Source organism: Sporanaerobacter acetigenes DSM 13106, assembly GCF_900130025.1.
Taxonomy (GTDB): domain Bacteria; phylum Bacillota; class Clostridia; order Tissierellales; family Sporanaerobacteraceae; genus Sporanaerobacter; species Sporanaerobacter acetigenes.
The window spans coordinates 230,687-288,357 of the sequence record NZ_FQXR01000005.1; the positions used below are offsets into that span (position 1 = coordinate 230,687).

The 57,671-nt window shown below is 30.2% G+C and carries 63 protein-coding genes, 1 pseudogene, 2 riboswitches and 2 other annotated features (2 of these 68 running past the window's edge); of the genes and pseudogenes, 49 read left to right on the forward strand and 15 right to left on the reverse strand.

What is annotated here, in order from left to right; translation table 11 throughout:
- Together nifJ and BUA21_RS06640 are read left to right on the forward strand one after the other, a co-directional pair.
- A protein-coding gene (gene nifJ, locus BUA21_RS06635; protein WP_072744021.1) for a pyruvate:ferredoxin (flavodoxin) oxidoreductase crosses the window boundary here: on the forward strand, positions 1-892 show its final stretch. The gene continues 2,636 nt to the left of window position 1, outside the view; the window shows 892 of its 3,528 coding nt (coding positions 2,637-3,528); the start codon falls outside the window, past its left edge; the stop codon is at positions 890-892.
- 58 nt (positions 893-950) lie between these two features.
- Positions 951-1,135: riboswitch (cobalamin riboswitch) on the forward strand.
- Positions 1,136-1,245: 110 nt separating this feature from the next.
- The gene (locus BUA21_RS06640; RefSeq protein ID WP_072744119.1) at positions 1,246-2,097 is read left to right on the forward strand and encodes a YitT family protein; all 852 of its coding nucleotides are present in this window, start codon (positions 1,246-1,248) and stop codon (positions 2,095-2,097) included.
- 53 nt (positions 2,098-2,150) lie between these two features.
- Here the strand turns inward: BUA21_RS06640 and BUA21_RS06645 are convergent, their stop codons facing one another.
- The 5 genes from BUA21_RS06645 to BUA21_RS06665 all read right to left on the reverse strand — a co-directional run bounded on the left by BUA21_RS06645 (position 2,151) and on the right by BUA21_RS06665 (position 5,405).
- On the reverse strand, positions 2,151-2,330 hold the full coding sequence (locus BUA21_RS06645) for a CDIF630_02480 family spore surface protein (protein WP_233242594.1): 180 nt from the start codon (positions 2,328-2,330) through the stop codon (positions 2,151-2,153).
- Positions 2,331-2,386: 56 nt separating this feature from the next.
- A complete protein-coding gene (locus BUA21_RS06650; RefSeq protein WP_084604187.1) occupies positions 2,387-3,190 on the reverse strand; it encodes a MetQ/NlpA family ABC transporter substrate-binding protein in 804 nt (267 codons plus the stop codon).
- A gap of 12 nt (positions 3,191-3,202) precedes the next feature.
- Entirely contained in the window at positions 3,203-3,844 is a 642-nt protein-coding gene (locus tag BUA21_RS14910; RefSeq protein ID WP_072744024.1) for a methionine ABC transporter permease, read from the reverse strand.
- Positions 3,845-4,849, reverse strand: a complete 1,005-nt coding sequence (locus BUA21_RS14915) for a methionine ABC transporter ATP-binding protein (protein WP_072744120.1) — start codon at positions 4,847-4,849, stop codon at positions 3,845-3,847. It abuts the gene before it with no gap.
- 118 nt (positions 4,850-4,967) lie between these two features.
- Positions 4,968-5,069, reverse strand: a riboswitch (SAM riboswitch).
- A 69-nt stretch (positions 5,070-5,138) separates the two neighbouring features.
- Positions 5,139-5,405, reverse strand: coding sequence for a YkuS family protein (locus tag BUA21_RS06665; RefSeq protein WP_072744025.1), 267 nt, complete (start codon positions 5,403-5,405; stop codon positions 5,139-5,141).
- Positions 5,406-5,544: 139 nt separating this feature from the next.
- Here BUA21_RS06665 and BUA21_RS06670 point away from each other — a divergent pair, with 139 nt between their 5' ends.
- The 12 genes and pseudogenes from BUA21_RS06670 to BUA21_RS06730 all read left to right on the forward strand — a co-directional run bounded on the left by BUA21_RS06670 (position 5,545) and on the right by BUA21_RS06730 (position 15,742).
- Complete coding sequence (locus BUA21_RS06670; RefSeq protein WP_072744026.1) at positions 5,545-5,751, forward strand: hypothetical protein; 207 nt, start codon at positions 5,545-5,547, stop codon at positions 5,749-5,751.
- A gap of 19 nt (positions 5,752-5,770) precedes the next feature.
- Positions 5,771-6,037 (forward strand): spore coat protein, encoded by a 267-nt coding sequence (locus tag BUA21_RS06675; RefSeq protein WP_072744027.1) that lies wholly within the window; start codon positions 5,771-5,773, stop codon positions 6,035-6,037.
- A 215-nt stretch (positions 6,038-6,252) separates the two neighbouring features.
- Complete coding sequence (gene pyrB / locus BUA21_RS06680; RefSeq protein ID WP_072744028.1) at positions 6,253-7,173, forward strand: aspartate carbamoyltransferase; 921 nt, start codon at positions 6,253-6,255, stop codon at positions 7,171-7,173.
- The gene (locus BUA21_RS06685; RefSeq protein ID WP_072744029.1) at positions 7,174-7,605 is read left to right on the forward strand and encodes an aspartate carbamoyltransferase regulatory subunit; all 432 of its coding nucleotides are present in this window, start codon (positions 7,174-7,176) and stop codon (positions 7,603-7,605) included. It abuts the gene before it with no gap.
- Position 7,606: 1 nt separating this feature from the next.
- A complete protein-coding gene (locus BUA21_RS06690) occupies positions 7,607-8,809 on the forward strand; it encodes a dihydroorotase (protein WP_072744030.1) in 1,203 nt (400 codons plus the stop codon).
- The gene (gene pyrF, locus BUA21_RS06695; RefSeq protein WP_072744031.1) at positions 8,796-9,665 is read left to right on the forward strand and encodes an orotidine-5'-phosphate decarboxylase; all 870 of its coding nucleotides are present in this window, start codon (positions 8,796-8,798) and stop codon (positions 9,663-9,665) included. The genes BUA21_RS06690 and pyrF overlap by 14 nt, the downstream gene beginning before the upstream one ends.
- On the forward strand, positions 9,646-10,380 hold the full coding sequence (locus BUA21_RS06700; RefSeq protein WP_072744032.1) for a dihydroorotate dehydrogenase electron transfer subunit: 735 nt from the start codon (positions 9,646-9,648) through the stop codon (positions 10,378-10,380). The genes pyrF and BUA21_RS06700 overlap by 20 nt, the downstream gene beginning before the upstream one ends.
- A complete protein-coding gene (locus BUA21_RS06705) occupies positions 10,373-11,281 on the forward strand; it encodes a dihydroorotate dehydrogenase (protein WP_072744033.1) in 909 nt (302 codons plus the stop codon). The genes BUA21_RS06700 and BUA21_RS06705 overlap by 8 nt, the downstream gene beginning before the upstream one ends.
- Entirely contained in the window at positions 11,281-11,841 is a 561-nt protein-coding gene (pyrE, locus tag BUA21_RS06710) for an orotate phosphoribosyltransferase (protein WP_072744034.1), read from the forward strand. The genes BUA21_RS06705 and pyrE overlap by 1 nt, the downstream gene beginning before the upstream one ends.
- Positions 11,842-11,919: 78 nt before the next feature.
- Positions 11,920-13,361: pseudogene (locus BUA21_RS06720) on the forward strand (spore germination protein).
- A gap of 4 nt (positions 13,362-13,365) precedes the next feature.
- On the forward strand, positions 13,366-14,625 hold the full coding sequence (locus tag BUA21_RS06725; protein ID WP_072744037.1) for a Ger(x)C family spore germination protein: 1,260 nt from the start codon (positions 13,366-13,368) through the stop codon (positions 14,623-14,625).
- Between the two features lies 1 nt (position 14,626).
- On the forward strand, positions 14,627-15,742 hold the full coding sequence (locus BUA21_RS06730) for a GerAB/ArcD/ProY family transporter (protein WP_072744038.1): 1,116 nt from the start codon (positions 14,627-14,629) through the stop codon (positions 15,740-15,742).
- Here the strand turns inward: BUA21_RS06730 and BUA21_RS06735 are convergent, their stop codons facing one another.
- Positions 15,743-16,483 (reverse strand): ATP-binding protein, encoded by a 741-nt coding sequence (locus tag BUA21_RS06735; RefSeq protein ID WP_327198039.1) that lies wholly within the window; start codon positions 16,481-16,483, stop codon positions 15,743-15,745.
- On the opposite strand from BUA21_RS06735, the gene BUA21_RS14695 reads away from it, so the two are divergent.
- From BUA21_RS14695 to BUA21_RS06765, 6 genes are all read left to right on the forward strand, one after another.
- Positions 16,445-16,606 (forward strand): hypothetical protein, encoded by a 162-nt coding sequence (locus BUA21_RS14695; protein WP_159429092.1) that lies wholly within the window; start codon positions 16,445-16,447, stop codon positions 16,604-16,606. The genes BUA21_RS06735 and BUA21_RS14695 overlap by 39 nt on opposite strands.
- Positions 16,607-16,821: 215 nt before the next feature.
- Positions 16,822-17,829, forward strand: a complete 1,008-nt coding sequence (locus BUA21_RS06745; RefSeq protein ID WP_072744041.1) for a D-alanine--D-alanine ligase family protein — start codon at positions 16,822-16,824, stop codon at positions 17,827-17,829.
- Between the two features lie 200 nt (positions 17,830-18,029).
- A complete protein-coding gene (locus BUA21_RS06750) occupies positions 18,030-18,917 on the forward strand; it encodes a GDSL-type esterase/lipase family protein (protein WP_072744042.1) in 888 nt (295 codons plus the stop codon).
- A gap of 23 nt (positions 18,918-18,940) precedes the next feature.
- Positions 18,941-19,426, forward strand: a complete 486-nt coding sequence (locus BUA21_RS06755; protein ID WP_072744043.1) for a DUF4358 domain-containing protein — start codon at positions 18,941-18,943, stop codon at positions 19,424-19,426.
- Between the two features lie 186 nt (positions 19,427-19,612).
- A complete protein-coding gene (locus BUA21_RS06760; RefSeq protein WP_268801895.1) occupies positions 19,613-20,869 on the forward strand; it encodes an MBOAT family O-acyltransferase in 1,257 nt (418 codons plus the stop codon).
- 19 nt (positions 20,870-20,888) lie between these two features.
- Entirely contained in the window at positions 20,889-22,025 is a 1,137-nt protein-coding gene (locus tag BUA21_RS06765) for a DHHW family protein (protein ID WP_199229010.1), read from the forward strand.
- A gap of 87 nt (positions 22,026-22,112) precedes the next feature.
- On the opposite strand, the gene abc-f is transcribed toward BUA21_RS06765, so the two are convergent.
- On the reverse strand, positions 22,113-23,996 hold the full coding sequence (gene abc-f, locus BUA21_RS06770; RefSeq protein ID WP_072744045.1) for a ribosomal protection-like ABC-F family protein: 1,884 nt from the start codon (positions 23,994-23,996) through the stop codon (positions 22,113-22,115).
- 440 nt (positions 23,997-24,436) lie between these two features.
- Here abc-f and BUA21_RS06775 point away from each other — a divergent pair, with 440 nt between their 5' ends.
- From BUA21_RS06775 to BUA21_RS06790, 4 genes are all read left to right on the forward strand, one after another.
- A complete protein-coding gene (locus BUA21_RS06775) occupies positions 24,437-25,417 on the forward strand; it encodes an ABC transporter ATP-binding protein (protein WP_072744046.1) in 981 nt (326 codons plus the stop codon).
- Positions 25,414-26,217: an ABC transporter permease gene (locus BUA21_RS06780; RefSeq protein WP_072744047.1), complete on the forward strand. Its 804-nt coding sequence runs from the start codon at positions 25,414-25,416 to the stop codon at positions 26,215-26,217. The genes BUA21_RS06775 and BUA21_RS06780 overlap by 4 nt, the downstream gene beginning before the upstream one ends.
- 2 nt (positions 26,218-26,219) lie before the next feature.
- Positions 26,220-27,020 carry an ABC transporter permease gene (locus BUA21_RS06785; RefSeq protein ID WP_072744048.1) on the forward strand — a complete coding sequence of 267 codons (801 nt, stop codon included), beginning with the start codon at positions 26,220-26,222 and terminating at the stop codon, positions 27,018-27,020.
- 239 nt (positions 27,021-27,259) lie between these two features.
- The gene (locus tag BUA21_RS06790; RefSeq protein WP_072744049.1) at positions 27,260-28,291 is read left to right on the forward strand and encodes a class I SAM-dependent methyltransferase; all 1,032 of its coding nucleotides are present in this window, start codon (positions 27,260-27,262) and stop codon (positions 28,289-28,291) included.
- 104 nt (positions 28,292-28,395) lie between these two features.
- Here the strand turns inward: BUA21_RS06790 and BUA21_RS06795 are convergent, their stop codons facing one another.
- Complete coding sequence (locus tag BUA21_RS06795; RefSeq protein WP_072744050.1) at positions 28,396-28,752, reverse strand: DUF1667 domain-containing protein; 357 nt, start codon at positions 28,750-28,752, stop codon at positions 28,396-28,398.
- A 189-nt stretch (positions 28,753-28,941) separates the two neighbouring features.
- Between BUA21_RS06795 and BUA21_RS06800 the strand changes: the two genes are divergently transcribed.
- From BUA21_RS06800 to BUA21_RS14700, 9 genes are all read left to right on the forward strand, one after another.
- Positions 28,942-29,964: a threonine aldolase family protein gene (locus BUA21_RS06800; RefSeq protein ID WP_072744051.1), complete on the forward strand. Its 1,023-nt coding sequence runs from the start codon at positions 28,942-28,944 to the stop codon at positions 29,962-29,964.
- An 87-nt stretch (positions 29,965-30,051) separates the two neighbouring features.
- Entirely contained in the window at positions 30,052-30,798 is a 747-nt protein-coding gene (locus BUA21_RS06805) for a YwaF family protein (protein WP_072744052.1), read from the forward strand.
- A 61-nt stretch (positions 30,799-30,859) separates the two neighbouring features.
- Positions 30,860-31,030, forward strand: a complete 171-nt coding sequence (locus BUA21_RS15220) for a DUF255 domain-containing protein (RefSeq protein ID WP_072744053.1) — start codon at positions 30,860-30,862, stop codon at positions 31,028-31,030.
- 7 nt (positions 31,031-31,037) lie between these two features.
- Complete coding sequence (locus BUA21_RS06815) at positions 31,038-32,663, forward strand: thioredoxin domain-containing protein (protein WP_268801900.1); 1,626 nt, start codon at positions 31,038-31,040, stop codon at positions 32,661-32,663.
- 59 nt (positions 32,664-32,722) lie between these two features.
- Positions 32,723-32,931, forward strand: a binding site (T-box leader).
- A 43-nt stretch (positions 32,932-32,974) separates the two neighbouring features.
- Positions 32,975-33,970, forward strand: coding sequence for a tryptophan--tRNA ligase (trpS, locus tag BUA21_RS06820; protein ID WP_072744055.1), 996 nt, complete (start codon positions 32,975-32,977; stop codon positions 33,968-33,970).
- A gap of 520 nt (positions 33,971-34,490) precedes the next feature.
- Positions 34,491-34,691, forward strand: coding sequence for a hypothetical protein (locus BUA21_RS14555; protein WP_143147144.1), 201 nt, complete (start codon positions 34,491-34,493; stop codon positions 34,689-34,691).
- Entirely contained in the window at positions 34,610-34,864 is a 255-nt protein-coding gene (locus tag BUA21_RS15335; RefSeq protein ID WP_084604193.1) for an SPASM domain-containing protein, read from the forward strand. The genes BUA21_RS14555 and BUA21_RS15335 overlap by 82 nt, the downstream gene beginning before the upstream one ends.
- Positions 34,865-34,915: 51 nt before the next feature.
- Positions 34,916-36,526, forward strand: coding sequence for an ATP-binding cassette domain-containing protein (locus tag BUA21_RS06830; RefSeq protein WP_072744056.1), 1,611 nt, complete (start codon positions 34,916-34,918; stop codon positions 36,524-36,526).
- Positions 36,523-36,660 (forward strand): hypothetical protein, encoded by a 138-nt coding sequence (locus tag BUA21_RS14700; RefSeq protein ID WP_159429093.1) that lies wholly within the window; start codon positions 36,523-36,525, stop codon positions 36,658-36,660. Before BUA21_RS06830 ends, BUA21_RS14700 begins: the two co-directional genes overlap by 4 nt.
- 220 nt (positions 36,661-36,880) lie before the next feature.
- On the opposite strand, the gene BUA21_RS06835 is transcribed toward BUA21_RS14700, so the two are convergent.
- Positions 36,881-37,894, reverse strand: coding sequence for an ABC transporter substrate-binding protein (locus tag BUA21_RS06835; protein ID WP_072744057.1), 1,014 nt, complete (start codon positions 37,892-37,894; stop codon positions 36,881-36,883).
- 88 nt (positions 37,895-37,982) lie between these two features.
- Between BUA21_RS06835 and pgsA the strand changes: the two genes are divergently transcribed.
- From pgsA to BUA21_RS06865, 6 genes are all read left to right on the forward strand, one after another.
- Positions 37,983-38,519: a CDP-diacylglycerol--glycerol-3-phosphate 3-phosphatidyltransferase gene (gene pgsA / locus BUA21_RS06840; protein WP_072744058.1), complete on the forward strand. Its 537-nt coding sequence runs from the start codon at positions 37,983-37,985 to the stop codon at positions 38,517-38,519.
- Between the two features lie 56 nt (positions 38,520-38,575).
- Positions 38,576-38,790, forward strand: a binding site (T-box leader).
- 56 nt (positions 38,791-38,846) lie between these two features.
- A complete protein-coding gene (locus BUA21_RS06845; protein ID WP_072744059.1) occupies positions 38,847-41,498 on the forward strand; it encodes a valine--tRNA ligase in 2,652 nt (883 codons plus the stop codon).
- Positions 41,499-41,609: 111 nt separating this feature from the next.
- On the forward strand, positions 41,610-43,238 hold the full coding sequence (locus tag BUA21_RS06850; protein ID WP_072744060.1) for a hypothetical protein: 1,629 nt from the start codon (positions 41,610-41,612) through the stop codon (positions 43,236-43,238).
- Positions 43,239-43,267: 29 nt separating this feature from the next.
- Positions 43,268-44,557: a bifunctional folylpolyglutamate synthase/dihydrofolate synthase gene (locus BUA21_RS06855; RefSeq protein WP_072744061.1), complete on the forward strand. Its 1,290-nt coding sequence runs from the start codon at positions 43,268-43,270 to the stop codon at positions 44,555-44,557.
- Positions 44,558-44,618: 61 nt separating this feature from the next.
- A complete protein-coding gene (locus BUA21_RS06860; RefSeq protein ID WP_072744062.1) occupies positions 44,619-44,840 on the forward strand; it encodes a hypothetical protein in 222 nt (73 codons plus the stop codon).
- 94 nt (positions 44,841-44,934) lie between these two features.
- Positions 44,935-45,867, forward strand: coding sequence for a YncE family protein (locus tag BUA21_RS06865; protein ID WP_072744063.1), 933 nt, complete (start codon positions 44,935-44,937; stop codon positions 45,865-45,867).
- Here the strand turns inward: BUA21_RS06865 and BUA21_RS06870 are convergent.
- Both BUA21_RS06870 and BUA21_RS06875 read right to left on the reverse strand, forming a co-directional pair.
- Positions 45,853-46,392: a DUF4364 family protein gene (locus tag BUA21_RS06870; protein WP_072744064.1), complete on the reverse strand. Its 540-nt coding sequence runs from the start codon at positions 46,390-46,392 to the stop codon at positions 45,853-45,855. The two genes, BUA21_RS06865 and BUA21_RS06870, sit on opposite strands and share 15 nt — an antisense overlap.
- 95 nt (positions 46,393-46,487) lie before the next feature.
- Positions 46,488-46,691, reverse strand: a complete 204-nt coding sequence (locus BUA21_RS06875; protein ID WP_072744065.1) for an alpha/beta-type small acid-soluble spore protein — start codon at positions 46,689-46,691, stop codon at positions 46,488-46,490.
- 182 nt (positions 46,692-46,873) lie between these two features.
- Between BUA21_RS06875 and BUA21_RS06880 the strand changes: the two genes are divergently transcribed.
- From BUA21_RS06880 to hpt, 4 genes are all read left to right on the forward strand, one after another.
- Positions 46,874-47,647 carry a polysaccharide deacetylase family protein gene (locus tag BUA21_RS06880; protein WP_072744066.1) on the forward strand — a complete coding sequence of 258 codons (774 nt, stop codon included), beginning with the start codon at positions 46,874-46,876 and terminating at the stop codon, positions 47,645-47,647.
- A 40-nt stretch (positions 47,648-47,687) separates the two neighbouring features.
- Positions 47,688-48,764, forward strand: coding sequence for a Mur ligase family protein (locus tag BUA21_RS06885; protein ID WP_072744067.1), 1,077 nt, complete (start codon positions 47,688-47,690; stop codon positions 48,762-48,764).
- A gap of 157 nt (positions 48,765-48,921) precedes the next feature.
- Positions 48,922-49,596, forward strand: a complete 675-nt coding sequence (locus BUA21_RS06890) for a single-stranded DNA-binding protein (RefSeq protein ID WP_072744068.1) — start codon at positions 48,922-48,924, stop codon at positions 49,594-49,596.
- Positions 49,597-49,958: 362 nt separating this feature from the next.
- Complete coding sequence (gene hpt / locus BUA21_RS06895; RefSeq protein ID WP_072744069.1) at positions 49,959-50,480, forward strand: hypoxanthine phosphoribosyltransferase; 522 nt, start codon at positions 49,959-49,961, stop codon at positions 50,478-50,480.
- Between the two features lie 22 nt (positions 50,481-50,502).
- On the opposite strand, the gene dapD is transcribed toward hpt, so the two are convergent.
- The 4 genes from dapD to BUA21_RS06915 are packed head-to-tail and all read right to left on the reverse strand — an operon-like array spanning position 50,503 to position 53,909.
- Positions 50,503-51,222, reverse strand: a complete 720-nt coding sequence (dapD, locus tag BUA21_RS06900; protein ID WP_072744070.1) for a 2,3,4,5-tetrahydropyridine-2,6-dicarboxylate N-acetyltransferase — start codon at positions 51,220-51,222, stop codon at positions 50,503-50,505.
- A gap of 25 nt (positions 51,223-51,247) precedes the next feature.
- Positions 51,248-52,006 carry a 4-hydroxy-tetrahydrodipicolinate reductase gene (gene dapB, locus BUA21_RS06905; RefSeq protein WP_072744071.1) on the reverse strand — a complete coding sequence of 253 codons (759 nt, stop codon included), beginning with the start codon at positions 52,004-52,006 and terminating at the stop codon, positions 51,248-51,250.
- Between the two features lie 4 nt (positions 52,007-52,010).
- On the reverse strand, positions 52,011-52,898 hold the full coding sequence (gene dapA / locus BUA21_RS06910) for a 4-hydroxy-tetrahydrodipicolinate synthase (RefSeq protein ID WP_072744072.1): 888 nt from the start codon (positions 52,896-52,898) through the stop codon (positions 52,011-52,013).
- An 18-nt stretch (positions 52,899-52,916) separates the two neighbouring features.
- Complete coding sequence (locus BUA21_RS06915) at positions 52,917-53,909, reverse strand: aspartate-semialdehyde dehydrogenase (RefSeq protein ID WP_072744073.1); 993 nt, start codon at positions 53,907-53,909, stop codon at positions 52,917-52,919.
- 136 nt (positions 53,910-54,045) lie between these two features.
- Here BUA21_RS06915 and BUA21_RS06920 point away from each other — a divergent pair, with 136 nt between their 5' ends.
- From BUA21_RS06920 to hslO, 6 genes are all read left to right on the forward strand, one after another.
- The gene (locus BUA21_RS06920) at positions 54,046-54,966 is read left to right on the forward strand and encodes a type II CAAX endopeptidase family protein (RefSeq protein ID WP_072744074.1); all 921 of its coding nucleotides are present in this window, start codon (positions 54,046-54,048) and stop codon (positions 54,964-54,966) included.
- 47 nt (positions 54,967-55,013) lie between these two features.
- Positions 55,014-55,214: a small, acid-soluble spore protein, alpha/beta type gene (locus BUA21_RS06925; protein WP_072744075.1), complete on the forward strand. Its 201-nt coding sequence runs from the start codon at positions 55,014-55,016 to the stop codon at positions 55,212-55,214.
- Positions 55,215-55,263: 49 nt separating this feature from the next.
- Positions 55,264-56,001 (forward strand): SIR2 family NAD-dependent protein deacylase, encoded by a 738-nt coding sequence (locus BUA21_RS06930; RefSeq protein ID WP_072744122.1) that lies wholly within the window; start codon positions 55,264-55,266, stop codon positions 55,999-56,001.
- A 5-nt stretch (positions 56,002-56,006) separates the two neighbouring features.
- Entirely contained in the window at positions 56,007-56,759 is a 753-nt protein-coding gene (locus BUA21_RS06935) for a class I SAM-dependent DNA methyltransferase (protein WP_072744076.1), read from the forward strand.
- 146 nt (positions 56,760-56,905) lie between these two features.
- A complete protein-coding gene (locus BUA21_RS06940; protein ID WP_072744077.1) occupies positions 56,906-57,106 on the forward strand; it encodes a cold-shock protein in 201 nt (66 codons plus the stop codon).
- A gap of 100 nt (positions 57,107-57,206) precedes the next feature.
- On the forward strand, positions 57,207-57,671 hold the 5' portion of the coding sequence (gene hslO / locus BUA21_RS06945) for an Hsp33 family molecular chaperone HslO (RefSeq protein WP_072744078.1). The gene runs 405 nt beyond the window's last position; only the first 465 of its 870 coding nucleotides appear in the window; it begins with the start codon at positions 57,207-57,209; its stop codon lies beyond the right edge, outside the window.

The window sequence follows — 57,671 nt, forward strand, 5'->3', positions numbered from 1 at the left end:
TGGAATGTATGTAGCTGTAAAACAGATTAGAGAAAAATTGAAAGATCTAATGGAAGAGGCCATTAGTGAAAATATAGATGCTGATTTAAATCTTCTTTTTAAGGCATGGATAGAAAACATGGAGGATGGAGAAAAATCAAAAGAAATATCTAGGGAACTGGTAGATAAAATAGAAAATTCACCTCAAAAGAATCACAAAATCATAAAGGAAGTTTTAAGCAAAAAGGACTTTCTAATCAAAAAATCTCAATGGATAGTAGGAGGAGATGGTTGGGCTTATGATATAGGTTATGGAGGATTAGATCATGTATTGGCATTAGGTGAAGATGTAAATATATTGGTATTTGATACGGAGGTATATTCAAATACTGGAGGGCAAGCTTCTAAATCGACTCCAACAGCTGCAGCGGCTAAATTTGCAGCAGCAGGTAAGAGGACTAAAAAGAAAGATTTAGGCAGAATGGCAATGAACTATGGATATGTTTATGTTGCTCAAGTATCTATGGGAGCAAATATGAATCAGACCTTGAAGGCTATAGTGGAGGCAGAAAGCTACAGGGGACCGTCCTTGATAATTTGCTATGCACCTTGTGTAAATCATGGTATAAAAGCAGGAATGGGTAGAACTGTAAATGAAGAAAAAAAGGCTGTTGATTCAGGTTATTGGCATCTTTATAGATATGATCCAAGGCTAGTACCAGAAGGAAAAAGCCCATTTATATTAGATTCAAAAGAGCCTAAGGAATCTTTTAAAGATTTCATAATGGGTGAAGTAAGATATTCTCAAATTGAAAATACTTTCCCCCAATTTGCAGAAAGGCTTTATGAAAAAGCAGAATTAGATGCAAAGGAAAGGTATGAAGTTTATAAAAAATTTGATGAGAACAAGTAGCATATAGAAGTGCTATTGACTTAAATCATGTTTATCTATATACTTAGATTGAAATAAAATTGAATATGTAGATGAAGGTACAGAGAATTGTTTCTCTGTTTAAAAGGGAAACAGGTGGAAATCCTGTACGGTCCCGCCGCTGTAATGGCGAAGAATTTAAAATACATGCCACTGAGATAATCGGGAAGGCTTTAAATTCTAATGAACCAAAGTCAGAAGACCTGCCTTTATTTATGCACCAAAAACTCTACGGTCGATAGGGGGTGTTTAGAGTTGTGCCATAAAATTTTATGTATTCATGTCTCCTAAACCCATTGAGTTCAGGAGACTTTTATATTATTGGAGGTGGAAAAATGTCAAAAAAAATAAAAGATTACGTTATTATAACTATTGGAATGTTTATGGTAGCAGCAGGATTATATTTTTTTCTCATGCCAGGAAATTTAGCTATAGGTGGTGCTAATGGATTGGCAATTGTTCTAAATCATGTATTTCCATTTTTATCAATAGGGGTTTTCATGATTATTATAAATATAGTATTATTCATAGTTGCTTTCTTGGTTATTGGGACGAGCTTTGGTGTCAAAACTATTTATGCAAGTTTAGGTACTTCTTTTTTAGTATTATTGTTTGAAAAAATAATACCTATACATGCTCCTTTAGTAGAAGATATTATACTTCAACTTTCTTTTGGAATATTTATATCTGCTATTGGTATGGGAATAGTATTCAATCGAAATGCTTCTACTGGAGGTACGGATATTATAGCAAAAATATTGAATAAGTTTTGGGGAATAGATTTAGGAAAAGCAGTATTGCTTTCCGATTTTGCTATAACTATAGGAGCAGGTTTTGCGTTTGGACCTGAATTGGGAATGTATTCTTTACTTGGAGTTATAGTAAATGGTCTTGTGATAGACTCAACTATTGAAGGAATAAACTTATCTAAACAAGTAAGCATAGTCAGTAAGCGTAGTGAAGATATAAAAAAATATATAATTAAAGATTTGGAAAGAGGAGCAACATTATATCATGCTGAAGGAGCATACACAGGAGATAAAAAACAAGTCCTCGTAACTGTTGTTGACAGAAAAGACTTTATTAGACTGAAAAATTATATAAATGATGTAGATAAAAATGCTTTTATAACTGTAAGCAATGTATATGAAGTACTAGGTGATGGCTTTAAAAATATTGGAGATTAAAAAAGATATAGATGTAAATTTCAATGAAAAATAGGAGTGGAAATTTCTCACCCCTATTTTTCATTCTCATCTACCCACTCTTTAGCCCTTAGAACTCCTTCTAAGGTTGGAATTGGCACTTTAGATTGAGGTTTTAGTCCCTTTATGTCATAATATGCAGCAGTTTTTTGATTTTCTATAGGGATAGACATATTTCTTTCTTTAAAATTGTTTATTCTTATGCTTTTTTTCACACTATCCCTCCTCATACATAGTATTTGCAAGCAATGAAAAAATAATACTTAATTTTTTAAAATGCAGGAATAACTCCACCATCATACTTTTTTTCAATAAATTTTTTAACTTGTTTGCTTTGAAGAACTTTTAATAGTTTCTGAAACTTTTCTTTATTTTCTTCTCCACTTCTCACAGCTATAATATTTGCATAAGGAGAGTCTTTATCTTCTAAAATCAAGGCATCTTTTGTAGGAATAAGTCCAGCTTCTATTGCAAAATTTCCATTTATAACTGCTCCATCGACATCTTTTAGTATTCTTGGAAGGCCAGCTGCTTCTAGAGGCTGAAAAGATAAGTTTTTGGGATTCTCTACTATATCTTTTTCAGTAGCTGAAAGTCCAGATCCATCTTTCAATTTTATAAGTCCATGCTTTTCAAGAAGAATAAGTGCCCTTCCGCCATTTGTAGGATCATTTGGTATGGCTATGGTACTATTATCTTTTAGTTTCTCTATGGAACTATATTTAGATGAATACAGTCCCAATGGTTCCACATGGATTTTTCCAAGGGATACAATATCAATATTTTGTTCGCTAGCAAATTCATTCATATATGGTTCATGTTGAAAGAAGTTGGCATCAATTTCACCTTCTGCAAGAGATAGATTCGGCTTTACATAATCAGTGAATTCAATTATTTCTAAATTTATTCCCTCTTTTTTCAAGTCATCTTTGATATAGCTTATAATTTCCCCATGAGGTACAGGTGATACACCTATCTTAATGGTATTTTCACTGGACCCTTTTTTTTCACAAGCTGTAAAAATAGAAGTACATAAAATCAAAAGTAATAGTGACAATAAAATATTTTTTTTCACAAGAATTCCCCCTTATTTTCTATTTATAGAAACAGTTATTTTATTTCCAATCAGCTGTATTCCTTGTACTAAAACAATGATTATAGTTACAGAAACTATCATGATATCAGTTTGAAATCTATATAATCCATATCTTATAGCCAAATCTCCCAGTCCACCGCCTCCAATAGCTCCTGCCATGGCAGAATAACCAATCAAATTGATGATAGTCAAAGTGATTCCCATAACTAAAGAAGGCATAGATTCAGGTATAAGTACTTTAAAAACTATTTGTGGAACAGTAGCACCCATTGAAAGACTAGCTTCAACAACTCCACTATCTACTTCTTTTAGAGCACTTTCAATTATTCTAGCCACAAAAGGTGCTGCTGCAATAGATAATGGTACAATAGTTGCTTTAGTTCCAATGGTACTTCCAACAATCAATCTGGATAGTGGAAATAAAAGTATCATCAAAATGATAAAAGGAAAAGATCTTAAAACATTGATTATTCCATTTAGTGTTTGATTGAGCATTGACTTTTCCCATATGCCACCTTTTTCAGTTATGACTAACAATATCCCCAATGGAAGACCTATAAGCAATGAAAACATTGTAGAGAAAAAGACCATATAAAGTGTTTCTAATAATGCTGGAACTATCAATTCTGACAATTAAATCACCTCCAATCGAATATTTTCTTTAGTTAACCATTGAATAGCTCTATTTATTTCTTCATCTTTTCCCAATATTTCAATTGTTAGATTTCCTATACTGGTGGTCATGAGCTCATTTATATTTCCTGAAAGAATATTTACATCTATATCGAAATTTTTTATCATATTGGAGACTATGGGTTTCTTTGAAATTTCCCCTAGGAAACTAAGTTTTACAAGTTTACTTCCTGGCTTTTTTTCGTATTTTATTTCTTCTTCTATATTTGTTTTTAAATTAGATACGAATTCAGAGGCAGTTTTTGTCTTTGGATTTGCAAATACTTTACCTACAGTATCTAATTCAATGATTTCTCCGTCTTCAATGATTGCAACTCTATCACATATATCTTTTATGACTTCCATTTGATGAGTTATAAGTACAATGGTTAAGCCAAATTCTTTGCGAATTTTATTTAATAGTTGAAGGATGGATTTAGTAGTCTTTGGATCTAGTGCAGATGTACCTTCATCACTTAATAGCAATTTTGGGTTGTTTGCCAGTGCTCTTGCAATAGCAACCCTCTGTTTTTGACCTCCACTCAAATGAGAAGGATAAGAAAGTTTTTTGTCTTCAAGATCTACATATTTTAAAAGAGTTTCTACTCTTTCGTTTATTTCTTTTTTGTTTTTACCTTCAAGTTCCAGAGGAAAGGCAATATTCTCATAAACATTTTTAGATGATAAGAGATTGAAATGTTGAAATATCATTCCTATTTCACTTCTAATGTTTCTTAAATCTTTTTTATTTAGATTGGTTATTTCAATATCATCAATAGAGATTTTTCCTTCAGTGGGTTCTTCAAGTCTATTTAGACATCTTATGAGAGTAGACTTGCCTGCTCCACTCAATCCAATTATGCCGAAGATTTCCCCACTATTGATTTCGAGATTGATATTTTTTAGTGCATATACTTCGTCATTGTTGTTTTTGTATACTTTTGATAAATTTTTTACACGTATCAACATAGTTCACCCCTTTAAATAATTAACTTATTAAATCACACCATATACAAAAAACCTCTTTCAAGAGGCCTTTCAAATAAAAAAACCTCTTCAAGAAGAAAGAGGCTATATAAATCCTCTCTCATCTCTCGGTATAAATACCGCAGGAATTAGCACCTTGTACAGTTGTACAGGCTGCTGGGTTTCATCGGGCCAGTCCCTCCACCACTCTAGATAAGAGTTTCCTATTAAATTCTTACAAACTTTATGTTCCATTGTATTACATGAAAAATGTTTTGTCAATGCTTTTTTATTTATATCTAGATTCTAACAAATTATATATTTCTTCTGGAGTCCTGCCTTTAGCTTCTAAAATAGGAACTGGAGGATTGTCATAAGAGGCATCAGTAGTGCTTAAAACATCTAATCCAGATACAATTATGGCTTTATAATCTGGAGATTTTATATTGTTTATATTCTCGTTTTTATATAATGTGTAAACATCATATCCGCTGTCTTTCAAAAAATCTATATAAGGAGTCAGTGTATTTTCAACTACAACCTTTTTTTCATTCATTTCATCACCTCCATTCATTTTTATTATTTCCACTTTTCAATCTATTATTTATTTCCTTTTTTCCATGAATAAATGTCAATTCAAAAAGACAAAATATAAAAGAGTTGAAAAATAAAAATTATAAGAAAGGAGCTTTGATATGACACTTAAAAATACTGTGAACTTAGGAAATATAAATCAATCAGAACTGCAATCTTTAAGAGAAATAATTGGTTGTCACCAAACTATGGCTACAAAACTTGATTTTTATTCTAATCAATGCCAAGATCAACAAATTAAACAGTTATTTAAACAGTCAAGTCAGGCTGCTGAAACCACTGCTACAAATTTAACAAATTCATTATAATTTAGGAGGAGGGAATGTTATGCAAGAAAAAGATATGGTAAGTGATGTTTTAGCTGGTACCAAAGCTAGTATAGATAGCTATACAAAGGCTATAACTGAATGTGCCAATCAACAATTAAGAGGCACATTGCAGCAACTCCGAAATGAAGCGGAACAATTCCAATATCAATTATTTCAAATAGCAGAACAAAAAGGATATTATACTCCTGCACCAACAGCTGATCAAAAAACAATTCAACAAGTTAAAAATGGACTTACAGGTGGTACAACACCAACAATGAGATAGATGGTTTAAACGGACACTCAATATTGGGTGCCCGTTTAAAAAAATATTGACAAATACATAAATTTATGATAGATTTATAAAAAATAGTAGTACCTTTAAACTGATCCTGTGAGGTCAGAAAGGAAAGCGCAGAATAGTCATGCCTTCCTTTAAGTGGAAGGTTTTTTTGTGCCCTTTCCTTTTAAAATAAGGTTAAAGAAAGAGGAGGGAACAATATGTTAAAAGGCAGACATTTAATTGAACCAGAAGATTTTACAAAAGAAGAATTAGATGAAATATTTGCATTAGCTAATAGTATAATTGAAAATCCGGATATGTATTTGCATTCTTGTGATGGAAAATTGTTAGCAACTCTTTTTTATGAACCAAGTACTAGAACGAGATTTAGTTTTGAATCTGCAATGTTAAGACTTGGAGGCAATGTAGTTGGTTTCTCAGAGCCAGGTTCAAGTTCAGTGATGAAAGGTGAAAGCATTGCAGATACAATAAGAACTGTTGGTTCTTATACAGATATAATAGCTATGAGACACCCCAAAGAAGGAGCTCCCAAATTAGCTTCTATGTATTCTCCTATTCCTATCATAAATGCAGGAGATGGAGGACATCAACATCCAACTCAAACTTTGACAGATCTTTTAACTATTCAAAATATTAAAGGAAATTTTTCAAATTTAACCATAGGACTATGTGGTGATTTAAAATTTGGAAGAACAGTTCATTCTCTTATAAAAGCACTTTCAAGATATGAAAACAATTCATTTATTCTCATTTCTCCTCAGGAGCTTAGAATTCCACCTTATATAAAAAATGTATTAGACGATAAGAATATAAAATATATAGAAGTTGAAAAATTGGAAGATATTATAGGTGATTTAGACATACTATATATGACAAGAGTACAAAAAGAAAGGTTTTTTAACGAAGCTGATTATATAAGACTAAAAGATAGCTATATTTTAGATTATGAAAAAATGAAATTGGCAAAAGAAGATTTGACTGTACTACATCCATTGCCGAGAGTAAATGAAATTAGCTATGAAGTAGATAATGATCCTAGGGCTTGTTATTTTAGACAAGTTAAATTTGGCATGTATGTGAGAATGGCTCTGATACTAAAATTGTTGGGGGTGGAATAAATGTTAAATATCGACAGTATAGCTAATGGCATAGTTATAGATCATATAAAGGTAGGATATGGATTTAAAATATTTAATTATTTAGGTCTTGATAAGGCTGACTATAGAGTGGCCCTTATCATGAATGTACCTAGCAAAAAATATGGGAAAAAAGATTTAATTAAAATAGAAAATGTAATGGATTTAGATTTAACTATGTTGGGATTTATAGATCCAAATATAACTATAGCTATAATAGAAGATGAAAAAATAAAGGAAAAAATAAATTTATCTTTACCTAAAAGGATAGAGAATGTTATTGAGTGCAAAAATCCTAGATGTGTGACTTCTATAGAGAGAAATATAGTTCATAAATTTGTGCTAGTAGATGAAGAAAAAGGTATATATAAATGTGAATACTGTGACCACAATTATGATGGTTGGGAGGGCTAAAATGGAACTTCTGATGAAAGGTTGCAGACTAATTGATTGGGACAAAGATTTTTATGGAGATATTTATATTTTAAATGGAAAAATAGAAGACTTTGGGTCGAACTTAAATTATGATTGCAATACTATAAACTGTGAAGGATTGGCAGTATTGCCATCCTTCATAGATATGCATGTTCACTTTAGAGACCCAGGATATACATATAAAGAAGACATATATACTGGAAGTCTTGCAGCACTAAAAGGTGGATATACATTTGTCAATCTTATGGCAAACACGAATCCTATTTGTAGTAATATGGATGTGGTAAATTATGTACTAGATAAATCTAAAGAATTGGATTTGATAGATGTTCATCAAACTGTTTCTATAACAAAAAATTTTGATGGAGTGTCATTAGACCACATAGACAAATTAGAAAAATGTGTAAAGTTTTTATCTGATGATGGAAAAGGAGTGCAAGAAGAAGATATTATGTATGATGCACTGATAAAAGCAAGGGGAAAAGGCTTAATTCTAATTGCTCATGAAGAAGACGAAAGTGTAGTGAATATAGATAGTAGACAATCTGAAAACAATATGACTTTTAGAGATATAGAACTTGTGAGAAAGACAAAATCAAGGCTTCATTTTGCTCATGTGAGTACGAAAGAAGCTATGATGGGAATAATTTCTGCAAAAAAAGAGGGACTACCTATTACTTGTGAGGTGACTCCACATCATATAGCACTTTATGACAATGATTATAAGGTCAATCCTCCTATAAGGTTAATAGAAGATATAAATTCTTTAATTAGTGGTATAAAAGAAGGATTTGTTGATGTTATATCTACAGACCATGCACCTCATAGTCATGAAGATAAATTAAAAGGAGCTTGTGGAATATCGGGTTTAGAGACTGCTTTTTCTGTATGCTATACTACATTAGCTAAAAATGGCCATATTTCTATAAAAAAATTGTCTGAACTCATGAGTAAAAATCCAGGAGAAATTGTAGGAGTAAATAAAGGGAAAATTGAAAAAGGATATGATGGAGATTTAGTTTTGGTAGATTTAGAAAAAGAAATAGAAGTAGATAAAAATACATTTGTATCTAAAGGCAAAAATACTCCTTTCCATAAAAGAAAATACTATGGAGAAATATTAGCTACTGTTAAAAATGGTAAAATAAAATATAATGGAGGGATAAGTTTTGATAATAGATAGATTGTATGGGGAAGTAAAAAACAAAGGGAATGTATGCGTAGGATTAGATACTTGTTTAGATTATGTACCTGACAATATGATGGATAGAAATGCTTCAGTAGAAGATATACTATTTGAATTTAACAAAAGAGTAATAGATGCAACTATTGACATTGTTCCATGCTATAAAGTGCAGATTGCATTTTATGAAGCTTATGGATTAAAGGGAATGAGTGCCTATAAGAAAACTCTTGAGTATATAAGAAACAATGGTTCTATAGTTATAGCAGATATAAAAAGAGGAGATATTTCCTCTACAGCACAGATGTATGCAAAAGCTCATTTTGAGGGAGATTTTGAGAGCGATATCATTACGCTAAATCCTTATATGGGTTTTGATAGTATCATACCTTATCTTGACTATGTAGAAAAGAAAGACAAAGGACTGTTTATACTTTTAAGAACTTCTAATGGTGGTGCTAAAGATATTCAATATTTAAATGTAAATGGCAATGAAAAACTATACAATCATGTTGGAGATAAACTTAAAGAAATTGCTTTAAAATATATGGGTAGATGTGGATATAGTTCTATAGGAGCAGTAGTAGGTGGAACTCATTTAGAAGAAGCAGAAGAGATAAGAAATAGACTTGACAATATGTTTTTCTTGATACCAGGATATGGTGCTCAAGGAGGAAAGGGTTCTGATGTGGCTCATTATTTAAAGAATGGAAATGGTGGAGTGGTGAATTCTTCTAGAGGAATAATCACAGCTTATAAGAAATATGAAGATGGAATAGAAAAGTTTGATGAATACATTAGAAAAGCTGCATTGAATATGAAGGAGGACATTTCAAGTGGATCCAAAGTACTGTAGTGGAGTTGTTTCTTCAAATACTCAAGTCTATGAAAATATATATGAGATGAAAGTAGGAGAGAATTTTAAAGGTGAACCAGGACAATTTTACATGTTGAGAGCTTGGGATAGAGAGCCATTTTTATCAAGACCCATAAGTATATCTAATATTGAAGATGGAACAATAACTTTTTTATATGAAGTGAAAGGAAAGGGTACAGAACTTTTTTCAAAGCTTAAAAGTGGAGATTCTATAGAACTTTTAGGGCCTTTGGGTACAGGCTTTCCACTAGATATTGAAGGAAATGTAGGAATTATAGTAGGAGGTATAGGGATAGCACCTATGGTGTATTTATGTCACGAACTTTCTACTAAAGCGGATTTTTATGGAGGATTTCGTGAAAAATCATTTTATATGGACAAAATAGAAAAGAATGTAGAGAATTTATATATATCTACTGATAGTGGACTTGAAGGACATAGTGGATTTATCACTGAAATCTTTAAGCCTGAGAAATATTCTTCCGTATATACCTGTGGACCATTGCCTATGATGAGAATTGTTTTAGACATGTGTATAAAGGCAAATGTACCTGTGTATATATCAATGGAAAGACAAATGGCTTGTGGTATAGGAGCCTGTTTAGGTTGTAGCATTTTGACTACATCAGGAATGAAAAAGGTGTGTAAGGATGGTCCAGTATTCAAAGGAGAGGAGATTGTTTTCAATGACTAGTGTTGAAATTTGTGGAGTGGAGTTCAAGAACCCTGTTATTGCAGCTTCAGGAACCTTTGGATTTGGGAGAGAATATGAAAAATTTTATTCATTATCAAAATTAGGAGGTATATGTACAAAAGGTCTTACTTTATATGAAAGACATGGAAATAGTGGAATAAGGATACATGAAACTATAGGAGGACTATTAAATAGTATAGGTTTAGAAAATCCAGGAGTTGATGCATTTATAGAAGAAGAATTACCTCACATGGAAAAACATGATACTGTGATTATAGCTAATGTAGGTGGAAGTACTATAGAAGAATACATAATGGCAGTAGAAAAACTAAATAAAACAAATATACCAATGTTTGAACTTAATATATCCTGTCCAAATGTAAAACAAGGTGGAATGGCCTTTGGCATAAAATCAGATGTAGCTTTTAAAGTAGTGAGTGAAGTAAAGAAAGTATCTAAAAAACCTCTTGTTGTAAAACTTTCACCAAATGCAGAAAATATAGTTGATATGGCTTATAGATGTTGCGAAGCTGGTGCAGATGGGCTTTCTCTTGTAAACACATTTAGTGGTATGGCTATAGATATTTATGAGAAAAAACCTGTATTTGAAAATACTATAGCAGGGCTATCGGGACCATGTATAAAACCCATTGCTTTAAGGATGGTCTATGAAGTATGTAGTGCTGTTGATATTCCTGTTATAGGAATAGGTGGTATTATGGATTACAAAGATGCAATAGAATTTATAATGGCTGGAGCATATGGAGTACAAATAGGTAGTGGAAATTTTGTTAAACCTGATATATGTTTAGACATTATCAGTGGAATAGAGAAGTTTATGAAAGATGAAGGAATAAAATCTCTTGAAGAAATAAGAGGTATTATAAGGAGGAGAAGCTAATGCTTATAGATATTTTAAAAGAAACAGGAGCACTTCTTGAGGGGCATTTTTTGCTCTCATCTGGGAAACATAGCAATAGATATGTTCAATGTGCAAAACTTTTGCAGTATCCGGACAAGGCAGAAGAAGCCATAAAACCAATAGCAGAAAAGGTAAAAGAAATAGATTTTGATATAGTTGTAGGGCCTGCTATGGGTGGGATAGTTGTAGGATATGAATTAGGTAGACAAACTGGGAAACCTTCTATATTTACAGAAAGAGTAGATGGAAAGATGACTTTAAGAAGAGGTTTCCAAATAGAGAAGGGACAAAAAATTCTTATAGCAGAAGATGTAGTAACGACAGGTAAGTCTTCTTTTGAAACTGTAGAAGTTATAAATAGTTTAGGAGGAGAAGTAGTAGGAATAGCATGTTTAGTGGATAGAAGTACAGGGGATATAGGACTTCCCCTATATAGTGGTGTGAAATTAGAAATAGAAACTTATGATGAAGAAAACTGTCCTCTGTGTAAAGCTAATATACCTTATGAAAAACCAGGCAGTAGAAATATGAAAAAATAAGTACTCAATATTGAGTACTTATATTTTTTTGATAATTAATCATACTAAAGATAAATATGATTTATTATCAAGAGGATGATGGAATTGGTTTCGAAAAAAATTGAAGAAAATAAAAAGTTTGTATTAGATAGTTTTCAAAACAGCAGTGATTTAATTCATTATGAATTTGAGGCAGGAGACAATACAAAGATACTTATATTTTATATTGAAGGTTTTATTGATAGAAATTTATTAGATAGAGATATTGTAAAACCACTTATACATAACAAAGAGAACAAGGATATAAAAAAGATAATATCTATTTCTAGTTTAAGCGAATCAGGAGAAATAGATGAAGTAATAAGTAAAATTACTGATGGGAATGTGGCTATATTTTTCAATGGTAAGACCATTGCTTATTTAGCAAATTTAAAGAATTGGGAGAAAAGATCTATAGAAGAACCCCAAGCGGAAGCAGTTGTTAGAGGGCCTAAAGAAGGGTTTGTTGAGGATATAAGTTCCAATAGAAATTTGCTTAGAAAAAAATCAAGTCAAATAATTTAGTATTTGAAGACTACACAGTAGGAAAACAGACGAATACCACAATTTCTATTGCATATATCAATGGAATTGTAAATGAAGATGTTCTAAATGAAGTTAGGAAAAGAATTAATAGTATAGATACAGATGCGATATTAGAATCAGGATATATTGAACAATATATAGAAGATAATAAAGCTTCTATGTTGCCTACTATAGGAAATACCCAAAAACCTGATGTGGCTGCAGGAAAAATATTGGAAGGACGAGTGGCTATATTTTGTGATGGAAGCCCCCATGTTCTGACTGTACCCAAGTTGTTTTTAGAAAATATCCAAACTAGTGAAGACTACTATATCAGGCCTCATTTTGCATCATTTTTAAGAACTATAAGAATGTTTTCGCTTTTTTTAGCTATAGTATTACCTGGTTTTTATGTAGCCTTGCAAACTTTTCATCAAGAAATGATTCCAACTGTTCTTTTAGTGAGTATGGCAGAAGCTAGGGAAGGCGTACCTTTCCCTGCAGCTATTGAAGCTTTTCTTATGATAATAATGTTAGAACTAATAAAGGAATCGGGAGTTAGACTTCCAAGAGCAGTTGGTTCAGCGGTAAGTATAGTAGGGGCTTTAGTATTGGGGCAGGCAGCAGTTCAAGCAGGAATTGTGAGTGCTCCTATGGTTATAGTTATAGCTGTTACGGCTATTGCAGAATTTACAGTACCACCTTTGACAGAGTTACTTATTTTATATAGATTGATAATACTTTTTTTAGGAGCATTCGCAGGATTGTATGGGGTTACTTGCGGATTAGTTGCATTGATTGTACAGGGTTTATCTTTGAATTCTTTTGGTGTATCTTATGGCTATCCCATCTCTCCAATAGACAAGACGGGACTTAAAGATTTTGTTATTCGTTTTCCATTATGGTCTTTTATATTTAGACCTAAGGCTATAGAAAAAACAAACATGGTAAGACATAGAAATACTAGAAAGAAGTGAGAGCATGAAAAAAAACTTAGCATTACTTATCTTAAGTATATTTTGGATACCAATTTTTTCAGGATGTTGGGGTGCCAATGAACTAGATACCCTTGGAATAGTTACAGCAACTGGACTTGATATAGAAAACGATGAAATAGTAGCTACTTTTGAAGTGATTAAGCTAAATCCTTCTTCAAAGTCTTCAAGCCCGAGTGGTCCTGAAAATGCAAAATATATTCAGGCTAGGGGTAAGACTATATTTGAAGCTGCTAGAAATGCAAGCTTAAAATTTGATCGAAGAATATATTTGTCTCACGATCAAGTATATGTTTTTGGCGAGGAGTTTGCCAAAAAAGGATTGACAGATTATATGGATTTTTTACAAAGAGATCATGAGTGTAGAGAAACTGCATACTTGTTGGTAAGCAAAGGAAGCAAGGCTTATGAGGTAATGGGAATTTCTTCAGGGGCAGAAGATTTACAGGGAATATATATTGGAGACATGATGAAAAATAGCGAAAACACTTCTAAAGCAATAGCTGTTAATATATCAGAGTACTTTAGAAATTATTATGATGCTGGGATACAGCCAGTCCTCGGAATAGTTGAAAAAAAGGAAAAAAAACATGAAAAAGATATGGAATTGAAAAATAAAGATAAATATGAAATTTCAGTGGAAGGATCAGCAATGTTTAATAGAGAAAAACTTGTTGGATATTTAAATGGAGAAGAGACTAGAGGATATAACTTTGTTAGAGACAAAGTAGATAATGCAACGATAGAATTTTCAACCGTTTCACTGGACATAGACTCGATTTCAGTTCCTACGCCTAAAGCAGGAGGTACAATTGATAATAAAGATTCACAAATAAAAGAATATACTGTGGTTGAAATAATAAAAAGTAAGACGAAGAACGAAGTGGAAATACAAGATGGGAAAATAGTATTGAAAACAAATGTTAAGATTAGAGGAACGATTGGTGAAGAATTAGGTAATATAGATACATCTCAAGAGAAAGTTGCGGATGCAATAGAAGAAGCTTGTTCAAAAGAAATAAAGAGACAAATTGAAAAGGCAATTTTAAAGGCACAAAAAGAATATAAGGTAGATATATTTGGATATGGGACATTATTTCATATCAAATACCCAAAAGAATGGGAAAAGATAAAAGATAATTGGAATGATATGTTTTCAGAAGCAGAGTTTAAAGTAGATGTAAATACAGAAATAATAAGAACTGGCCTTGTGAATACACCTTCCAATAAGGTAAAAGGAGAATAGTATGAATAAATCAGAGAAAATTTCATCATATCAAGTTATATTATTGATAATAATATACAGATTAGTAATTGCTTTTTCATTTTTGCCAGCAGCTAATATTCCACCAGGAAATCAAGATACTTGGATAGTAGTATTTCTATCAATTCCCTATACCATATTGTTTTGTTTTCCTATACTTTTTTTATCTAATAGATTTAATGACTATACATTGATTGAATATATGGAAATAATATTTGGGAAATATTTGGGGAAAATTATAGGACTAATTTATACATTAGTATTATTAAGTTTTTCTATTGCAAATGTTTCTGTACTTACAGAAATACTTAGTTCAACTATGTTTTCAAGTATGCCTACGATTGTCACCATATCAATTATGCTGATAACTTGCTCTTATGTTTCTTATAAGGGGCTAGAACCAATAGCTAGAGGAGCAGAAATATTTGTACCTTTTATACTAGCAGTTATATTTATTTTTCCTATATTGGGTATAAAAAATTTGGATTTTAAAGTATTTTTGCCCATACTAAAAGATTCAAGTTTTAGAGAATTAAATAAAGGTGCTATAGAAATTGCGATGAAATTTGCAGACATACTTATTCTTGCTATGATTGTTCCAAATTTAGAAAAAAGGGAAGAACTAAATAATATTTTTATGAAGAGCTTATTTTATAGTGTATTTATGTCTAATTTTGTACTTATCATAAGTCAAGCTGCTTTAGGAATAGAACAAACAAAGCATTCTAACTTTCCATTTTTTACATTTGCAAGATTGATAAATGTATTTAACTTTATACAGAGAGTAGAATCAATTTATGTAGTTTCATGGATTACTGCAAATGTTGGGAAAATAAGTGGATATTTATATTTCTCAACAGTGTCTTTAGCACAAATATTAAACAAAAAAGACAATAAAAAATATATAATCCCTATGACAATAGTAATAGCTATTATTTCTATAATATATAAGAATAGAAGTTCTGTAGTGGGAACAAAAGACCCATTTCAAAAAATTCTCTTAATAATTACACTGATTTCAGTTGTCATTACACCTTCTATTGCACTTCTGGTTTATTTTATTAGAAGAAAAAAGTTAAAAGAAGTAAACATGAAATGATTATTCTAGTCGAAATACAATTGTAAATATTGTTCCCTTACCTAAAGTGCTTTTTACATTAATAGTACCATTATGAGTTTCAACTAGAGATTTTACAATAGATAAGCCTAATCCAGATCCTTTAGTTTGTTTATTTATAGAAGTTTTACTTCTAAAATATCTTTCAAAGATGTGGGGAAGGTCGTTTTTACTTATCCCAATACCGTTATCTTCTATATGGATAATTATATTATTTGCTTGTTTGCTTAAATCTACAGAAATTTTACCATTTTTATTTAAAAAATTGTGAGCATTTGAGATTAAATTGTACATTATTTGTCTATATTTGTCTTTGTCCATAAGCACACTTATATCAGGTTCAATTTTAAAATTAATTTCATAATTATCTTTTTTAAATAGTGGTATGAAAGATTGTACTATTTTTTGTATTTCATTAGAAATGTTGAAGTAAGATTTATTTAGAATGAGTTCAGTTTCTTCTAATTTTGATACTTCTCTTAAATTTTGAATAAGTTGTTCAAGATGGTTTATTTCCTCATGCAGTATTAAAAGATGTCCTTTATCTGGTTCCCAAACTTCGTCTATAAATGCTTCTACATGAGTTCGCAGTGTAGTCAAAGGAGTACGAAGTTCATGGGCAATGTCTGTAATGTATTTTGGGTTTTTTGGGTTATCTTCAATTTTTCGTCTTATATTTTTTATATGTGTATCAATAATTCTATCAAATCCATCATATTCTATGCCAAAAGCATTTTCAAAGAAGAAGCAGAAAAGTGGTTAGTTCATTTTGATAGTATGGGAAAATGGCACAATGAAAATGGATTTTATTCAGGGAGTTGCAAGGCGAATATGGAAAAGGTTTAAGGAGAGGAAATGAGAGAGATTTTAGTTATAGTAGATAGCAATTGCTATCTACTTTTTTTCATCATTTCACAAATATACAGTTTAATCCATAAATTACATATTGTTTTTGATAAATAAATACAATAGTTATATAATAGATATAAGCTTACAATCAGGAAGAAAGCTACTTTAAATTTAAAATATATTTAAAGTTAAAGGAAAAGGGGATGGTATAAATGAAAGTAGCTATTGTCACTGATAAGCCAAGGGCAAAATATTTACCTACAGAAGAAGGATTGTTAGAAGACAAACAAAAGAAAAAAACTGTAGCGGAATTAAAACAAGTACTTTCTAAAAAATATGATTGTATTGATTTAGTACTAGATGACAATATAGTTGGCAAACTGCGAAGGGAGAAAGTTGATTTAGTATTTAATTTATGTAATGGTATTCAAGGAGAATCAAGAATTTCACAACTTCCTGCCATATTAGAATATGCAGGAATTCCTTATACGAGTTCATCACCTTTAGGTCATGGATTGGCCTACAACAAAATCTATTCATGTAAAATATTTAAACAATCCGATATTTCCACACCTGATTTTACTTATGTATATAATATAAAAGAACTTAAAAATATGAATCTTAAATTTCCTGTTTTAGTGAAACCCAAAGATGAGGGTTCAAGTAGAGGTATAGATGAAGGAAGTTTAGTGTTTGATGTGAGTTCTTTAAAGTCTAAAGTTCAAAAAGAGTTAAGAGTTTATAACCCTCCAATAATGCTTACGGAGTATATAGAAGGAAGAGAATTTACAGTAGGAGTTGTAGGGAATGGGGAAGATACTTCTGTTCTTCCTATTCTAGAGATAGATTTTTCAAAAATACCTGCTCATTTAAGTAAGTTTTACAGTTTTGAGGTGAAGTCTCATTATGCAGATAAGACTATCTATCATGTGCCAGCAAGATTAGATCAAAACACGAAAGAACTTATAGAGAAAACGGCTATTAAAGCTTATAATTCTTTGGGTATGAGAGATTATGCCAGAGTTGACTTTAGACTAAAAGATGGGGTTCCTTATGTTCTTGAAGTAAATTCATTGCCAGGATTAAAGAGGGGACATAGTGATATTTGTAAGATGGCAGAAGCATGTGAAATAGGATATGATGGGCTGATATTGAAAATTGTTGAAAGTGCCATGAAAAGATATTTATCTCATTATGAATTGGAAGATGAAAGTGTATAGTTATTTAATAGAACAAATCCTTGTGAAACCCACAAGGATTTGTTCTATTTTGTGCATATTTTATGTGGAAATATAAATACCATATATAGACAAGATTAGTTATAATTGATTTTATTTGATACTATATTGTAACTTTTTATATATAAATATATATTATAATATATATGTTAGTTTTTTTATGTGCATAATGGAGGGATATTATGACAAAAAGGAGAAGAAAGAGAAGAAAAAAAATCATACCAAATAAGAAGAGATTTACATTATCCCTAATTGTAATTGCTGGAGTTGTATTTATTTTAAGTCAATCAATAAAAGCAATACAAAATAAAGATAAGAAGGAAGCTACTATTATAGAAAAAAACAATATAGCTTGTTCTGTACCAGAATTTCTAGAAAATATACCTGAGTATTCTAAAGAAAATAGTATGAAAGAAGATAATATAAAAGAAGAAAAATCAAGTAATAAAGAAAAAATAGAACAAGTAAAAGATAATAGTGATATAGAGCTTAACAATGAGGATAAAGTTGTTCCTATAGAAATAGATGATAAAAACAAAAGTTATAGCGAAATTTTTAAAGACGATCTCTTTGTAGGGGACTCAATTACAGATAGTTTATCTTTCTATGAAATACTTGAAGAAAGAAATGTTATTGCAAAATTGGGATTTACAGTAGTTCAAGGGGAAAAAGAAATAAATAAGATTAAAAAGGCAAACCCTTCCAATATATATTTATTATTTGGGATGAATGATGTATTGATGGGAATAGATGGTCAAAAATTTGCAGAAAATTATGCTGAATTTGTACACAAAATTCAAGATGAATTACCAGATGCAAATATTTATGTTCAATCTGTTATACCAGTTTCTCCAAATGTAAAACAAAAAAAGCCTTTACTTAACAATGCTAATATAGATAAATTCAATGAAACCTTAATGCAGATGTGCAAAGATGAAAATATCAATTATATAGATCTAGTACCACTATTAGAAAACGATAGTGAATTATATGAACCTGATGGAATACATTTAAAATATAAGTTTTATAAATTATGGCTAAATTATCTTATAGATAATACTAAACAATAAAATATTGGGAGGAATGATGGGAAATGAAAAACTTCAGTAAAGGTATTTTAGCTACAACAGGCATTATATTTGCAATGATTTTATTATTGACAGGATGCTCTTCAGATAAGAAAGCAGAAAAAGAGCCGTCTATTGATGAAATTGAGAAAAATGTTAGTGAAACTGTAGACTTATCTAATATGAAGAAAGTAGATAGTCATAAATTGGAAAAGCTATATGATATTCATAGCGATGAGTTGGAAGATTTTCTACTATATACTGCAGATACTAATATCAAAGCAGATGAAATGTTGATATTGAAGGTAGCAGATGAAAAGGATATAAGTGATATACAAGATAGAATTTCAAATAGAATAGAAGAACAATCAAATAGTTTTAAAGACTATCTACCAGATGAATATTATCTAATAGAAAAACATGTATTAAAATCAAATGGACAGTATATTTTGTTTGTTATATCAGAAGATGCAGAAAAAATAGGATCTATATTTGATGAGTCCTTTAAATAAAACTAAGATTATTTTTTATAAGGTGGTGGACAAGGTTTGGTTTTTAGCAGCTTAATATTTTTATTTGTATTTTTACCTATAACTTTACTTATATATTATATAAGTCCTAGACCCATAAGAAACCTTGTTCTTTTTATAGTAAGTTTAATATTTTATGCTTGGGGAGAGCCTATATATATACTTATAATGTTGTTTTCTACTTTTTTTGATTATTTTAATGGTCTATTTATGGATAAATATAGAGATAATAAAAAAATTACAAATTTAGTTTTAATAAATTCTTTAGTCGTAAATTTAGGAATACTTTGTTTCTTCAAATATTATGGATTCATAATTACAAATATAAATAATTTTTTTAGCTTGAATTTAAAGACATTAGATTTGCCCCTTCCACTAGGGATATCTTTTTATACATTTCAAACATTATCATATACCATAGATGTATATTTGGACAAAGTTCCTGTTCAAAAAAACATTATTTCTTTTGGCACATATGTGACTATGTTTCCACAACTTGTGGCAGGTCCTATAGTTAGATACAGCGATGTAGCTTGGGAAATTGACAATAGAAAAGAAAGCTTAGGATTGTTTGGAGAAGGAGCGGAACTATTTGTTATAGGATTATCTAAAAAAGTTCTTTTGGCCAATAGTATAGGAGCACTTTGGAAAAGTGTAAAAGCAATTCCCATAGAGAATGTTTCAATTTTATCTGCATGGCTTGGCATAATAGCTTTTACATTTCAGATATATTTTGATTTTAGTGGTTATTCAGATATGGCTATAGGGTTAGGTAAAATGTTTGGATTCAATTTCATGAAGAACTTTGACTATCCTTACATATCTAAAAGTGTAACGGAATTTTGGAGAAGATGGCATATTTCTCTTGGCACTTGGTTTAAAGAATATGTATATATTCCTCTTGGTGGAAATAGATTAGGCCGATTGAAACAGTATAGAAATCTCTTTATAGTATGGTTTCTGACAGGTTTATGGCACGGTGCAAACTGGAACTTCATATTATGGGGATTGTATTACTTTGTATTTTTAGTTATTGAAAAGACTTATTTAAATAAGTGGTTAAAAGATAAACCTAAGTTTATTAGCCACATATATACACTTTTAGTAGTGATAATAGGATGGGTATTTTTTGAATTTGAAAATATAAGTGAGGGTATGAAATTCATCCAAACCATGTTTGGAATTGGAGGAAATCCTGTTTATGATGGGACAGCCCTTTATTATTTATATACAAATTGGATACTCTTTGTCGTTCTTGCAATTTGCTCTACACCGTTGCTTAAAAAAAGAGTACACAAATTAAAAGAAGATATAAATACGAAAGAGTCTATAGTCTATTCATTAATAATTCTATTACTCTTGTTTTTATGTACAGCATATTTAGTAAATGAAAGTTACAACCCATTTTTATATTTTAGATTTTAGTATGAAAAGAGGTTTTATTTTGAAAAGAAATAGGGATTTATATAAATATATGATAGGAGGAACTTTAATTATATTCATTGGTTTCATGAGCCTTATCGATTTTTTCACTCCTAAAAAAATTTTTTCTGAAATGGAAAATAGAAGGCTTGAAGAGAAACCTGAATTTTCGATGAAAAAGCTTTTTGGAGGAAATTATACATCAAGCTATGAAAAATATGTTTCTGATCAATTCCCTTTTAGAAATTTTTTTATAGGAGTTAAATCAGATTGTGAAAGGATAGCAGGAAAAGTAGAAAACAATGAAGTATACCTTGGCAAGGATGGATACTTGTTTGAAAAATTTAAGACACCTCAAAGGGAAGAATTTGAAAAAAAGATTGATGCAATTAATTCTTTTGCTGTTTCTAATCCCAATGTGGATAAATACTTTATGTTGGTTCCAAATTCAGTGAAAATATTAGAGGATAAACTTCCAAAGTTTGCACCAGTAGATGATGAACTTGCACTTATAGAACGTGTACAAAAGTCTCTTGATAAGAATATAAGTTTTGTAGATGTATATGATACATTACTTTCTAAAAATCATGAATATATTTATTATAAAACTGACCATCATTGGACTACTAAAGGGGCTTTTTATGCTTATGAAAAATTTTGTGAGGATGTAGGTATTACCCCTCATAATGAAGGATATTTTGATATAAATGAAGCAACTTGTGAATTTTATGGTTCCCTATATTCCAAAAGTGGATTTAGACGATTAAGTCCTGATAGTATTCAATTGTATATACCTAAAACAAAGAAAGAATTAGAAGTGGAATATTTTGATGAAGAAAAAATTGAGGATACTTTATATGATTTTAGTGGTTTAAATAAAAAAGATAAATATACTATTTTTTTAGGGGGAAATCATCCACTTATAAAGATAAGCTCTAATGTAAATGAAAAAAAGCTATTGATTGTGAAAGATTCTTATGCCAACAGTTTAATTCCTTTTTTGACTGATCATTTTGGGCAGATATATGTAGTGGACCTTAGATACTTTGATGAAGATTTGAGTAGTTTAATAGAAAAAGAAAATATTGGAGATGTACTCATACTTTTCAATGTGAAAACTTTCTTTGAAGACGATTCGATAAGAAAAATTTCTTGGTAAGAATCATTGGATGGACGCTGAAAAAAACATCTTTAACGACGTGTACCTCCAGAAGTTAATAAAATTAGCTTCTGGAGGTACAGTATATTATTTTTGCAACTCTTCCCATATAAGAAATGTTTTTTCAAACTCATTTTCAAGTTGTTCCTTTTCTTTGTAGAGTTCGTACAATTGTTCTGCATCTGCATTATTTAAAGTCATTTGTTCTTGTAAAAAGTTTAATTTTTCTTCTAACGATTCTAATTCCTTTTCTGCTTTTGCCAATTTATATTCATTAGATGGTTTTTTCGGAATTTTCTTTTGAACTGCTTTAGGCATTTTAACTTCTTTTTTAACAGGTTTATTTAGTACTTCTTTTTGCCTTTCTTCTAAATAATCTTCATAAGGCATAGGATATAGTTTTCCTTTACAGTTTTCTATCAACATAATTTTGTTAGCTATTTTTTGTATGAAATATCGGTCATGAGAAACAAATAATATTGTTCCTGTAAAATTAAGCAATGTTTCTTCTAATATTTCTCTTGAATCAATGTCTAAATGATTAGTTGGCTCATCTAAAATCATGAAATTAACATTTTCATAAATTAAGGAACACAATTTAAGACGACTTTTTTCTCCACCTGATAAATTGCTGATTTTTTTATACACATCATCTTTAATAAATAGCATTTTTGCTAATTCAGACCTTGCTTCTTTTTCAGTGACAGTATGCATATCTGTAAAATATTCTAATAGAGTCATTTTCTCATTTTCAAAGGTAACATTTTGAGGTAAATATCCTATCTTAATACTTGCTCCCAATGAAACAATTCCATTATCGGGTTTAAGTTCTCCTAATATCAATTTCAGCAAAGTTGTTTTTCCACTGCCGTTTTTCCCAATTATACAGAGATGATCTTGATAAAATACTGTGAAGGATAAATCTGTAAACAATTTTTTCTCTCCAAAAGATTTATTTAATTCATCAACTTTAAGGACAATTTTGCCTGAACGGCTAGTATTTTTAGGAGATAATCTAATTTTTCGATTTTCCAAAACAGGTCGATCTAATACTTCTACTTTTTCTAAACGTTTTTCAAGTTCTTTGGCACGTTTGTACATTTTTTCGCTATCTCTCATAGCTCCCCATATACGATAACGTTGAATTTGACTTTCCATTTTTTCTATTTTCTTTTGATTATTTTCATAGACCGTATATTCTAATAGAAATCGTCTTTCCTTCTCTATTACATAATAACTATAACTTCCATCGTATACAGATGTACATTTAGGAGTTAATTCTACAATTTTTTTTACTACTTGATCTAAAAAACGACGGTCATGTGATATTACTAAAACAGTACCCTTATAATCTTGCAAAAAGTTTTCTAACCACTCTATAGAATCAATATCCAAATGATTAGTTGGCTCATCTAACAAAAGAATGTCAGGCTGTTCTAACAAGAGCTTTCCCAGCATAACTCTGGTTTTTTCGCCACCACTTAACTGTTCAAAGGTCATGTCTCTATAATTATCTTCTATCTTTAAACCTTGACATACTTTATTGATATTTGTTTCAATTTCATATCCCCCTTGTAATTCGTATTTTTCCATGAGAGATCCATAATTTTTTATAGCTGTATCTAAAGCTTTTCCATCTAATTTTTCCATCTGATTTTCTACAAATTTCATTTCTCTTTTTATATCCTTAATATTTTGAAAGGCTTCTTCAAGTACATCAATAACCGTAGTATTTGGTTCACAATTAAAAATTTGATCCAAATAACCAACTTTTACTCCTTTTCTAAAACTAATATTACCCTCTTGATAATTTTCCATACCCATCAAAATTTTCATTAGAGTGGTTTTTCCGCATCCGTTTTGACCAATCAATCCTATTCGTTCGTTGGTTTTCAATTCAATCGATATATTTTCAAATATTTTATTAGCACCATAGTATTTAGTTATATTATTTACACTACACTCAATCATAATTTCTTCCTCTCCTATTATTTAATTAATGGCGTTGCAAACGTCCCATGCCCACCCATTACCATAAAAGTATACAAAAAAACCCAAAGCCATAATTAGCTTTGGGTCTTTATACAGATTGAAATAGATATCTATGATGAAAAAATCTTTACAATATAACCTGTTTATACCTCAATACTAATATGGTATTGCAACAATTTGAATCTATTTTTGGACGCACCTCTCCCGTAGCCAGTTGGTATTGCGTTTTTAATTGATTCAAATTTAGTCCATCTTAGTATTGTACTCATTTTATAAATCTCTCCATAATTAGATATTTAACCTCATTATATTGAATATAGCTTATTTAGTCAAGAGTTTTATAACCCATTGACTTATATATTAAATTTTGATAATATTTTGCGTATGACTTAAAACTCAGTTTGGGAGGAGGGATTCATGTGCATATTGTGGCCGAAGATTTGTGCAAATCTTTCAAGGTATCAAAAAGAAGTCCTGGTATAGCTAATGCCTTCAAAAATGTTTTCCATAGGGAATATGAAATTATCAATGCTTTGGATAAGGTATCTTTTGAAATTGAAGAAGGAGAGCTAGTAGGTTATATAGGACCAAATGGAGCAGGAAAATCCACGACAGTTAAGATACTAAGTGGAATACTCACTCCAGATTCGGGAAATTGTCAAGTGTTAGGTAAGGTTCCATGGAAAGAAAGGGTGCAGTATGTAGAAAACATTGGAGTAGTATTTGGTCAGAGGACTCAATTGTGGTGGGATTTACCTGTTATAGATTCCTTTGAATTATTGAGAGATATATACAGAGTTCCTCAAAATGATTATGAGAAAACAAAAGATGAACTCATAGAACGGTTGAATCTGGGAAGTTTTATAAATACTCCTGTTAGACAATTGAGTCTTGGACAAAAGATGAGATGTGAATTGGCAGCATCATTGCTCCATTCCCCACCGATATTGTTTTTAGATGAACCAACTATTGGTCTTGATGCAGTATCAAAGATAGTTGTACGAGAATTTATAAAAGAGTTGAATCAAGAAAAAAAAGTCACGGTCATTCTTACTACTCATGACATGGATGATATTGAAGCACTGTGTAGTAGAGTCATTGTTATTGGAAAAGGAAAGATACTTTCTGATGGTTCTCTTAATCAATTGAGGAGTATGGTATCAAAGGAGCGAAGACTTATTGTTGAATTGGAGAATCGAGAGTTTGGCATTTCTGTTGAAGGAGCTCATCTTATAAAGTGGGAAGGAAATAGAGCATTTATAAATTTTAATCCTCAAACAATTTCACCTGCAAATCTAATTTCTACTATATCAAATACTTATGAAATAAAAGATATATTCATTGAAAATCCTCCTATAGAAGAAACAATTGCAAATTTATATGGAGAATTGAAAATATGAGAGCTTATTTATCTATAATTAAAATGAGATTTATTTTGCTCCTTCAATATAGGATGGCTGCTATTGCTGGGATATTTACTCAATTCTTTTTTGCAATTGTTCGAGTGATGGTTTTCTATGCTTTTTATAGTTCAACTGTTAGCAAGATGCCTTTAACTTATCATCAAGCTATAACATATATATGGTTGGGACAGGCAATGTTTAACATGGTGCCTTGGAATGGAGACGGTGAGATACAAAACTTGATTCGGACTGGGAATGTTAGCTATGAACTTTTAAGACCTATTAATTTATATAACCAATGGTTTTGCAGAGCTTTTGCTTTAAGAACTGCTCCTACTATTCTTCGTGCGATACCTATATTTGTAATAGCCTTGTTTTTGTTGCCAGAGAATTATGGAATGATGTTTCCCCCTACATTGGGAGCTCTAATAGGGTGGATAGTTAGTCTTTTTGGAGCTCTTATGCTTTCTTGTACTATAACTAATATTATAAATATATGTACTCTATGGTCTATATCTGGTGATGGAATTGTTAGGCTTTTATCAGCTATCGTGACTTTTTCTTCAGGACATATAGTTCCTCTTCCTCTTTTTCCAGATTGGCTTAAAAATATTTTAAGAATTTTGCCCTTTAGTGGTTTAGTTGATATACCATCAAGATTTTATATTGGGGACATACCTTTTAATCAACTTCCTAAATATTTTGTTTTTCAAATAGTTTGGGTCATTATATTGTATAGTTTTGGCCAATGGCTGCTAAACAAAAAATTAAAGAAAATTGTAGTACAGGGGGGATAATAATGAGTGGCATTAGACTTTATTTTAGATATTTGTCTTTATGTATTCAGAGTCAACTACAATATAGAGCATCTTTTATAATGATGAGTATAGGACATTTTTTGATAACTTTTATAGATTTTTTAGGTATATGGGTACTTTTTGAAAGATTTGGAACTTTGAAAGGATTTAGTTTTGCAGAAGCAGCTCTATTTTATGGGATGGTACATATTGCTTTTGCAATAACCGAAGCTTGGATGAGAGGCTTTGATACTTTTTCTACATTGGTCAGAAACGGGGATTTTGATAGAATACTTACAAGACCTAGGAGTACAGTTTTACAGGTATTAGGTCATGATTTTCAAATAATGAGAGTTGGGAGGTTTGCTCAAGGACTTATAGTTTTACTTTGGGCGGCTTATAAATTAAATATAAGATGGACTTTTGGCAAAGTAATACTTTTGATATTTTCAATAGTAGGTGGAAGTTTCTTGTTTTCAGCTCTTATTGTACTTCAAGCTACACTATCCTTTTGGTCTATACAGAGTTTAGAAATTGTCAACTCTTTTACATATGGAGGAGTTGAAACAGCTCAATATCCATTATCTATATATAAATCTTGGTTTAGAAAAATATTCATATTTATAATTCCTCTTGGGTGTATAAACTATTTTCCTGCTATGGCAATACTCGAGAAATCAGATCCCTTAAAATCACCAATATGGTTTCAATGGATTTCTCCTATTGCAGGGCTAATATTTTTCTTAATTAGTCTTGAAATATGGAAGTTTGGAGTAAAACATTATAAATCAACAGGGAGTTAGTGAAAATAGTATTATAAAATAAAGGAATTTTTACATAAGTATAGAATATGTTATTTAGAAGTAATTAATATAAAAATATTCCATGAAGGGAGTGGGAGTTATGAGAAAGATAAATAATATGAAGGAATTTCTAACCACTGGAGGAAAGTTAGTTTAAATAAGAGTATCTTTATCCATTGGCCAGAAATATCTTTCATGAATACAAGACAATTATTATAAATAAATGGAGGTATTAAATAATGGCAATGGAAAAACAATATGATTTAGAAGTTAATGTATTTAATTGGATAGAAGAAAAATTGTCACCTAAACTCTGCACTTCTGAAGAGTTTATCTATAATGAAATGGAATCTCAATCAGATTTTAGTTTACCTATAATATATCAACCATTTGATTCAACAAAAACATTTCATTGGACTGATAGGGGAGCTCTTTTTGATTTTCTATATTCAACATATGGAGAAGGTAAAAAACTATTGGACTTTGGACCAGGAGATGGTTGGCCCTCGTTGATAGTTGCTCCTTATGCTAAAGAAGTTATTGGATTGGATGCATCATTGAAACGAGTAGATATATGTACACAAAATGCTGAAAGAATGGGAATTAAAAATGCGAGATTTATAAATTATGAAGCTGATACAAAGATGCCATTTGAAGACAATACTTTTGATGGTATAATGGCTGCATCATCAATCGAACAGACTCCAAATCCAAAGAAAACTATAGAAGAACTGTACCGTATTTTAAAACCAGGAGGACGTTTAAGAATTCATTATGAAGCATTAAATGCCTATAAAAATGGACAGGAAAATGATTTATGGATTGCAGAATTAGATGATAGATCTTGTAAATTAATATTATTTGATAGAAATATAGAGGATGAATATGTTCTACAATATGGATTGACAATTGAAATGTCGGAAGAAGAATTAACTAAAATATTGTCATTAGATAATGATGTTTCTTTTAAACAAGTAACAATACCATTTTTAGAAGAGATAGAATCTAAAATTGTTAATGTTCAGGTTTGTAAAACAATTCATCCATCAGGGAAAACATTTGTATCTTGGCTAAAGGAGATAGGATTTAAAGAAATTCTACCTTCCTATAGTGGAAGATTTGCAGCATTTAAACTTTTTGAGCAATTTACAGATGAAGAGAGACCAAAAGATTTAGATTCTATTGATGAATTAATTAAAAGAGCAACCAAGGTAGCTATAGAATTGAAAGCACCAATAGATATGGATCCGATGATTACTGCAATAAAGTAAAAGATTTAAATATAAATCCTAGGGGCAGAGACTGTTATATAAAGTATTCAATCTTTGTTCCTAGGGTTTATTTTAAAGTTTATTTTGCTTGAAGTTTTTTCTGATTATGCTTTTCTTGCAGCTACAACATCTATTCCTAATCCCAGAATATTTTTAATTATTATATCGCCTTTTTTAATGGGAGCAGTGACTTCTGTTGAATTTATAATTTTCATGCATTCATCTATCTTATCTCTTGGAACAATTCCAGTAGTTTTAACAGGAAGACGATTTAAAACTCCATCTTTGAGAATGACTCTTCCAGTTAAAATCCTTGATGGTTCTGTTACTTCTTTTATGCCAAATTCTCTACCACTATTGCAGTTGTTTCCCTCAACTGTGTATCCAGTAGAACTAGACTCATTTTTAGTTATGATAAGCTCACAGCCTATAGGGCAAGCTTTGCATTTCACTTTATACATAAAAACACCTCTATTAAATGATTAGTTAATTTAATTAAATTATATCATATTGAATATAGCTAAATAAATCTTTTGCTTATTATAATATTTAATATGAATTTGGGTAATAAATAGTATAATTTATATATAAATATCTCATCTTTAAATAATAGTGGAATATAAAAAATAACTTGTACAGGAGGGAAAAATATGAAAATGTTTTTAAGTGATAACAATTCAGGAGTTCATCCTAAAATTTTAGAGGCAGTATACAGATGCAATAGTGAACATGAACCATCCTATGGTGATGATAAATATACTGAAAGAGCTATAGAATTATTTAGAGAAGTTTTTCATAGTGATGTAGATGTTTATTTTGTAACTACGGGAACAGCTGCCAATATTGTTGGATTGAGTGGATTGTTAAGACCTTTTGAGGGAGTAGTGGCTCCAGATACCGCTCATATAAATGTAGATGAATGTGGCGCATTGGAAAGGTTTGGAGGAGCTAAGATTCTTTATGTGCCAAACAAAGATGGGAAAATATGCACTAATGATATAAAAGGATTTTTAAAATCTGTAGGAGATGAACATCAGGTACAACCAAGGGTTATATCTATTTCTCAAATAACAGAAACAGGTACAGTATATACTATTGAAGAAATAAAAGAATTGGCTGATTTTGCTCATGAAAACAATATGTTATTACATATGGACGGAGCTAGAATTGCCAATGGAATAGTTGCTTTAAATTCAAGTTTCAAAGAGATGATAACAGATATGGGAGTAGATTTATTGTCTTTTGGAGGGACGAAAAATGGAATGATGATAGGGGAGGCTATAGTTTCTTTTAATAAAGATATTAGCAAGAACTTTAAATATATAAGAAAACAAGGGATGCAGTTAGTTTCTAAAATGCGTTTTATATCTGCTCAATTTATACCTTATTTGGAAGATGAAATATGGAAAGAAAATGCAACTAAATCAAATAGTATGGCTCAATATTTAAAAGAAGAACTTTTAAAACTTCCAGATGTAAATATTATAAATGAAGGTCTTGGAAATATGCTCTTTGTTCAAATTCCAAAGACATGGAATGAATCATTGCAACAAAAATTCCCTGTATATATAGTAGATGAAAATAAAAATATCATAAGATTAGTAACTTCTTTTGATACAGAAAAACAGGATGTAGATAAATTCATTGATTTTGTTAGAAATAAATTTTGTTAATACTATGGAACAACAATTAAATTTTTGATAAAATAAATTGTTAAAAATTAAATCAAAAAACAAAGTTATTAGACGGGAGATGTAGCAATGAATTATTTAATATATTTGCTTTTTAGTTCAAAAAATCCAGGGATATCTTATTTTTCAAGAGAGCATATATTTATAATATCAGCAGTAGTACTATTGATTGGCTTAATGATTTATTTTAAAGAAAATTTAAGAAGCAATGCAAGTTTTCAAAAGTTTGGAAAAATATTTTTGCTAATGACATTATTTTTTCAGCAAATTTTATTATACTCATGGTATATATTTACTGATAATTTTACATTAAAAGAATCTTTGCCATTGTATCCATGTAGAATAAGTGAATTGTTATGTATTGTTTTGTTGCTTAGAATGAGTGAAAAATATTTTCATCTATTATTTTATTGGGGTTTTTCAGGTGCTATCATGGCTTTATTGAATCCAGATACTTCAAATTTAGGTTTTCCCAATGCAATGTTTATTCAGTTCTTTTTAGGTCACATTGGAATCATATTGACCATTGTATTTTTAGGGATAATATATGATTATACTCCTACAAGAAAGGCTCTCTTTACTAGCTATAAGATTAGTTTTATTTATATTCTGTTTATAGTAGTATTGAATAAAATCACAGGAGGTAATTATGCATATTTAGCAATTAAACCTGAAAACTCGTTTTTTGCTAAATTGCCAGAATATCCATATTTCATTCCTATTTTTGTAGGATTTATGTTTTTGATATTTGCAGTAATGAATTATTTATGGATTATGGCTATGGGAAAATATGAATTGAGTGAAGAGATAAAATAAATATCTTCAATTCTCACTGGGTATAATACTAGAAATGAGAATATGAAGGGAGCGTGATAATATGCCAAATGAAGATATGCAAGTTAAACCAAATAGATTAATTGATGAAAAATCACCTTATCTATTGCAACATGCATATAACCCTGTAGATTGGTTTCCCTGGGGCAGAGAAGCATTTGATAAGGCAAAGATAGAAAACAAACCCATATTCCTTTCTATAGGGTATTCATGACGGTGAAATATCAACTTGCAGATGGTGCCACAATATGAATAGAGAGTCTTTTGAAGATGAGGAAGTAGCAGAAATTTTAAATAAACATTTTGTACCTATAAAAGTTGACAGAGAAGAAAGACCGGATATTGATGAAATATACATGATATTTTCTCAGGCACTGACAGGCAGTGGAGGATGGCCTATGACGGTTTTTTCTACACCTGAAGGCAAGCCTTTTTATGTAGGGACATATTTTCCTAAAAAGTCCAAATTCGGATACACTGGACTTATAGAGTTATTAAATAAGATTCATAGATTATGGGAAAAGGAAGAAGAAAAAGTAATAGAAGAAAGTAATCATATTTTAGAAGCGGTAAAGAGTTCATTTCTTGTATATGAGGAAGGTAAAGTTGAAGAAAATACAATAGATAATGCTATTTATGAATTAAAAGAGTCTTTTGATAGGGAATATGGTGGCTTTGGTATTAAACCTAAATTTCCAATGCCTCAAAATATACTGCTATTGTTAGAATACGGAGATAGAAACAACGACAATGAATCTATTTCTATGGCTAAATATGCTTTGAACAGCATGTTTAAAGGAGGTATATTCGATCACATTGGATATGGATTTTATAGATATTCAGTAGATGAAAAATGGCTAGTTCCTCATTTTGAAAAGATGTTATATGACAATGCTCTTTTAGGAATGGCTTATTCAAAGGCTTTTGAATTGACAAAAGAACCACTTTATAAAGAAATATCTGAAAAAATATATGAATTTGTATTTAGAGATATGCTATCAGAAAATGGTGGTTTTTATTCAGCATTGGATGCAGAAACTGAAGGGGAAGAAGGAAAGTTTTATATATGGGATTATGATGAGATAATAAATCTATTGGGTAAAGAAGATAGTGAGTTTATATCTAAATACTATGATATAAGTAATAGGGGAAATTTTGAAGGGAAAAATATTCCCAATTTGATTGGGAAGGAGTTAAATTTTGCAGATAAAGACCTATTAAGAAAAGTAGGAACTATTAGACAAAAATTATTTGCATACAGAGAAAAGAGAGTTCATCCTCATAGAGATGAGAAGATACTTACTTCATGGAATGGGCTTATGATTGCTTCTCTTGGTTTTAGTGGAAGAGTTTTAGATAATAGAGAGTATATAGGAAAGGCTGAAAGGGCTTATGAGTTTATTCTAAAGAATTTAATCAATGAGGATGGTAGGCTTTTATCTACCTATTCAGATGGGAAAAGCTACAATTTAGCTTTGTTGTCAGACTATGCTTTTTTTATATGGGGTCTCAATGAATTATATGAATCGACTAAAGATGAAAACTATTTAGAAAAAGCATTGGAACTAAATGAGGGTATGCTAAAGTTTTTCTGGGATGAAAAAGATGGAGGATTGTATTTGTATGGTCACGATGGAGAACAACTGATTATGAGACCAAAAGATATATATGATGGAGCAATACCTTCTGGAAATTCTATTGCGGCTATAAATATGATGAAACTATATGAATTCACAAAAGATGATTTTTTCAAAAGAAAAGCAGAAGAAATATTATATACTTTTGGTGAGGATATAAGTAGAAATCCATTAGGACATGGATATATACTAAATTTGTTGTTTGAATAAATTTTAATAAACTGTTTACTTTTTAAAAATATAGTGTATAATGTATAACAATAGAAATATTAAAATCAATGAACAAGAGTAGTAGATATAAAAAAGGTCTATAGAGAGCTGAGAAGGGTGGAAACTTGGCGATGCTTTTATATCGAATGGACTTGGGAGAGAAAATCTGAAATTTAAGTAGGATTTTACGGCTTGTCACCGTTAAAGATTTAAGTGAGCTTTTAGCTAACAAGAGTGGTACCACGGGAACTAACCTTTCGTCTCTATTTTTTGAGATGAAAGGTTTTATTTTTATATAGGGAGGGTTTTTTATGGAAGAAAGAAAAGTAGTATTTAGTGGAGTTCAACCATCGGGAGCATTGACTATTGGAAATTATATAGGAGCTATAAGAAATTGGATTGATCTTCAAGATGAATATGAATGTTTTTATTGTATAGTGGATCTTCATGCAATTACAGTTCCTCAAGAACCAAAAGAGTTAAGAAAAAACACATTGAATTTATTGGCATTATATTTGGCTAGTGGACTTGATCCAGAAAAATCTACTATATTTATTCAATCCCATGTAAGTGCTCATTCTGAATTGACTTGGGTACTTAATAGTATTTCTTATATGGGACAATTAAGTAGAATGACTCAATTTAAAGAAAAATCACAAAGAAGTGAAGCCAATTTAAATGCAGCTTTATTTACTTATCCTGTACTCATGGCTTCAGATATACTTCTTTATCAAACAGATTTAGTTCCAGTAGGAGAAGATCAAAAGCAACATCTTGAACTTGCAAGAGATTTGGGAGAAAGATTCAACAGCAAATATAGCGAAACCTTTAAGATACCAGAGCCATTGATAAAAAAAGTTGGAGCAAAGATTATGAGTCTTCAAAATCCAGAGAGCAAAATGTCAAAATCTGATGCAGATGAAAATGGCTATATACTTCTATTGGATAAACCAGATGCCATTAGAAGAAAGATAAAAAGAGCTGTTACGGATTCAATAGGAGAAGTGAAATATAGAGATGAGCAACCAGGAATTAAGAACCTTATGAATATATATTCTATTTTTAGTGGAGAATCCATTGAGAATATTGAAGCAAAGTATGAGGGAGAAGGCTATGGAAAATTCAAAGAAGATTTAGCCGAAGTAGTAATAGAAGGCCTTAGACCAATGCAGGAAAAATATGATTATTATATGAAAAATAAAGATTATTTAGAAGAAGTATATAAAAATGGTGCAGAAAAGGCAGAAAGAGTTGCAAGAAAGACTTTGAGAAAAGTATATAAAAAGGTTGGTTTTATACCTAGATAAAAAATCAGATGGAGGAATAGCCCTCCATCTGATTTTTTAATATACTAGGCGTTCAGACATAAAAACTGGACAGCTAGGCTCAAAAAATGACCACTTAGGAATTTTAGGAGGATTTTTAATATATATGAAGAATTGAATAAGTGTTAAGTAATAGGTTCAATTTAGTCTAAAAATACATTAATTATATTTAATTGTACAATTCTGAAATGATTTAGATTACTGGGATATATCCTCTCACAACAATTGGGAAGATAATATCAAGAGAGTATCATAAAAATTATTCAAAAAAACATTTCTGCTTTATTGGTATAAGTTCAAAAAAACATTAAAGAAAGGTAGTGAAATTGAATGAAGACTCCATTTGTAAAGAAGACAGTAAATCAGCCGACGACAGAAGGTCATTGTGGCACGAACAAAACTGGTCAGACGAAAAGTATTTATTAAGTTCTGACGAGGCAACAACGCACTCATATAATGCGGTGTGTTGTTGCTTTTTTAAAGTTTGATCGTGGAAAATATAATGCAAAGGAATGCGATGATAATGTATATAAAGTTGATCAATTGTAGTGCCGTTCATATTTATCAAGAGTCTGCTTATGTATATACAGATTCAGCAATTTATGTATTAGATGAAATCAGCTGCATTGGTATGTCAATGAGGATGGAGCAGTTTATCCCTGTACTTATTGCCAGCGAGAAGAACTCAGTATTGGTAATTTAATTGATAATCCTGATCTTTTCAATGAAATAATATATAATGGTAAATATGAAGAGTATAATCAAAGAATTGCTAATAATTTTTATGTTATCAATGATTTATATAGATATCAAAAACTTTCTATAAATGACATATGTTCTAATATCAGAGAAGCCGAAATACAGGATAAGCTTTAAATTTTTTAGATATATCTCATAAGTTCAAAATATAGAAAAGAGTGATTAAAAATGACTATTTTTCTGCTTGTAATTTTATCTTCAGCGGCACTTGCAGTTTGCACAGCGTTAAAACCTATTTATCTTCAGAATACAATAGATGCATGTTCTGCTCTGGATAGTTCAGCAGTTTTAACTTATTTTATTATCTATATATGTAGTATAATTGGAATTCTGTTATTTGAAACAATAAGGCAATTAAGCATTGGAAAGTATAGAGTAAATAAAACTGCATCCTTAAAAAGGCATCTTATTAATCGTATTGTAAAGATGCAGTTGAGAGATTTTCAGGTAGAAAGAGGACAAAACTACCTTACTATACTTAATCAGGAAATTGATATGTTGGTTGAAAACTACTATATGCAAAGTTTAGATTTCGCATATAGTGTGTTAGTTCTTGCCACTAGTATTGCAGCCTTGATCTACATTAATTATATTTTGGCTTTTTTGATTTTAATTTCTACTTTTTTACCAATTTTGGTTTCGACACTGCAAGGGAAAAAAATGCAGTTTCGGACAAATGTATATACTAATAGTTTAGAAAAGTTAAATGTCATGATTGGCAATTTAATCAGTGGATATCCTACGCTAAAAGTTAATCGTGCTGAAGGTAGATTTGGCAATGTTCTAGAAACGAGCAATCAGGAAACTGCACAGGCTAAGTTTAAAGAGACAAAAACAAGAACCTTTGTAAATATGCTGATTGGCACATTGGCCTATGCAGGTGAAATTTTACTGATTGGTGTAAGCATCATTCTAATTACAAGAGGACATTTAACAATTGGTGCACTGGTTGCGTCTCTTCAATTGTCAGAAATGTTGGCAATTCCGACTAACAGCATAGCTTACCAACTGAATGATATGAACTCAGTGAAGGGAATTAAAAATAAAATTTCAGACCTACTCCGAAATGAAGAACTATGCGATGAACAATATATAGAATGTCCAACTATTAAAAGTATTGAATTTAAGGATGTTTCCTTTTCCTATAAAGATAAATGCATTTTGAAAAATGTTAGTATTTGTTTTGAGGCAGGCAAGAAGTATTTAATCATTGGTGAAAATGGTAGCGGTAAGAGTACGCTTTTTAAATTGATTAGCAAATTTGAAACTGGCTATGAAGGACAAATATTAGTAAATGGTATCGATCTAAAAGAAATCGGTACTTCCTTTTTTGACCAAGTTGGGATTATTCTTCAGAACACATTTTTGATGAATGATACTTTGCTTAACAATATTACACTGTATAGTGATTATACACTAGATGATACCGAAAAAGTGCTAAAATCCATGGGAATGACTGAATTTCTTGCTACTCATGATTTACATAGCGAATATCAAGATACAAAAGACAATATTTCTGGCGGGGAAAAGCAGAAAATTGCATTGGCGCGAATTTTGCTTCAGAAGAAAAACTTTATTCTGATGGACGAGGCCACATCTGCGATTGACCCTGAGAGTAGTTTACAGATAGAGGAAGAATTGCTGCATAATGACGATATGACAGTTATTAATATTGAGCATAAGATTATTCCTCAATTAGTTCCACTTTATGATAGAATCCTTGAAGTCAAGGATTTTACAATTACAACTATATATTATGGAGAGGATGAAAATTTATGATTTCTTACAGTAATCGTTGCAAAGAAGCTTATGCTAAATGTATTGATGCTTGGAATCATTTGTTTAATGGACGTCCAGTTCCTAACGCTACTTTTGTCAATATTTTTGATACATTTAAGATACATTTTTCATGAATGTCATACAGGACCACAATATGAATTTTGTAGAATGGTTGATAAGGACACTGAAAAATGTGGATGGGAATATTATGAAGCTCAATGTTGTTGTGGATTAGTCATGGCACATCAAGAAATATATTGTGAGAATCATCAATAAAGAAAATTACAAATTAAATTTTTATGCTATGTCAATACAAACAAAAAATGAGATAAAAAGGGAGCAATGCTCCTTTTTTTATCTCATTTTTATAGTTTCCATAGCTTTTTCTGCAAATTTTGTAGTCACAATTTTGTCATAGTCAGCTCTTTTGTCTAGTTCTCCTGCCATTTCCACAATATCCATCATATGATTTAGTCCTTCTTCGGTGAGAATCAAATCTGGTTTCCAAGTGTCTTGTTCTTTGTATCTAGTTATAAGAGTAATGAGTATTTCATCATCAGTATCAGGAAATTGAGGTTTTACAGCTTTTGCAATTTCTTCTACGCTGTGATTTTGTACCCAGAGCATTCCCTTATATATGGCATTTGTGAAACTTTGAATTGTATCTGGATTTTTTTCTAAATTGCCTTTAGTAGTACAATAGCAAGTGTAAGGAATATATCCTGCTTCTTTTCCAATAGAGGAGACTACATATCCTTTTCCTTCTTTTTCAAGAGAAGCTGCAACTGGTTCAAATAGGGCTACATAGTCCCCTTCTCCCCCTATGAATGCCCCTGCCATTACATCAAATTGAATATCTGTTCTCACATTTACATCTTTACCTGGCTCCAATCCATTCTTTTTAAGTACATATTCTAAAGCCATTTCAGGCATTCCGCCCTTTCTTCCACCTATAATAGTTTTTCCTCTCAATTTTTCAAAATTAAAGTTATCATCTTTTTCTCTTCCAACTAAGAAAGAACCATCTTTTTGAGTTAGTTGAGCAAAATTTACGGCATAGTCTTCTTTTCCTTGATTGTAGACATATACTGAAGCTTCAGGTCCCATAAATGCAATATCTGCTTCGTTGCTTAATAGTGCTGTCATACATTTATCTGCTCCCTTGCCGTTTATAAGATCAATTTTCAGTCCTTCTTCTTCAAAAAATCCTTGAGTTATAGCTACGTATTGAGGAGTATAAAATAATGAGTGAGTTACTTCTATTAATCTAATAGTTTTTAATTCATCCTTTTTACAAGCTGATAAAGTAAAAGTTAAGAAAATTGTCAATACTAATAAGAAGACAACAAATCTAAACTTTTTATACATCAAAATCCCTCCTAAAATTTCATGTAGACTATATTTATTATATGGGTTTGATGAGTAAAAAGTTACAAAATATGAGAAGGGAGATTATATGAATACGGCTAATATACTTACTCTAACAAGAATTTTATTGATGCCTATATATTTAATTGTTTTCTATTCCAATTTAGAAAACAAAATTATCTATGCAGGAATGATACTTATTTTAGCTGGGATTACAGATATACTAGATGGGTACATAGCAAGAAAATATGACATGGTGACAAAATTGGGAACAGCACTTGATCCAGTATCAGATAAAATCACTACTTTTGTCGTTCTTATAAGCTTTGTTTCTGCAAATATAATTCCTATTTGGATATTGATTGTATTGGGTTTAAAAGAAGCATTTTTAATAATGGGGGGAGCAATTTTATATTATCATGGAGATAAAGAAGTTATACCAGCCAATAAGTTCGGGAAAATAGCTACAACTTCATTTTATATCGCAGTCATAGCTGCAATTTTAAATTTTCCTAATACAATTGTATATACATTGTTTTATATAGTAGTAGCATTGCATTTAATTGCGTTTGTAAATTATCTATCTATTTTTACAAGCATTATAAAGGATAAAAATAGAATTTAAATTGTTGACAAAAGATGTTCAATTTTTATATAATGTAAGGTAATTAATTCAATAACTAAACAACTATGAAGGAGAGGAGTAAGTAAACTTCTATAAAGAGAGGAAAGCTCACAGGCTGAAAGGTTTTTCTAGATAAAGTTTGCTGAAGGTAGCTCCTAAGTTTTTAAACTGAAATATAGTAGGTTTAAACGGATATACCGTTATCTATATAAGTGCCATAGTTTTACTATGGAAATAAGGTGGTACCGCGAATATACCCTTCGTCCTTATATTTTTTGGACGAAGGGTTTTTTATATTTTTGATAAATTGATAAGGAGGATAAAAGAATGATAGAAAATTTACCAAAAACTTATGATCCTAAAGATTTTGAAGACAGAATTTATAAATACTGGAACGATAGTGGATATTTTAAAGCTAAAGTAAATAAGGAGAAAAAGCCTTTTACTATAATGATGCCACCACCAAATGTTACAGGAAATCTTCATATGGGTCACGCATTAAACAATACAATACAAGATATACTTATTAGATGGAAGAGGATGGAAGGATACGAGGCACTTTGGCTTCCAGGCACAGATCATGCCAGTATTTCTACAGAGGCTAAAGTAGTAGAAAAGTTGAAAAAAGAAGGAAAGAGCAAAGAAAAACTGGGAAGAGATAAGTTTTTAGAAGAAGCATGGGACTGGACGAAAAAATATGGAGGAAATATAAACAATCAGTTGAGAAAGTTAGGAGTATCCTGTGACTGGTCAAAGGAAAGATTCACTCTTGACGAAGGATTAAGTGATGCAGTAGAGGAAGTTTTTATTAGACTCTATGACAAAGACCTTATATACAGAGGAGATAGAATTATCAACTGGTGTCCAAATTGCAAAACTGCAATATCTGATGCAGAAGTTGAACATGAAGATTCTAAAGGAAACTTATGGTATATAAAATATCCTATAAAAGATAGTGAAGAATTTATAACTATAGCAACTACAAGACCTGAAACAATGCTTGGAGATTTAGCTATTGCTGTACATCCAGAAGATGATAGATATAGCCATATTGTAGGGAAATATGCTATACTTCCATTAGTTAATAGAGAAATACCTATTGTTGCAGATGAGTATGTAGACATGGAATTTGGTACAGGTGCTGTAAAGATAACTCCATCTCATGATCCTAATGATTTTGAAGTAGGAGGAAGACACAATTTAGGGCAATTAAAGATAATGAATGATGATGCTACAATCAACGAATTGGGCGGAAAATACGAAGGATTAGATAGATATGAGGCAAGAAAGAGAATAGTTGAGGATTTGGAAAGCGAAGGATATCTATTAAAGATTGAAGAACATGCAAATAGTGTAGGACATTGTGAAAGATGTAAAACTGTAGTTGAACCTATTATTTCAAAACAATGGTTTGTAAAGATGGAGCCATTGGCAAAACCTGCCCTCAAAGCCTATGAAAATGGGGAATTGAATTTTATTCCAGAAAGATTTGGAAAAATCTATACTCATTGGCTTGAAAATATCAGAGATTGGTGTATATCTAGACAACTTTGGTGGGGACATAGACTTCCTGTATACTATTGTAGAGACTGTGGAGAAATAATGGTTACAAGGGAAAACCCAGGGAAATGTACTAAATGTGGAAGTACCAATATATATCAAGATGAAGATACTCTTGATACATGGTTTTCATCAGCTCTTTGGCCATTTTCAACATTAGGATGGCCTGAAGAAACAGAAGAATTGAATTATTTTTATCCTACAGATGTATTGGTTACAGGATATGATATTATATTTTTCTGGATTGTAAGGATGGTTTTTTCTGCACTAGAACAAACTGATGAAGTTCCATTTAAGGATGTATTTTTGACTGGATTAGTTAGAGATTCAGAAGGAAGAAAGATGAGCAAGTCTCTAGGAAATGGTATAGATCCATTAGAGATAATTGACAAGTATGGTGCTGATGCTTTAAGATTTACTTTAATCACTGGAAATTCTCCAGGAAATGACATGAGATTCTATACAGAGAGAGTGGAAGCTAATAGAAATTTTGCAAATAAACTTTGGAATGCAACAAGATTTGTACTCATGAATTTAGATGAAGAAGTAGCTAAAGACGAAATAGATATTAAAAATTTAGAAGAAGAAGATAAATGGATATTATCAAGAATAAATAGCGTTATAAGTGAAGCAACAGAAAATTTGTCAAAGTATGAAATAGGTATTGCTGGACAAAAGATTTATGATTTTGTATGGGATGAGTACTGTGATTGGTATATAGAAATGGTTAAGCCAAGACTTTATGGAGAAAACAAAGAGAGCAAAGAAATTGCCCAGAGAGTACTATTATCAGTTCTAAAAGATATATTGAAACTGCTTCATCCATTTATGCCATTTATAACAGAAGAAATATGGAGTTACTTGCCAGGAAATGAAGAAGCACTGATCATAAGTTCATGGCCAGTATATGATGAAAAACACGAATTTAAGCAATCAGAAAAGAGAATCACATATATAATGAATGCTATAAAAAATATTAGAAACGCAAGGGCAGAAATGAATGTTGTTCCATCTAGAAAGGCTAAACTTATTTTTGTTACAACAGATGAGGAAGTAAAAGAAATATTAAAATATGGAGAAGGCTATTTTACCAATTTAGCTTATGCACAGGAAATAGAAATAAAAGATAATAAGGATGGACTAGGAGAGGACAATGTAGCAGTAGTTATTGATAGATGTGAAATATATATTCCATTGAAGGATTTAATTGATTTTGACAAGGAGATAGAGAGATTAGAAAAAGAAAAAGAAAAGTTAGAGGGAGAACTTAAGAGAGTTAGAGGCAAACTTTCAAATGACAAGTTTGTAAGTAAAGCTCCAAAAGATGTAGTAGACGCAGAAAGAGAAAAACAAATGAAATATGAAAATATGATGAAGAAAGTATTAGAACGATTAGATAGTCTAAAGAAGAATATATAAACATAAATGGCTGATTTTATAATCAGCCATTTATTAAATTATCTTAACAATCGGAAAATTGGGAAAGTGATAAAATATAATAAAAAAGAAAACTCTTCAAGGGGGAAGATTATGAAGAAGACAATTGTTTTATTTATCGCCTTTTTTATATTTATATCTGTATTTCATATTTATTATAATGCAGATATTATTGCGAGGCCACCTTCTTTTGATTGGAGTAGGGATGTAGATTTACAAAGCATAAAGTTTAATAGGACACCATTAGCAGGAATAGATGATGATAACAATGTACTTCTAGTATATCCATATGAAAATGGAGAAGGAAAAGTAGGAGTCAATTTATATGATGAAAAGCTAGAATTGGTAAAAGATGAAGTTGTAGATATAGAAGAATTGAATTTTAACAAAATATCAAAAGATGAGATATTTGTATATGGGAGTAGAATCTATTGGAGGGATAATTTATTAAATAAGGTTTATATGGGGAGATTTGATGATGGATATAAGAAAATAGAGATATTTAGTGAAATTGACAATGTAAGTAGAATGAGTGTATACAGTGGTGGAGAATTTGACTATTTAGCTTATGTAGATAAAGATGATATTTTTATTGCAAACATTAAAGATGGATCTGTAAAAACAATTGAAGGGCCTAAAAATCAACCAGATATAAAAGATATAAAAGTATTTAAAGATAGTCAAAAAATATATTTACAGTTTGCTAAAAAAGATAAGGATAGTGGATATAAAGAAATATTTGTTTCAGAGTGTGATGGAGAAAATTGGACTAAACCATTGATGTTAAATAAAATAAATGAAGTGAAGATTTCAATAAAAGACATGAGTATTTTTGCAGATGATGTAAATGTTTATTCAATAGTTACGATTCAAGGAGATGACAAATCTAGTTTTACTTATATTGTAGATGGATACAACAAAAGTACTAAAGATGTTTTTGAAACTTTGAGATTAAACAATGTCATGAAATATGGAGTAGGTAATTTTTCAAGTACACCCGTAGCCATCAATTCTACCAATGAAGGTATAGAGTTAATAACTACTGCTCCTACGACTATAGATATGTATAGTCGAAATGCATCAAATGTGTTAAAATTGCTATTGGATGATAGTGGGATAAAGAAAGTAAAATTACTTTCCAAAACTAAAAGTTGGTCCAATAGGCCCAATTATATTAGAGGGAATTATGAGTATATATTTTGGAATGAGTCAGAAGAAGGTTGCAATCAGATAAAAGGTGCGACTACTGAAAAAACAGTGCTTAATAGAACTACAAATAAAACTAGGGAAATAATAGCTGAGGCTATTGGTGAAGAAGTACCAGTACTTATAAGTTTTAATTTTCTTCTTTCTTTTGGAGGAAGGCTTATATCAATTTTTCCAGCAATTATGTGGCTTGTATACATTTTCATATATAATGAAAAATTGCAAAAAAAACAAGATAAGATGTTTTTAATTGGAATAGCAATTTTTTATATATTTCAATTGATGAGTGTGAAGGATTTTTATGTATCACAAGCTATAATATTTATGCCTGAAGCCTTAAAAATTTCAGGTGCAAAATTCATATATCCAACTATTTTTACGACAATAGGTTGGCTTGGAGCAAATCTTTATAAGAAGAGTGCAAATGTCAAAGAAGGATATAAAGTATATTCAACTTTTTTAGTTGTTTCTTATATACTTATGAATCATTTATATTCACCATATCTTTTTAAGTAAGAATACAAAGAAAAATTAGGAGGATGAAAATGAACTATAATGAAGCATTAGATTTTATAAATGAAGCAGAAGGTTTGGGCTCTAGACTTGGACTAGAAACTATAAAAAAATTGATGAATTTGTTAGGAGATCCACAAAAGGATTTGAAATGCATTCATATCGCTGGTACTAATGGAAAAGGTTCAACTACATCTTATATTTCTACAATGCTTAAGGAAGCAGGATATAAAGTTGGAGTATTTACATCTCCATATTTAGAAAGGTTTAATGAAAGAATTCAAATAAATGGAGTAGATATACCAAATGATGTTTTTGCTAGAATCACTGAAAAAGTCAAGGAAAAAACTGAAGAAATGATAAGAAGAGGACATTCTCATCCTACAGTTTTTGAACTCATAACTGCTATTATGTTTATGTATTTTAAAGAAGAAAAAGTGGACCTTGCAGTATTGGAAGTAGGTCTTGGCGGTAGAATAGATTCTACCAATGTTATAGATAATTCACTGGTTTCTGTTATAACAACTATTGACTATGATCATATGGCTGTATTGGGAGATACTTTATACAAAATTGGAAGTGAAAAAGCTGGAATCATAAAGGAAAATGGAATAGTTGTATCCTATCCTCAAAATGAAGAAGCGTTAAAAGCTCTTTTAGAAAAGGCAGAAGAAAAAAATGCAAATTTCATAATATGTCCTATGTCAAATATAAAAATACATGAATTAAATGATAGAGGAGCAGTATATGATTTTCAATATGATAGTCATAAATTTGATAAATTAGTGATAAACCTTGTAGGAAAACATCAAGTATACAATTCAGTTCTTGCTTTGACTACTATTCTCGAGCTTAGGGATAAAGGTATTATAAATATAAGTAATGAAGAAATAAGGAATGGACTTATGAAGACTAGATGGAATGGGAGACTTGAAGTTATAAGTAGGGAGCCTATATTTTTAATTGATGGAGCTCACAATAAGCAAGGAATTGAAGCCTTAATTTCGTCTCTTAAATTGTTTAATTATGATAGGTTGATTTTAGGAGTAGGGATACTTAAAGATAAAGATGTAAGTCATATGGTAGAAATTTTATCTCCTTTAGCTGATGAAATAATAGCTACAGAAGTTGATAGTCCCAGAAAGATGGAAGCTAATGAATTGGCTGAAATGATAAAAAAATATAACAAGAATGTTAGGGTAGAAAAAGATATTAGAGCTGCAGTAGAGAAGTCTATAGAATTAGCTAATAAAAATGATTTGATTGTATTTGCGGGTTCAATTTATATGATAGGTGATGTTAGAAAAATTGTTTTAAGTTAACTGTAATCAATAGACCTTTCAGTGAATAATATATAGTATATATTTTCTTGGGAGGTTTATTATGAATGTAGTAGAATTTTCGCTTTTAAAAAGATTAAAAGATGAAGACTTGATTGAGAATACATGTAATAATATTGATGAATTGAAATGTCTATTAAATACAGGAGATAATGAGGAGTATTGGAAGAAAGCCATGATGGTAAATGATATGATTATAGAAATTAAAAAAAGAAATTTAAAGATTGGGGAAGATAAATTATTTGAGAAAATCATTAAAAAATAGATGTATATATACATCTATTTTTTTAAAAAATCACCTTCATATTAGATATTGCATAGATTGATATATATACAGTAGTGGAGGTGAAATTTTAGCAATGGAATGGAAAGTCATTGTGGCCAATACTGGAGAAGATTCTATTGGGATAATAGATTTGCAAAAAAAACTCAAATGTGAAATAGTTTCTATTATTTCATTATTTAAAAGAGAAAATAACTTAAATATCTATTTAGATAGTTATCAACTTGGACCTTATGACTTATGTGTAGGTAGCTATAGAGATAAAATCTATTTGACGAATGCATATGACAATTCGATTTTTAAGATTGATATTAATAACAAAAAAATTGATGACAGACTAGCAGTAGGTAGATTTCCTTCTTGTATAAGGGTTTATAATGAACTTATTTTTGTTTCTAATTCAGATTCAAATTCAATTTCTATAGTAGATGAAAAAAGTTTTAAACTTATTGAGAATATCCCGGTTGGAGAAAATCCAGAGGATATAGAGATAGATAGACTATCAAAAAAGATATATGTAGCTAATAACAATGGACATAGTATAAATATCATAGACTTAAAAAAAGATAGTGTAGAAAAAATTAAATTAGATAAAAATCCTGTAAAAATATATTTGGAAGATGAAAGCATGTATATGCTTTCACGATTTAACAATGGCATTTTAAACAATAGCAATATTTCCGTTTTGGACATAAAGGATTTTAGCATAGTAAAAAGTATAAATATAAAAGGAACATTTAACAATATGCTGAAAATTAACAATAAAGATATAGTATATATAACTAGTCTTGAAGATGGATATTTGCATAAAATAGATATCAAAGATGACAAAATTGTCAGCAAAAAATATATAGGAGGAATGCCAAATAAAATGCTTTGGATTGGTCCCAATATATTATTTATAGTCAATATATTTCAAAATCATATAACTATTTTTGATATTGTTGAAAATAAAATAATCAAAAATATAGAAGTAGGCTTAGAGCCAAATGGGCTAATCATATTCTAAAATAAATAATGTATTAAGAATTTGTTGATAGACACTATCAGGATTCATTTTCCAATTGTCACATATTGTTTTTGCTTGTTCACTAGATACTACATTTAAATAAAGGCTAAATAATGTAGTATCATTTTCTACTAATTTTAAATTTACTATATACTCATTTTCATTTTTTTTGAAATAATCTCCAATTATTTGCGTTTCTCTTTTTACTTCTTCTTTTTTTGTTTCAAAATTTTTCTCTATATCTTTTTTTATTTCTTCTGGTATTCTATCTATGAAATAGTCTAGAGTGATTTTACCTTTTTTTAAAATAGTATATATTTCTTTATTATCACTTCTTGAATATTCTATAAATTTGGAAGCCACTAATTCACCTAGAAATTGCTGAATTAGAAAATAATTCATATAATTATTTTCTAAAACAAATTCAGTTATTTGCCCATTTGTAAGAGGAACTTCAGACTTATCTATGATATAGAGCAAAAGAAGTTTATTCTGAGCAAGTTCTTCAGTATTTTCTATAAACATTCTAACACCCTCTTTACAAAAAAATTTGCAATATATTTTAAATTATATCATATAAAAACGAGAAGGGGAATTCCCTTCTCGTTTTTGAAAAGCAATTATTTTGTTGTTAACTGTCTTTGGGCATCTTCTACAAGCTTTTTAACCATATAGCCTCCAACATATCCATTTTCTCTTGAAGTTAAATTTCCTTTATCTATACTATTATAATCAGGCATTCCTAGTTCACTTGCTATTTCAAGTTTTAGCTGATTTAGTGCTTCCCTTGCTTCTGGAACAACAATTTTATTGTTTCTAGCCATTTTTATTCCTCCCTTTTGAAATGTTTTAGGAGACCTATTAATAATTTAACCTATTTTCAAGAATATATCCTTTCAGTATATGGAACTGTATTTATTTAATGGTTAGCATTTAATACTATTCTACTGTTTTAATTCATATTATATATAATAAATATAATGTATTTTATCAGGAGGTAAAAAATATGAAAGAAAGCAAGAATATCACTTTAAGGATTTTAATTGTAATTTTGATATTATTTATATCTATTATTTATACTAGTTATAGTAATAATATTAGTATAGTAGAAGTTTTTTCTGATAAGAAAGAATTGCCGATATATTCAGTAGAAACACCTGGGAAAAAGATTGCCATAAGTTTTGATGCAGCTTGGGGTGATGAATATACAAGAGAAATACTAGAAATACTAGATAAATATGAAGTAAAGACTACTTTTTTTCTAGTTGGATTTTGGGTAGATAAGTATCCAGAATTAGTAAAAGAAATATCTGAAAGAGGCCATGATGTAGGAAACCATTCTACAAATCATCCATATATGAGCAAATTGTCAGAAGAACAAATACTCAAAGAATTGAATACAACAGGAGATAAAATAAAAGATATAACTGGGAAAAAACCTATACTTTTTCGTCCGCCTTATGGTGACTATAATGACAGGCTTATAAGAATATGTATGGAAAATGGATATTATGTCATTCAGTGGGATGTGGATTCACTGGATTGGAAAGAGCTGGGCACTCAACCAGTAGTTGATAGAGTAACAAGAAATGTAAATAATGGTTCCATAGTTTTATTTCACAACAATGCGAAGTACGTAACAGAATATTTGCCAATAGTATTAGAAAAGCTTCAAAGTGAAGGGTATGAAATAGTTCCTATTTCAGAGCTTATATATAGAGAAGACTTTTACATGGATAATACGGGACGACAATTTCATAAAAATGGGGGAAACGACTAAAATAAAAAGAATATATACGAGCAAAAAAGGAGAATAATTTATGCAAGATGAAAAGATGAGTTTTATTGGCATAGTAGGGAACTCAACAAAAAACATGGCTTTTTATATGATAAAAGAAATTTTTATAAAGGCTGGTTTTTCATCTATATATTCTAATGACAATGATAGTATAATAATACTAAAATCTAAGAGAGATAAGCAAATCGGATTAATAAATATAATGCCAAAAGACCTAAAAAGCATTTTAAATTTGAATCTTAATTTTAATATTGTAGTATATACAAATGTTGGTCAAGAAGAAAGAATAGATGATGATATTTTGAAATTTTTTAGTTCTTTAAAAAATGTGGTTGTTTTAAATATAGATGAATCTAACTGTATAAATTTACTTAAGGGAAATGACAAGGCTTTAGTTATGACTTATGGACTAAATAATAAAGCAACTATAACAGCTTCTAGCTTAGATATAGGAAATTCAATTGCATTTAACTATTGTTTGCAAAGAGAGTTGTTAACGGTTTTTCACGATAAAATAGAACCGTTAGAGTTTCCTGTAAAACTAAACCTTATTGGGAAAGAAAATATTTATAATTCATTAGCAGCTATATCTGTGGCATTGTGCTTTGGAGTAGATATAAATACAATCAGAAAGACATTGATAGAAATAAAAGGACTAGAAAGGAATATGGAGAAAATTTATGATAATAAGTTTATGATTATTGACAATAAATGCATAAATCCTATAGACTATAATCTAACTTTTGAAACTGTTCAACATTTAAAATATAAAAGCATAATACTCTTGAATGGAATGGGAATTGATTTTGGAAATGATAATTTACAAAAAATCATAGATATTATTTTAAATTGGTCATCTATATTAGGTATTAAAAACATATCATTTTATATTGATAAAAAAGCTGAATTAATTGAGGAAGATATAAGAAAAATGTTTTCAAACACTAATTTTTCCTATAATGTATTTTTTTCTTTAAGGGATTCTATAGGATATTGCTTAGAAATTTTGAATGATGATGATCTATTGTTGATTATGGGAAATGATATATTAAATGGCACTAAAGATATTTTATTAAAAGAACTTAATCAATATGGATAAAAGATGAATAAAAGGTCTTTTTAAAGATTTGTCAAATATTAATTTAAGTATATTATTGTTATAAATTTTTATAGCATAAATCATATTATGAGATCTTTTGGAATAAGTATAGATATAAAGCACAAAAAACATAAGAATAAGGGGGAGTGACAGCAAAATGGTTGACAAAATCATAGATACAAATATGGTTACAATTGTTGGTAAAATAGTTTCGGAAAAGGAATTTAGCCACGAAATGTATGGGGAAGGCTTCTATTCCTTTAGTTTAGAAGTGCCAAGATTAAGTGAATCTGTTGATATTTTACCTGTAACTATTTCTGAAAGGCTTATCGTGAATATGGACATCAGAAAGGGGAGATATGTTCTGGTAGAAGGACAATTAAGGTCATATAATCGGTATATAGACAATTCAAACAAGCTTGTTTTAACTGTATTTGCCAGAGATATTTATATGACAGAAGATGATGAAGAATTGAAGGAATTGCTCAAAAAACCAAATGAAATCTATGTTGATGGCTATATATGTAAAACTCCAATATATAGGACAACACCTTTTGGAAGAGAAATTACAGATTTACTTGTAGCGGTTAATAGACCTTATAACAAATCTGATTATATTCCATGCATAGCTTGGGGAAGAAACGCAAGATTTTGTCAAAGATTATTAATTGGAGATCATGTAAGGCTTTGGGGGAGAATTCAGAGTAGGGAGTATCAGAAAAAGCTTAACAATGGAGAAATAATTTCAAGAGTTGCTTATGAAGTATCCATATCTAAATTGGAATACATAAAAAATGACAATAATAGAGATGGAAAAGAGGACGAAGAATAGAGATTGCTTTTTTTAAAATAAGAAGTCTTTGAATTTAGAAATTTCAGGGACTTCTTATTCAATATCTATTGATGAATTAGTTGACCTTATATTATTAATTGAGTTATAATTTATCTAATATATATTAAAGGCATTTTTATGATGCATTCTTTTATTTGTTCTGTAAATAATTTATACTTGTAGAAGAGAACAAGGGGTGTTTTAATGTATTTAAAAATAGTATTGGTTGTAGTTTTTTTGTTATTTTAATCAGTATACAATATTCTCTAAATAGGATATTATGTGAGTTAAGAGAGATAAAGAAAATACTTTATAAAAAGAAAAATTATGATTAGAAATACAGAAGGGAGATAAGTAGGTACATGAATAAGCAAAGAAGAATATTATTTAGTTCTGAAGAAATAAGGAAAAGGAATGAAGAACTGGGAACAGAAATTTCAAATGATTATAAAGATGGTGAGTTAGTAATTATATCCTTACTGAGGGGTAGTTTTATTTTTGCTTCTGACTTGGTTAGAAATATAACTATACCTGTAGAAATAGATTTTATGACTACATCAAGCTATGAAAATAGAGAAGAATCAACAGGCAAGGTAAAAATAGTTACGGATATAAGAAGTGATATTGAGGGAAAAGATGTACTTATAGTGGATGATATAATTGATTCAGGATTTACTATGAAATATGTGATTGATCATATTCAAGATAAAAAACCAAAATCAATAAAGACATGTGTATTGTTGGACAAACCTAGTAGAAGAAGAGTAGAAGTATACCCTGATTATGCTGGATTTTCGATACCAGATGTATTTATAGTTGGATATGGTCTTAACTATGGAGAATATTATAGAAATATTCCATATATTTTTACTTTTGATGAATAAAGTTGAGAGTATACTCTCAACTTTATTCTCTAATATCTTTTAAAATAGCAGTTTTATCAGAAGTCTTTGCATCTTTTTCTTTAATGAATTTTGCCGGTATACCAGCAACTACACTATTTGGGGGAACATCCTTTGTTACTACAGACCCAGCTGCTATTACAGATCCCTTTCCTATTCTTACGCCTTCTAGAACTACTGCATTAGCTCCAATAAGTACTTCATCTTCCACAATTACTGGTGTTTTGCTAGGTGGCTCTAAAACTCCAGCTATTACAGCGCCAGCACCGACGTGAACGCTTTTACCAATTTTAGCCCTAGAGCCAATTATAGAGTTCATATCTATCATAGTATAGTCTCCAATTTCAACGCCTACATTTATGACGGCTCCCATCATTATAATTGCTTTATATCCTATTTTTGCAGTTTCTCTTATTATGGCACCAGGTTCAATTCTAGCTTCAATATCTTTTAAATCAAGTAGTGGAAAAGCAGAATTTCTTCTATCATTTTCTATTTCATAGTCTAATATATCGTCTCTATGATTTTCTAAAATAGCTTTAAAATCTTGCCATTGGCCAAATAATATTTTAAAGTTTTCATCTCCAAATTGTTTAAAGGTTGAGAAATCTATGTTTGAAAGATTTCCTTTCAAATATACTTTTACAGGAGTGGTTTTTTTAGTTTCTTTCATGTACTTTGCCAATGCATAAGGATCATCTAAATAGTTTTTTTCATTGTTCATTTGTATATCAACACCTCCAAAGCTGTTACATCTTCATAAGATCTTCCATATTGTAAAATCCACTTTCTTTATTATATATAAATTTTGCTGCTTTAATAGCACCTTGAGCAAATATTTTTTTAGAAGAGGCACTATGCTTTATTTCGATTACTTCATCACATCCAGCGAATATAACTGTATGTTCTCCTACAATGGTTCCCCCTCGTATAGAATGAATACCTATTTCATTTTTATCTCGAGCCTCTTTTTTCACATGTCTATCAAATACATAATCTTTTTTATCTTCTAATGTGCTATTTATAGCTTCAGCTAACATATAAGCAGTACCGCTAGGAGCATCTATTTTTTTGTTATGGTGTTTTTCTACAATTTCCATATCAAAAGTATCTTCAAGAACTGGGGTAATGTTTTTAAGTATAGATACCAATACATTTATACCTAATGACATATTTGCAGAATAAAAAATAGGTATTTTCTCTGCTGCCATTTTTATTTTATCCATATCATTACTAGTTAAGCCGGTTGTGCCTATAACTAGGGCAATGTTTTTTTCTGTTGCATATTTAAGCAAATCAGAAAGCGAATCAGGATGTGAAAAATCAATTATTACGTCTATTGCATCATTGCAGTCCGATATATAATTATATACTTTAGAGTCACTGTGAGTACTTATAGCATTTTTATCGACTCCTGCTATCAAATTCATATCATTATCCTGCTTTACTTCGTTAGCTAGTACTTGCCCCATTTTTCCGTAAAAACCGTTTATGAGAACATTAATCATTGTCTTACCCCCTTACATCTAGCCCATAGGATTTCATTTCATCTATTAGGATATTGCGATTTTTATCTTCCATATTTGTTAGTGGAAGTCTTAAATTTCCAACTTCCATACCTAATAAATTCATGGCTTCTTTTACTGGTATAGGATTGGTTTCAATGAAAAGGGCATCTATAAGTGGTTTCATTTTTAGTTGTAATTTTTTGCTTTTTTCCAATTCACCTTCAAGATAAGCAAAAACCATATCATGTGTGTCTTTTGGCAATATGTTTGCAACTACTGATATGACTCCTACTCCACCTAGAGAAAGGAGGGGTACTACCATATCATCATTTCCTGAATAGATATAGAAGTCATCATCACATAATCTTGCAATTTCGGCAACTTGAGCTATATTTCCACTGGCTTCTTTTACTCCACAAATATTTGGATGTTTAGATAGTTTTTCTAAAGTTCTAGGTAATATGTTTAGTCCTGTTCTACTAGGTACATTGTAGATAATAATAGGAATATTTACACTATCAGCTATAGCTGTATAATGTTCTATTAATCCTTTTTGAGTAGTTTTATTATAGTATGGAGTTACTGCTAATAGTCCGTCTGCTCCAACACTTTCTGCATATTTTGAAAGTTCTATAGAATGCTTTGTATTGTTACTGCCAGTTCCAGCTATAATGGGAATTCTTTTATTTACTATATCTACTGTAAATTTAATTGCTTGTTTTTTTTCTTCATCTGACATGGTAGCAGATTCTCCAGTAGTTCCACAAATGATTATAGCATCTGTTCCTTCACTTATATGCCATTCAAGCAACTCCTTCAATTTTTCGTAGTCAACCTCATCGTCTTTAAAAGGTGTAACTATGGCAACACCTGATCCTTTAAAAAGTTTCATTTTAATACCTCCCATATATTATTTATTTTTAATCAAAAGCTCTGCAATTTGGACAGTATTAGTTGCAGCCCCTTTTCTAATGTTGTCAGCTACTATCCACATGTTGATTCCATTATCTATACTAAAATCTCTTCTTATTCTTCCAACATATACTTCGTCTTTTCCTTCCACTTTTATAGGCATTGGATAAATATTATTTTTTCCATCATCTAATACTATGATTCCCTTACTTGATTTTAATGTATTATATATTTCATCCATTTCAAATTGTTTTTCAAATTCAATATTTGCAGATACACAGTGACCATATCTAACAGGTACTCTGACAGTAGTAGAAGTAATTTTGAGTTTCTCATCATGAAGTATCTTTTTAGTTTCTTCAATCATCTTTATTTCTTCTTTTGTATACCCATTGTCTGTAAATTCATCTATATGAGGTAGACAGTTAAAAGCTATAGGATGTGGATATTTTTGAGGTTCTAAAGATTCTAATCCGTTTTCTAAATCCGTTAGACCTCCTACTCCTGAACCGGAAACTGCTTGATAGGTTGAAAATATTATTCGCTTTATTTTAAAAGTTTCATGAAGTGGTTTTAGCGGTACTACACATTGGATTGTAGAACAGTTAGGATTAGAGATTATACCTTCGTTCCAATTTATATCTTCTGGATTGACTTCTGGAACAACTAAAGGTACATTTGAATCCATTCTCCAAGCGCTACTATTGTCAACTACAACAATACCTTTATTTTTAGCCATAGGAGCATATTTTTTGCTTATTTCACCTCCTGCAGAAAAAAGTAGTATATCTAATGGTCTATTAAAAGATTTTTCATTTAATTCTTCAACTTCATGTTCATTACCATTAAATATCAATTTTTGGCCTTTAGATTTTTCAGATGCAAAAAGATACAGATTGTCTACAGGAAAATTTCTTTCTTCCATTACTTTGAGAAATGTCCTACCTACCATACCTGTAGCTCCAACTATGCCAATATTAACTTTATTCAACACTTTCACCCCTTATTAGAATAATTATAGTAATATATATTATTATAGTATAAATAATTGTATACTACTAGAACAAACTGATTGATTTAAATATGAAAAAAATATACAATTATATAAAACAGTTAAGGAGGTAGAAATGGAAAAAAAGTATATGAATCCAAGTATTTTTGAAACAAACATTTTTTATCTGATTATTGGAGTTTCTCTTTTACTTTTAGGGAGTTTAGTTCAATCCAAGGAAATATATTCAGGTCTTATTATTACTGAATATTTAATCATTCTTGTTCCAACAATTACATATTTAAAAGCTAGGGGATATAGTCTCAAAAAAGTACTGAAATTAAATAGAATTTCAGCTAAAGAAGTAGCGTTGATATTTTTAATTGTCATATTTTCTTATCCTGTTGGAGTATTTTTGAATTATTTAATGATCCTTCTTTTGAGCAATTTTACAGAATTAAAACCAACTCCTATCCCTATACCCCAAAATACGGGAGAATACCTTTTAGGCCTTTTAGTTATTTCTTTGTCCCCGGGCATATGTGAGGAAGTACTTTTTAGAGGCATGGTTATGTCTTCATATGACAAATTGGGAAAGAAAAAGGCAATTATTATATCGGCAATTTTATTTGGAATGTTTCATTTTAATCTTCAAAATTTAGTAGGGCCTATATTTTTGGGAATAATTTTTGGGCTTATAGTATATAAAACTAATTCTTTATTCTCTACAATGATTGCCCACGGAGTAAATAATGCTATTGCTACAACTATTGCCTATTTAGCCATGAGCAATATGAATAATTTATCTATTGAAAGTCAAGATATAGGAATTTCTATAGGAAGTTTTGCTACAGTTTTAACTGTAATCATTGGATTTGTAATAGCTATGATTTCAGGTACTATAGCTTATACTTTGTACAAATCTTTACCTAATAATAATCATGAAGAAGATATTAGTTTTGAGGAATACGCTCCAAGAGTAGTACACTATTTGCCACTGTTTGCTGTTTTGGTCATATTTATAATTTATAATTATATATTTTTGTTTGTATACTAGAATAAAAGTAATCCCTCTTGCCATACTAAAATGCAGGAGGGATTTTAATGGCAAAAAATAAGAAAAAAGAAAAAATAGAAACACTGGAAGATAAGTTGAAATATGAAATTGCAGAGGAATTGGGACTTATGGATAAAATAAATGAAGTGGGATGGGGAGGACTTACAGCTAAAGAGTCGGGTAAAATAGGAGGAATAATAACTGTTAGAAAGAGAAAAATGAAAATTAAGGATGACTTGAAGAAATAGAATTAATATTATAGAATTGAAGTAGTTGCGGGGGGTGAATGACGTGGATATGGATTTGATAAAAAGAGCTAGTCATATGATAAGAAAGTCTTCAAAGACTTTTGTTTTAACAGGTGCTGGAATTTCTACGGAAAGTGGTATACCTGATTTTAGGAGTCCCAATACAGGGCTTTGGGAAAATATAGATCCAATGGAAGCCTTGTCTACTACAGTGTTATATAATTATCCAAAAAAGTTTTATAGTCAGGGATATAAAATTCTTCTAGATATGAAGGATGCAAAGCCCAATAGAGCACATTATGTCTTAGCTGAAATGGAAAGAATGGGATTTATTTCTGGGATTATAACGCAAAACATAGATAATTTACATCAAAAATCTGGTTCACAATATGTTTTGGAAGTTCATGGAAACACAAGAGAAGGCAGCTGCATAAATTGCGGAAAAAAAGTAGATTTAGATGTTTTAACTGAAAAAGTAAATAATAATGAAATTCCTCCTAGATGCGATAATTGTCATGGAATTTTAAGACCTGATGTGATTATGTTTGGAGATATGTTGCCAGAAGATTTTAATATTGCTTTAGAAGAAGTAGAAAATGGTGATTTGCTCATTGTCATTGGATCTAGTTTGGTTGTGGCTCCGGTAAATTATTTACCTCAAATGGCTAAAAAATTAATTATCATCAATTCAGACAGTACTGCTATGGATTTTTGTGCGGATTTGATTATAAATGAAAGTGCAAGTGCAGCTTTAGAGGCGATACTATATGAGTTAAAGGTGGAGTAAGATAAATGGACTACTATGAAAAATTTGCATTGTATTATGATGATTTAATGGATGATATAGATTATGAAAGTTGGTTTTTGTATATAGAAGATATATTTGATAAATTTAATTTAAAACCTAAAAACTTATTGGAAATGGCATGTGGAACAGGAAATTTGACATATTATTTGTGCAATAAAGGTTATAAGGTCACCTGCTTTGATCGTTCTTCGGACATGCTTTCAATTGCTTACAATAAATTGTCTTCTTTTAGAAATGTAACTATCTTAAATCAGAATATGGTTAATTTTAGAATAAATAAAAAATTTGATGCCGTTGTAAGTATTTGTGATAGTATCAACTATATTGTAGATGAGAAAGAACTATCAAAGTCCTTTAAAAATGTATATGAACATTTAGAAAATGATGGAATTTTTATTTTTGATATCAATTCATATTATAAATTAAGTACTGTTGTAGGGAACAATATATTTGCTGAGGATAGAGAAGCTATATATTATATTTGGCAAAATTATTTTAATGAAGATGATAAAATAGCTCATTTTTATTTAACCTTTTTTATAAGAGAAGAAGATGACAGATTTATTAGATTTGATGAAGAGCATATTGAAAGAGCTTATCAAACCGAAGAGATAAAAAATTTACTTAAGGATGCAGGATTTGAAGATATTTTTTGTTTTGAAGCCTTTTCTTTTAATGCTCCAGAAAGGGAAAGTGACAGGATAAATTTTGTTGCAAAAAAAAGCTTTAAAAGGTAGATTTTTGGGCTTTAAATACCTACGAATAATGGCTTGTTTTTTGGAGAATACTATTTGACAAGGGTATATAATTATGGTAGTATAAAGTAAAAGTAGGTGATACATATTCATCTATTAAATTAGTTGTATTGGAGGAATGTTTTAAAATGGTTAAAGGTACAGTAAAGTGGTTTAATGCAACAAAAGGTTATGGTTTTATTTCTACTGAAGATGGCGAGGATGTATTTGTACATTATTCAGCTATAACTCAAGATGGATTTAAAACTTTAGATGAAGGCCAACAAGTTGAATTTGAAATAGTTCAAGGAGAAAAAGGTCCTCAAGCTACAAACGTTACAAAACTATAAAAACAAATACTTTATTATAAATAGTTTTTAACAGTAGCAAATTAGCCCCTATTTTTAGGGGCTTTAAATATTTAAAGATAAATTAGGAGGTTAGTCAAATATGAAAGATTATGTTATAAGGGCTATTGACAAAAAAGGAACTATTCGTGTTTTTGTAGCTACTACTTCTAATTTAGTTGAAAAAGGTAGGAGAATTCACAACACTACTCCTACTGCTACTGCTGCTTTGGGAAGAACTTTAACAGCTTGTGTTATGATGGGTATAATGATGAAGGGCGAAAAAGATACTGTGTCAATTCAATTGCGTGGAGATGGACCTATCAGAACAATACTTGCTGTATCTAATTCAAAAGGTGAAGTAAAAGGTTATGTGGGAAATCCATTGGTAGATTTACCACTTAAGTCAAATGGAAAACTTGATGTAGGTGGAGCTGTAGGGAAAAATGGAAAAATTGTTGTTATAAAAGACATAGGTATGAAAGAACCATATATAGGACAATCGAATTTAGTTTCAGGAGAAATTGCAGAAGATTTAACTCATTATTTTGCATATTCAGAGCAACAA

Bases quoted from the DNA above. Each gene is read 5' to 3' on its own strand.
- BUA21_RS06640 (WP_072744119.1), top strand. From the start codon at position 1,246: ATGTCAAAAAAAATAAAAGATTACGTTATTATAACTATTGGAATGTTT.
- BUA21_RS06665 (WP_072744025.1), bottom strand. From the start codon at position 5,405: ATGAATGAAAAAAAGGTTGTAGTTGAAAATACACTGACTCCTTATATA.
- BUA21_RS06670 (WP_072744026.1), top strand. From the start codon at position 5,545: ATGACACTTAAAAATACTGTGAACTTAGGAAATATAAATCAATCAGAA.
- BUA21_RS06675 (WP_072744027.1), top strand. From the start codon at position 5,771: ATGCAAGAAAAAGATATGGTAAGTGATGTTTTAGCTGGTACCAAAGCT.
- pyrB (WP_072744028.1), top strand. From the start codon at position 6,253: ATGTTAAAAGGCAGACATTTAATTGAACCAGAAGATTTTACAAAAGAA.
- BUA21_RS06685 (WP_072744029.1), top strand. From the start codon at position 7,174: ATGTTAAATATCGACAGTATAGCTAATGGCATAGTTATAGATCATATA.
- BUA21_RS06690 (WP_072744030.1), top strand. From the start codon at position 7,607: ATGGAACTTCTGATGAAAGGTTGCAGACTAATTGATTGGGACAAAGAT.
- BUA21_RS06705 (WP_072744033.1), top strand. From the start codon at position 10,373: ATGACTAGTGTTGAAATTTGTGGAGTGGAGTTCAAGAACCCTGTTATT.
- pyrE (WP_072744034.1), top strand. From the start codon at position 11,281: ATGCTTATAGATATTTTAAAAGAAACAGGAGCACTTCTTGAGGGGCAT.
- BUA21_RS06725 (WP_072744037.1), top strand. From the start codon at position 13,366: ATGAAAAAAAACTTAGCATTACTTATCTTAAGTATATTTTGGATACCA.
- BUA21_RS06730 (WP_072744038.1), top strand. From the start codon at position 14,627: ATGAATAAATCAGAGAAAATTTCATCATATCAAGTTATATTATTGATA.
- BUA21_RS14695 (WP_159429092.1), top strand. From the start codon at position 16,445: ATGTGTATCAATAATTCTATCAAATCCATCATATTCTATGCCAAAAGC.
- BUA21_RS06745 (WP_072744041.1), top strand. From the start codon at position 16,822: ATGAAAGTAGCTATTGTCACTGATAAGCCAAGGGCAAAATATTTACCT.
- BUA21_RS06750 (WP_072744042.1), top strand. From the start codon at position 18,030: ATGACAAAAAGGAGAAGAAAGAGAAGAAAAAAAATCATACCAAATAAG.
- BUA21_RS06755 (WP_072744043.1), top strand. From the start codon at position 18,941: ATGAAAAACTTCAGTAAAGGTATTTTAGCTACAACAGGCATTATATTT.
- BUA21_RS06760 (WP_268801895.1), top strand. From the start codon at position 19,613: ATGTTGTTTTCTACTTTTTTTGATTATTTTAATGGTCTATTTATGGAT.
- abc-f (WP_072744045.1), bottom strand. From the start codon at position 23,996: ATGATTGAGTGTAGTGTAAATAATATAACTAAATACTATGGTGCTAAT.
- BUA21_RS06780 (WP_072744047.1), top strand. From the start codon at position 25,414: ATGAGAGCTTATTTATCTATAATTAAAATGAGATTTATTTTGCTCCTT.
- BUA21_RS06785 (WP_072744048.1), top strand. From the start codon at position 26,220: ATGAGTGGCATTAGACTTTATTTTAGATATTTGTCTTTATGTATTCAG.
- BUA21_RS06790 (WP_072744049.1), top strand. From the start codon at position 27,260: ATGGCAATGGAAAAACAATATGATTTAGAAGTTAATGTATTTAATTGG.
- BUA21_RS06795 (WP_072744050.1), bottom strand. From the start codon at position 28,752: ATGTATAAAGTGAAATGCAAAGCTTGCCCTATAGGCTGTGAGCTTATC.
- BUA21_RS06800 (WP_072744051.1), top strand. From the start codon at position 28,942: ATGAAAATGTTTTTAAGTGATAACAATTCAGGAGTTCATCCTAAAATT.
- BUA21_RS06805 (WP_072744052.1), top strand. From the start codon at position 30,052: ATGAATTATTTAATATATTTGCTTTTTAGTTCAAAAAATCCAGGGATA.
- BUA21_RS15220 (WP_072744053.1), top strand. From the start codon at position 30,860: ATGCCAAATGAAGATATGCAAGTTAAACCAAATAGATTAATTGATGAA.
- trpS (WP_072744055.1), top strand. From the start codon at position 32,975: ATGGAAGAAAGAAAAGTAGTATTTAGTGGAGTTCAACCATCGGGAGCA.
- BUA21_RS14555 (WP_143147144.1), top strand. From the start codon at position 34,491: ATGCAAAGGAATGCGATGATAATGTATATAAAGTTGATCAATTGTAGT.
- BUA21_RS06830 (WP_072744056.1), top strand. From the start codon at position 34,916: ATGACTATTTTTCTGCTTGTAATTTTATCTTCAGCGGCACTTGCAGTT.
- BUA21_RS14700 (WP_159429093.1), top strand. From the start codon at position 36,523: ATGATTTCTTACAGTAATCGTTGCAAAGAAGCTTATGCTAAATGTATT.
- BUA21_RS06835 (WP_072744057.1), bottom strand. From the start codon at position 37,894: ATGTATAAAAAGTTTAGATTTGTTGTCTTCTTATTAGTATTGACAATT.
- pgsA (WP_072744058.1), top strand. From the start codon at position 37,983: ATGAATACGGCTAATATACTTACTCTAACAAGAATTTTATTGATGCCT.
- BUA21_RS06845 (WP_072744059.1), top strand. From the start codon at position 38,847: ATGATAGAAAATTTACCAAAAACTTATGATCCTAAAGATTTTGAAGAC.
- BUA21_RS06850 (WP_072744060.1), top strand. From the start codon at position 41,610: ATGAAGAAGACAATTGTTTTATTTATCGCCTTTTTTATATTTATATCT.
- BUA21_RS06855 (WP_072744061.1), top strand. From the start codon at position 43,268: ATGAACTATAATGAAGCATTAGATTTTATAAATGAAGCAGAAGGTTTG.
- BUA21_RS06860 (WP_072744062.1), top strand. From the start codon at position 44,619: ATGAATGTAGTAGAATTTTCGCTTTTAAAAAGATTAAAAGATGAAGAC.
- BUA21_RS06865 (WP_072744063.1), top strand. From the start codon at position 44,935: ATGGAATGGAAAGTCATTGTGGCCAATACTGGAGAAGATTCTATTGGG.
- BUA21_RS06870 (WP_072744064.1), bottom strand. From the start codon at position 46,392: ATGTTTATAGAAAATACTGAAGAACTTGCTCAGAATAAACTTCTTTTG.
- BUA21_RS06875 (WP_072744065.1), bottom strand. From the start codon at position 46,691: ATGGCTAGAAACAATAAAATTGTTGTTCCAGAAGCAAGGGAAGCACTA.
- BUA21_RS06880 (WP_072744066.1), top strand. From the start codon at position 46,874: ATGAAAGAAAGCAAGAATATCACTTTAAGGATTTTAATTGTAATTTTG.
- BUA21_RS06885 (WP_072744067.1), top strand. From the start codon at position 47,688: ATGCAAGATGAAAAGATGAGTTTTATTGGCATAGTAGGGAACTCAACA.
- BUA21_RS06890 (WP_072744068.1), top strand. From the start codon at position 48,922: ATGGTTGACAAAATCATAGATACAAATATGGTTACAATTGTTGGTAAA.
- hpt (WP_072744069.1), top strand. From the start codon at position 49,959: ATGAATAAGCAAAGAAGAATATTATTTAGTTCTGAAGAAATAAGGAAA.
- dapD (WP_072744070.1), bottom strand. From the start codon at position 51,222: ATGAACAATGAAAAAAACTATTTAGATGATCCTTATGCATTGGCAAAG.
- dapB (WP_072744071.1), bottom strand. From the start codon at position 52,006: ATGATTAATGTTCTCATAAACGGTTTTTACGGAAAAATGGGGCAAGTA.
- dapA (WP_072744072.1), bottom strand. From the start codon at position 52,898: ATGAAACTTTTTAAAGGATCAGGTGTTGCCATAGTTACACCTTTTAAA.
- BUA21_RS06920 (WP_072744074.1), top strand. From the start codon at position 54,046: ATGGAAAAAAAGTATATGAATCCAAGTATTTTTGAAACAAACATTTTT.
- BUA21_RS06925 (WP_072744075.1), top strand. From the start codon at position 55,014: ATGGCAAAAAATAAGAAAAAAGAAAAAATAGAAACACTGGAAGATAAG.
- BUA21_RS06930 (WP_072744122.1), top strand. From the start codon at position 55,264: ATGGATTTGATAAAAAGAGCTAGTCATATGATAAGAAAGTCTTCAAAG.
- BUA21_RS06935 (WP_072744076.1), top strand. From the start codon at position 56,007: ATGGACTACTATGAAAAATTTGCATTGTATTATGATGATTTAATGGAT.
- BUA21_RS06940 (WP_072744077.1), top strand. From the start codon at position 56,906: ATGGTTAAAGGTACAGTAAAGTGGTTTAATGCAACAAAAGGTTATGGT.